Source organism: Oharaeibacter diazotrophicus (assembly GCF_004362745.1).
Classification (GTDB): domain Bacteria; phylum Pseudomonadota; class Alphaproteobacteria; order Rhizobiales; family Pleomorphomonadaceae; genus Oharaeibacter; species Oharaeibacter diazotrophicus.
The window spans coordinates 54151-111026 of sequence record NZ_SNXY01000012.1 but is presented as its reverse complement, the minus strand read 5'-3'; the positions used below and the strand labels follow the sequence as shown (position 1 = coordinate 111026).

Below are 56876 nucleotides of genomic sequence, written 5' to 3'. Positions count from 1 at the left end.
GAGGGATCGCGGGCATTTCCGTCCCGCACCGCAACTTCCGGCCATGTCCTTCGCCCTGTTCAGACCGCCTCGGCCACCATGTCGATCGCCCCGCACGGACACTCCGCGGCGCACAGGCCGCAGCCCTTGCAGAAGTCGTAGTCGATCCGGAAGCGGTTGCCGGGTCCGAGCTTGACCACCGCGTTGTCGGGACAGATGCCGTAGCAGTTGTCGCACTCGAAGCAGTTGCCGCAGGACAGGCAGCGCCGCGCCTCGAACAGCGCGGTGGTCTCGTCGAGGCCGAGCACGACCTCGTCGAAGGAGGTGGTGCGACGGGCGGCGTCGAGCATCTCGCGTTCGCGCCGCGGGGCGGCGGTGTAGTACCAGGTGTTGAGCCGCTCGAAGCCGGCCTCGGCGTGCCGCTCGGCCACGGCCGGAGTCTCGCCGCGCAGCCACGCGTCGACGTTGCGCGCCGCCTTCTTGCCGTGACCGACCGCCACCGTCACCGTGCGCTCGGACGGCACCATGTCGCCGCCGGCGAAGAGGCCCGGACGCCCCGTCATCATCCGGGCGTCGACGGCGACGACGCCGTCGCTCACCGCGAGGCCCGGCACGCGGTCGAGCGGCGAGAGGTCGACGTCCTGGCCGAGCGCCAGTACGACGCTGTCGGCGGCGAGTTCCTCGAACTCGCCGGTCGGCACCGGCCGGCCGGCGCCGTCGAGCGCCATCTTCTCGATCGTGATCGCGCCGCCGTCGGCATGGGCAATGGTCGAGAGCCACTTCATCGTGACGCCCTCGTCGATCGCCTCGGCGACCTCGAAGTCGTGCGCCGGCATGCGGTCGCGGGTGCGGCGGTAGACCACCACCGCCTCGTCGGCGCCGAGCCGCTTGACCGTGCGCGCCACGTCCATGGCGGTGTTGCCGCCGCCGTAGACGACGACGCGGCGGCCGAGCATCGGCTTCTCCCCGCCCTCCATGGCGGCGAGCACCGAGACCGCGTCGAGGATGCGCGCGCTCTCGCCCGCCGGCACGTAGGCGCGCCGGCCGATGTGGGCGCCGACGGCGAGGAAGGCGGCGTCGAAGCCGGTCATCGCCGCCTCGACGTCGTCGACCCGGGCGCCGGTGACGACGCGCACGCCGAGCGCCTCGATCCGGGCGACCTCGGCGTCGAGCACCTCGCGCGGCAGGCGGTATTTCGGGATGCCGTAGCGCATCATGCCGCCGGCCGCGGGGGCGGCGTCGCGGATCTCGACCGCGTGGCCGAGCCGCGCGAGGTGGTAGGCGGCCGACAGGCCGGAGGGACCGGCCCCCACGACCAAAACGCGCCGGCCGGTCGGCGCCGCCGGCGGATCGAAGTGCCAGCCCTTCTCGATCGCGAGGTCGCCGAGGAAGCGCTCGACCGAGTTGACGCCGACGGCGGCGTCGAGCTTGGCGCGGTTGCAGGCGCTCTCGCACGGATGGTAGCAGACCCGCCCCATCACCGCCGGCAGCGGGTTGTCCTCGACGAGGCGGCGCCAGGCCTCCTCGTAGCGGCCCTCCTCGGCGAGGTAGAGCCAGCCCTGGATGTTCTCCCCGGCCGGGCAGGCGGCGTTGCAGGGCGGCAGGTGGTCGGCGTAGACCGGCCGCATCGTGCGCCACGAACCTGTGTGGTTGGCGCGGCTCGAGCCGACCTCGAGGGTGATGGCGAAGGGCTTGTCCATGGTTCAGACCTCGGCGGCCGGATCGAGGAGCCCGTAGCGGGCGACGTTGCGGTCGGCGATCGCCTGCAGGCGGGCGATCGTCGCGGTCGCCGGCTCCGGCGAGAACAGGTGGGCGAAGCGCTTCTGCGGACGGAGATAGTCCTCGACCGGGCGCTTCTCGCGGATCTTCAGCGTGCCGGTGATCTCGCCGTGCTCGGCCTCGAACACCGGGAACAGGCCGGTCTCGACCGCGAGGCGGGCGATCCGGATCGTCTGGTCGGACGGCGTGCCCCAGCCGAGCGGGCACGGCACCAGCACGTGGACGTAGCGGGCGCCGCGAAAGCCCATCGCCTTCTCCACCTTGGCCTCGAGATCGCGCAGGTTGGCGACGGTGGCGGTGGCGACGTAGGGGATCTCGTGGGCGAGCGCGATCCGCGGCACGTCCTTGCCCTGGCCGAAGCGGTTGCCGGGTTCGGGCCCGGCGGCGACCGTCGTGGCGGTGCGCGCGGCCGGCGGCGTCGCCGAGGAGCGCTGCACGCCGGTGTTCATGTAGGCCTCGTTGTCGTAGCAGACGTAGAGCACGTCGTCGTCGCGCTCGAACATGCCGGAGAGGCAGCCGAAGCCGATGTCCGTGGTGCCGCCGTCGCCGCCCTGGGCGATCACCCGGGTCGACCGGCCCTTGACCTTCATCGCCGCGGCGATGCCGGTGGCGACCGCCGCGGCGTTGCCGAACAACGAATGGATCCACGGCAGCTGCCAGGACGTCTCCGGATAGGGCGTCGAGAACACCTCGAGGCAGCCGGTGGCGTTGGCGGCGACGAGGTCGCGCCCGGCCGCGGCCATCGCGGCGTCGACGGCGTAGCGCGCGCCGAGCGCCTCGCCGCAGCCCTGGCAGGCGCGGTGGCCGCAGGAGAGCGCGTTGGCCCGGTCCAGGGAGGACTGCACCGTGCGGTCCTCGGGCGCCAGCAGCCGGTTGCCCAGCGTGTGGGTGCCGGTCTGGTGGAACTTGATCGGCGTGTAGCTCATGGCGTCCCCCGGCGGTCAGACGATGCGGGCGGCGACGGCGCCGACGTCCCTCAGGATGTTCTCGGCGATCGGGCCGGAGCGGCGCTTCTCGCGCATCCGGGCGAGCTCGCGCTCGACGATGCCGCGGTCGAGGTCGAGGAAGGTCAGCGGCTCGGCCGTGCCGACGATCACCGCCTCGAACAGCCGCCGCAGCGAGGCCTTGGTGATCGCCCGGCCGCCGAGGCCGGCGACGGCGGTGATCCCGGGGATCGCCGCGCCGTCGAGCGCCATCCGGACGTCGGTCGCCACCACGCCGCCGCCACCGACGGCGAGCGACTTCTCCACCACCACGTAGCGCTTCGCCCCGGCGAGCGCGGCGCGGATCGCCGCGTGCGGGAACGGCCGGAACGAGCCGATGCCGAGCGCGCCGATCCGCCGGCCCTCGGCGCGCATCTCGTCGACCACGTCCTTGATGGTGCCGAGCACCGAGCCGAGCGCGATCACCACCGTTTCGGCGTCGTCGAGCCGGTAGGGCCTGACGAGCCCGCCGGATTCCCGGCCGAAGGCGGCGGCGAACTCCGCCGCGATCTCCGGGATGCGGGCGAGCGCCTCGGTCTGGCGGTGGTGGGCGAGGTAGCGCACCTCCATGAAGGCCTCGGGTCCCACCATGGCGCCGATGGTAACGGGGTCGGCGGGGTCGAGCACCTGCCGGGGCTCGAACGGTGGCAGGAAGGCGTCCACCGTAGCCTGGTCGGGAATGTCGACCCGCTCGAAGGCGTGGGTCAGGATGAAGCCGTCCATGCAGACCATCACCGGCAGCGACAGCTCCTCGGCGAGGCGGAAGGCCTGGACGTGTAGGTCGGCGGCCTCCTGGTTGGTCTCGGCGAACAGCTGGATCCAGCCGCAGTCGCGCTGCGACATCGAATCCGTGTGGTCGTTCCAGATGTTGATCGGTGCGCCGATGGCGCGGTTGGCCACCGTCATCACGATCGGCAGGCCGAGGCCGGAGGCGTTGTAGACCGCCTCGACCATGAACAGGAGCCCCTGCGAAGCCGTCGCGGTATAGGCGCGCGCGCCGGCCGCCGAGGCGCCGATCGCCACCGACATCGCCGCGAACTCGCTCTCGACGTTGACGAACTCGCACGGGGCGAGCGCGCCGGTCTTCACCAGCTCGCCGAGGCCCTCGACGATGTGTGTCTGCGGCGAGATCGGATAGGCGCAGATCACCTCCGGCCGGCACAGCGCCACGGTCTCGGCGACCGCCCGCGATCCCTCGATCTGCCTCAGCATCGCGCGGGCTCCCTCATTTCCTCGGTGACGTAGGCGTGGGCGGCGCGGGCCGCGGCGACGTTGGCCTCGGCGAGCCGGCCGGAGAAGCGGTCGCGGATCGCCGCCTCGACGCTGTCGAGGTGGACGAGGCCGGCGAAGGCGGCGAAGCCGCCGAGCAGCACGGCGTTCGGCAGCGGCCGCCCGATGTGGCGCATGGCGAGGTCGCTCGCCGGCACCGTCAGCATCCGCTCGGGGCGAAAGCGGCCGGCGACGTCGGCAAGGCCGAGCTCGGCGAAGCTCCGGCCGGAGTTGACCAGCACGTAGCCGTCCGGCGACAGGCCCTGGAACACGTCGACCTGATGGAACAGAGTCGGGTCCTGGACGATCAGCGCGTCGGGCGCCACCACCGGCTCGCGGACGCGGATCTCGCGGTCGTCGATCCGGCAGAACGCCACCACCGGCGCGCCGGTGCGCTCCGAGCCGAAGCTCGGGAAGGCCTGGGCGTGGCGCCCCTCCAGGAAGGCGGCGACCGAGAGCATCTCCGCGGCCGTGACGACGCCCTGGCCGCCGCGGCCGTGGATACGGACCTGGAACATCGGGAACCGTCCTTCACTCGACGTTGTGACGCCCCGGACCATCGGCCCGGACGGCCCCGGCCGCATTGATCGGCGTCAACCCGGCCGGGCGTTCCGCGGTTTGATTTCGATCACTGCGGGCCGGCCGCGAAGCTGGGAAGCTCCCTTCGACGACGGCCTTTCGAGGGGGAGTGCGCCGTGCCCGACGACGACCTGGAGACCCGCGCGGTCGACGCCGCGCTCGACCGCCACCGCCGCGACCGCACCCGTCTCGTCGAGATCCTGCGCGAGATCCAGGACGACCTCCGCTGGCTGTCGCCCGACACGCTGACCGCCGTCGCCGCCGGCCTCGGCGTCTCGCGTGCCGACGTCGAGGCAACCGCCACTTTCTACGCCTTCTTCGCGACCCGGCCGCGCGGGCGCACCCGGATCCTGTTCTCCGACAACGTCACCGACCGCATGGCCGGCAACCGCGCCCTCTACCGGCGCATGCTGGCGCAGTTCGGCCTTTCCGGCGACGAGACCAGCGCCGACGGCCGCGTCTCGGTCGGGCTGACCGCATGCACGGGCATGGGCGACCAGGGCCCCGCGATCCTCGTCGACGGGCGCGTCGTCACACGCATGACCGCCGACCGGGTCGACGCCGTCGCCGACCTCGTCCGTCGCGACGTGGCCCTCGCCGACTGGCCGGAGGAGTTCTTCCGGGTCGACGACCAGGTCCGCCGGGCCGACGTGCTGCTCGGCGGGCCGTGGGTGCCCGGCGAGAGCCTCTCCGCGGCGATCGCCCGCGGTCGCGACGGCATGCTCGCCGAGATGCGCGCCTCCAACCTGCGCGGCCGCGGCGGCGCCGGCTTCACCACCGCGGTCAAGTGGATGGCCGCCCGCGACGCCGCCGGCGGCCCCAAGGTGATCGTCTGCAACGCCGACGAGGGCGAGCCCGGCACCTTCAAGGACCGGGTGCTGCTGGCGAGCCACGCCGGCAAGGTGTTCGAGGGCATGGCGGTGGCGGCGTGGTGCGTCGGCGCCAGCGAGGGCTTCCTGTACCTGCGCGGAGAATATCTCCACCTCAAGGCCCCGCTCGAGGCCGTGCTCGCCGACATGCGCGCCCGCGGCCTCCTCGGGCGGAGCGTGCTCGGCACCGAGGGCTTCGACTTCGACGTCGAGATCCGCATGGGCGCCGGCGCCTACGTCTGCGGCGAGGAGACCGCGCTGATCGAGAGTCTCGAGGGCAAGCCGGGCCGGCCGCGGATCCGCCCGCCCTTCCCGGTGGTGCGCGGCTATCTCGGCCGTCCGACCGTGGTCAACAACGTCGAGACGCTGTGCAAGGCGCACGAGATCGCCAAGCGCGGCGGCGCGTGGTTCGCCGGCACCGGCACGCGGCAGTCGACCGGCACCAAGCTGCTCTCGATCTCCGGCGACTGCGACCGGCCCGGCGTCTACGAATATCCCTTCGGCGTCGCCATCGCCGAGGTGCTGGCCGACTGCGGCGCCGAGCGGGCGATCGCGGTCCAGGTCGGCGGCGCCTCGGGCGTGCTGGTCGCCGCCGACGACTTCCGCCGCCGCATCGCCTTCGAGGACGTGCCGACCGCCGGCGCCATGATGGTGTTCGGCCCCGGCCGCGACCTCGTCGACGTCGCCGCCGCCTTCGCCGACTTCTTCGCCGAGGAGAGCTGCGGCTTCTGCACGCCCTGCCGGGTCGGCACCCGGCTCGTGAAGCGGCTGGTCGACAAGGTCGCCGCCGGCCACGGCACCCACGGCGACCTCCTGGAGATCCGCCGGCTGCAGAGCCTGATGGCGCGCACCAGCCACTGCGGCCTCGGCCAGACCGCGGCCAACGCCGTGGTCGACGCCCTCGAGCGCTTCCGCCCCGCCTTCGAGCGCCGCCTCGCCGCGGTCGACTTCGAGCCCGCCTTCGACCTCGACGCTTCGCTCGCCACCGCCCGCCGCCTCGCCGGCCGCGACGACGCCGACGCCCATCTCGTGCAGGAGTTCGAGCCGTGACGGAGATCGAGAACGTCGTCGTCATCGACGGCCTGCGCGTGCCGTTCGAGCCGGGCCAGACCATCCTCGAGGCGGCGCTCGCCGCCGGGGTCTGGATCCCGCACCTCTGCCACCACCCGGACTTCGCCCCGCACGGCAGCTGCAAGGTCTGCACCGTCGTGGTCAACGGCCGCAACGGCTCGGCCTGCACGATGCGGGCGCTGCCCGGCCAGGAGGTCGCGAGCGCGACGCCGGAGATCCAGGAGCGCCGGCGCACCCTGTTGCAGATGCTGTTCGTCGAGGGCAACCACTTCTGCCCGGGCTGCGAGAAGAGCGGCAACTGCACGCTCCAGGCGCTCGCCTACGACGCCGAGATGCTGACGCCGCGCTTCGACCATTTCTACCCGAACCGCCGGCTCGACGGCTCGCACCCCGACGTGCTGCTCGACCTCGACCGCTGCATCCTCTGCGAACTCTGCGTCCGGGCGAGCCGCGACGTCGATGGCAAGTCGGTGTTCGCCGTCGCCGGCCGCGGCGGCGACTGCCGCATCGTCGTGAACTCTCCCACCGGGCGGCTCGGCGACACCGATCTCGCGATCGAGGACGCCGCCGCCCACGTCTGCCCGGTCGGGGCGATCCTGCCGAAGCGGGTCGGCTTCTCGGTGCCGATCGGCGCCCGCGTCTTCGACGCCGGGCCGATCTCCGAGGTCTCGCCCCATCTCGCCCGCACGGAGGACGGCCGATGAGCGCGCCCGCCCCCCTCCCCGCCCCCGCGCCGCGCCGGCGGCTCCGCGTCGCCACCGCTTCGCTCGCCGGCTGCTTCGGCTGCCACATGTCCTTCCTCGACATGGACGAGCGGCTGGTCGGCCTCATCGACCTGATCGTGCTCGACCGCTCGCCGCTGACCGACATCAAGCACCCCGGCCCCTGCGACATCGCCCTCGTCGAGGGCGGCGTCTGCAACGCCGAGAACGTCCACGTGCTGCGCGAGCTGCGCCGTGCCGCCAAGGTGGTGATCGCGCTCGGCGCCTGCGCCGTCAACGGCGGCCTGCCGGCGATGCGCAACCACCGCGGCCTCGAGGACATCCTGCGCAAGGTCTACGAGGAGCGCCCCGACGGCGGCGCCGGCATCCCCGACGACCCCGAACTGCCGCTGCTCACCGACAAGGTCCACCCGCTGCACGAGGTGGTCCGCGTCGACTACTTCCTGCCGGGCTGCCCGCCCTCGGCGGACGCGATCCACAAGTTCCTGACCGACCTCGCCGAGGGCCGCACGCCGCGGCTCGCCGACGCCCTCCTCCACTTCGACTGACGGTGCCGGGATGACGAGCCTCGAGACCGCGCCCTCCAAGACGGGCCTGCGCCGCATCGCCATCGACCCCGTGACCCGCGTCGAGGGCCACGGCAAGGTCACCATCCTGCTCGACGCCGAGAACCGCGTGCACCAAGTGCGCCTCCACATCGTGGAGTTCCGCGGCTTCGAGGCCTTCGTCGAGGGCCGGCCCTACTGGGAGGTGCCGGTGATGGTGCAGCGGCTCTGCGGCATCTGCCCGGTGAGCCACCACCTCGCCGCCGTCAAGGCGATGGACCGGATCGCCGGCTACGGCGCCCTGACGCCGACGGCGGAGAAACTTCGCCGGCTCATGCACTACGGCCAGATCGCCCAGAGCCACGCCGTCCACTTCTTCCACCTCGCCTCGCCCGACCTCCTGCTCGGCTTCGACTGCGAGGCGACCCGGCGCAACATCGTCGGCGTCGTCGCCGCCGCGCCCGACATCGCCCTGAAGGGCGTCAAGCTGCGCAAGTTCGGCCAGGAGGTGATCCGCCACACCGCCGGCAAGCGCATCCACGGCACCGGCGCGATTCCGGGCGGCGTCAACAAGGCGCTGACCCCGGAGGAACGCGACGAACTGCGCCGCGACCTCGACGAGCACGTCGGCTGGGCGGTCGAGGCGGTGGCGTTGATCCGCCGGCTCGCCGGGGCGGCGCCCGATTTCTACGCCGGCTTCGGATCGGCGCCGTCGCACACCATGTCGCTGGTGGCGCCCGACGGCGCCATGGACCTCTACGACGGCGGCCTGCGCGCCCGCGACCTGAACGGCGCTATCCTGTTCGACCACGTCGACCCCGCCGCCTACCACGAGCGGATCGTCGAGATCGTCAAGCCGTGGTCCTACATGAAGTTCCCGCACATCGCCGCCCTCGGCGCCGAGGACGGCTGGTACAAGGTCGGCCCGCTCGCCCGGCTGCAGACCGTCGATCGGATGCCGAGCCCGCTCGCCGAGGCGGAGCGGCAGGTCTTCCTCGCCGCCGGCGGCGGTCGGCCGATCGCCGGCGCGCTGATGACGCACTGGGCCCGCCTGATCGAGCTCCTGCACGCCCTCGAGGTGATCCGCGACCTGCTCGACGACCCGGAGATCACGGGCACCGACCTGATGGCCGAGCGCGGCGCGCGCGCCGGCGAGGCGGTCGGCATCATCGAGGCGCCGCGCGGCACGCTGATCCACCACTACCGCGTCGGCGACGACGACCTCGTGTCCTGGTGCAACCTGATCGTCTCCACGACCCACAACAACCAAGCCATGAACGAGGCGATCCGCGCGGTGGCGCGCGACCATCTCGACGGCCGCGTCGTCACCGAACCGCTGCTGAACCACGTCGAGGTCGCGATCCGTGCCTACGACCCCTGCCTGTCCTGCGCCACCCACGCCCTCGGCCGGATGCCGCTGATCGTCGACCTCGTCGACGCCGACGGCGTCACGATCTCGCGCGCGGTGCGGAACGCCGACCCGTGACCGCAGTGCTCGTGCTCGCCTGGGGCAACCGCTCGCGCGGCGACGACGCGCTCGGGCCGGTGGTGCTCGACCGCCTCGCCGCCACGGCAAGGCCGGGCGTGACGCTCGTCGAGGACTACCAGCTACAGCTCGAGCACGCCCTCGACGTCGCCGCCGCCGACCTCGTGCTGTTCGTCGACGCCGGCCACGGCACGCCGGCGCCCTTTTCCTTCGCCGAGGTCCCCGCCGACGACGATCCGGCCTCGCCCTTCAGCCACGCCCTCGCCCCCGCCGCCCTGCTCGGCGTCTGCCGCCGGGTCGGCGCGAAGGTACCCGCCGCCTTCGTGCTGGCGATCCGCGGCGAGGAGTTCGGGCTCGGTACGCCGCTGTCGGCGGCCGCCGCGGCCCGCGCGGACGCCGCCGCCGGCTTCGCCGCGACACTGCTCGACCGCCCCGACGCCGCGGCGTGGCGTGCGCGGGTCGATGCGTCGGACGTCGTGGCCGTTTCCTGACACCCTCACTTCGGGATCGTCGTGCCCTCGGCGTTCGGATCCGCCGGCTGCGGCGCGATCGCGCCCGGGGGGATCACCGGCGTGGTGCCGGGCATCGGATCGGGCGCGTCCCGGTGGATGCCCGGGTCGACGCCCGGCGGCGGGCGGACGATGCCGCCGGTCTCGTCGAGCTTGTCGGAGAGGGTCGGACACGGCCGGCCTCCGGCCGTGAGCCGGCCGTCGACGCAAGGGTCGGCCTCGGGAACGGTCTGCGGCGCCTGGGCGGCGGCCGGAACGGTGAGGGCCGCCGCGACCAGCGTCGCGGCAAGGGTGGTGCGCGTCATGGCGGAACCTTTCGGAACGGACGCCCCCGCCGGGTCAATGCCCGCCCGGCGCGCCGGTTCCGCCGGGCACGGTCACTCCGCGGCGAGGCCGCGCCGCGAGGCGCTCCGGTCGTTGGCGGCTTGCCGGGCCGCCTCCGCGGCGCGCAGGCGCGCCTCGCGCTCGCCGACATGGTCGCGCGTCAAGGGCACCACGTCGTTGCGCTTGGCGAGTTGGATCTGGAACACCACCACGTCCTCGAAGCGGAACGCCGCCTCGGACATCGCGAGATAGCACTCCCACATCCGGCAGAAGCGCTCGTCCATCAGCGCCTTCGCCTCCTCGCGGCGGGCCATGAAGCGGTTGCGCCATTCCCGGAGCGTCTCGGCGTAGTGCAGGCGCAGCACCTCGACGTCGGTGACCGCAAGGCCGGACCGCTCGATCACCGGCAGCATCTCCGAGAGGGTCGGCAGGTGGCCGCCGGGGAAGATGTAGCGGGTCATCCAGGGATTGGTGAAATCCGGCTCGCCGGTGCGGCCGATGGTATGCAGCAGCATCACGCCGTCGTCGGCGAGCAGCCGCGCCGCCGCGGCGAAATACTCCTCGTAGTGGGCCGGACCGACGTGCTCGAACATGCCGACCGAGACGATGCGGTCGTAGCGGCCCTCGGTGCGGCGGTAGTCCTCGAGCGCGAAGGTGACCCGGTCGAGGCCGGCGTCGGCGGCGCGGCCGCGCGCGACCGCCAGCTGCTCCTCCGACAGCGTGACGCCGCGCACCGCCCCCGCGCCGGCGATCTCGGCAAGGTAGAGCGCGAGGCCGCCCCAGCCGCAGCCGATGTCGAGCACCGAATGGCCCGGCTCGACCAGCAGCTTGGCGGTGACGTGGCGCTTCTTGGCGAGCTGGGCCTCCTCGAGGGTCGCGTCGGGCCGCTCGTAATAGGCGCAGGAATATTGCCGGTCGGCGTCGAGGAAGAGGTCGTAGACACGCCCGTCGATATCGTAGTGGTGCGCGACGTTGCGGCGCGACCGCTCCAACGGATTGCGCGCGGTCAGGCGGCGCAGCAGCCGGCGGATCCGCGTCAGCGCCCGGCCGGGCAGCTTGCCGCGGTCGCCGCGGTGGGCCTGGAGCAGGAGGGCGAGCAGGTCGTAGACCGTGCCCTCCTCGACGACCAGCCGGCCGTCCATGAAGAGCTCGCCGAACTTGAGCTCGGGGTCCAGCACCAGCTCGCGGCCGGCGGCGCGGTCGGTGAGCCGCGCCCGCACCCGCGGCGCGCCGCCGTCGCCGGCGACGAAGCGCCGGCCTCCGGGCAGTTCGAACTCGAGATGGCCCTCGACCACGAGGGCCTCGACCAGACGACCGAGGATCCGTTCGACGATCATCGAATGACCTCCACCGGCGGCGCCCCATGCCGCCCTTCCTGCGCGCACCCCCGATCCTAAGGAGCGAAAATCCCCGTGGGGAAGCCGGTTTGTCGTGCAAATCGGCGTGAACGCGCCGGAAGCGGCATGCGGACCCAACCGCACCGCCGCCTGTCCTGTTCCGGCGCGGACGGCGGAGGGCCGTGGCCCGGAACGCGCGAGGGCCCCCGCCCGGCGAGGCGGAGGCCCTTTCCGGCGCCGGATGGAGCGCCGCCCGACCGTCGCCGCGTCAGGCGACGAGGTCGAGGATCTTGCCGGTGTTGGCGGACGAGGCGACGACGCTGCCGTTCGCGCCGTAGTCCGAACCGCTCGACAGCGCCGACGACAGCGCCTTCAGGAGATCGTCGAGCGGGTTCGACGACGACGTATCCGAGCTGGAGGAGGACGAGAGGGAGGCGAGCAGCGAGGAGATCGTGTCGTCGCTCTCCGCGTCGGAGGACGACGACTCCTCGCCCGGGGGCGGGCCGGGCGGCGGGCCCGGGGGCGGGCCGCCGGCGGCGCCGGCCGCGCCGGTCTCGGATCCCGCGCCGGAGAAGGTGTCCTCGAACAGCGACTGCAGTTCGCTCGCCTGATCCTCGGTGAGCTTGCCGGCCGCGACCTGCTCGTCGATCAGGCTGGAGATCTTCGCCTGCATCTCGTCCTTGGACGGCGGCGCCGAGCCCGGCTCCGGGCGCGACGACGACATCGACTGGTCGATGCTGTCGATCGCTGACGAGAGCGCGGTTTCGTCGGTGCTGGAGATCGTGCCGGCGGAGATCTGCGACGACAACTGCGACTGCAGCAGGTCCCGCGGGGAAAGTCGTTGCTGATAGGAAGTCGTTGAGGAGATCGATGTCATGATGTCGGCTCCGAAAGGAAGGCTCGATACGCCGCCTCGTCTCCAGCACGCGCTCCAATCGTTAACGTGCGGTAACCATGTCCAGGGCCGTGGTATCGTCTCTTGTCCCACTCGGAAATGGAAAAGATCGGATACAAAATTTCTCTGCCTGCACCGCCGAAGACGATCCATTGTCACGGTCAAGTACAGCAGCGCACCGAATCGGGACATGACCGACAATCCCCACATCCTCGTCGTCGAAGACGACCGCGACATCGGACAGCTGGTCGCGCGTTACCTGACCACGAACGGCTGCCGGGTGTCGCTGGCGCGCGACGCCCGCGAGATGGACAAGGTGCTGGCGGCGAGCCGGCTCGACCTCGTCGTCCTCGACGTGATGCTGCCCGGCGAGGACGGGCTGTCGATCTGCCGGCGTCTCAGGGCCCGCGGCAACCTGCCGATCATCATCGCCTCCGCCCGCGGCGAGGAGGTCGACCGCGTGGTCGGCCTCGAGGTCGGCGCCGACGACTACGTTCCGAAGCCCTACGGCGCCCGCGAACTGCTGGCCCGGATCCGCGCGGTGCTGCGCCGGGCCGGCGAGGCGCCGTTGCGGACCGTCGGCGGCAACACCGTCCACCGCTTCCGCGGCTGGCGCCTCGACGCCGGCGAGCGCAGCCTGACCTCGCCGACCGGCGCCCGGGTGACGCTGACCCCCGCCGAGTTCGACCTCCTGGTGGTGTTCTGCGAACGGCCCGGCCTCGTGCTCAGTCGCGACCAGTTGCTCGACCTCACCCGCGGCCGCCATGCCGGCCCGTTCGACCGCAGCGTCGACATCCTGGTCAGCCGCCTCCGCCGCAAGCTCGGCGAGCAGGACGACGCCAACTTCATCCGCACCATCCGCAGCGGCGGCTACGCCTTCACCGCCGAGATCGAGCCTTGATCACGCCGCGGGCCCTGTTGCCGCGGACGGTGACCGGACAGGTGGTGCTGCTGGCGATCGTCTGCGTGGTGCTCGCCCAGGCGATCGGCTTCGCCGGCTTCTACCTGATCGGCTTCGACCGCAACTCCCCGCCGGAATACGCCGGCCGCGTCGCCACGGTGGTGCGCGTGCTCGCCGCCCTGCCGCACGACGCCCGGCCGGCCTACGTGCGGGCGGCGAACGCGAGCGACCCGGCGCTGGCGCTGCGCGCCGAGACCGCGCCGCCCACCGAAGCCGTCCATCCCGCGCCGGCACCGTCCGGCGCCGCGCCGGCACCGTCCGGCGCCGCGCCGCCGCCAGACCGGTTCGGGCCGCCGACCGAAATGTTCTGGCCACCGGACGGCGAACGGCTGCCCGGCGACGGCGTGGGTCCGGGCGCCGTTCGGGAGTTGCGCGCCCGCCTCGGCACCGGCTTCGTCGTCGGCGTGTCGTCGCGCGGGCCCGATGGCTCCGGCCGGATCCTGATCGGCCTGCCCGACGGCCGGGCGTGGTCGGTGGCCGCGCCGGCGTTCCGCCCCCGACCGCTGCCCGGCGGGCCGATCCTACTGACGCTCGCCTTCCTCGCCGTCGCCCTCGTCCTGTTCGGCGGCTGGGCCGCCCGGGCGGTCACCACGCCGCTCCGCCGCCTCGCCGCCGCCGTCGAGGCCGCGGCGCCCGACGGTCTGCCGGGCGCGATCCCGGTCGACGGCCCGGCCGAGGTGCGCGCCGTGGCATCCGCGATCGCCGCCAATACCGACCGCATCCGTGCCCTGATGGCCGACAACGCCCGCACCCTCGCCGCGGTCGGCCACGACCTCAGGACACCGCTGACCCGGCTGCGCCTGCGCGTCGACTTCGTCGAGGACGACGACGTCCGCGCCGCCCTCGTCGGCGACCTCGACTACATGACCGCGCTGACCGAGGAGGCGCTCGCGCACCTGCGCGGCTCGGGGCGGCCCGAGCCGCTGGAGCGGGTCGACGTCGGCAGCCTGCTGTCCACCGTGGTCGACCGCTTCGCCGACCTCGACGCCGACGTCCGCGCCGACCTGCCGGCCGGCCTCGAGGCGCCGCTCCGGCCGAACGCCGTGCAGCGCGCCGTGCGCAACCTGATCGAGAACGCGCTCCGTCACGCCGGCCACGCCCGGGTCTCGGCCCGGCGCGCCGGCCGCCACGTGGTGATCGCGGTCGCCGACGAGGGCCCCGGCATCGCGCCCGAGGACCGCGACCGCCTGGTCCGCCCGTTCGAGCGCGGCGACGCCGCCCGTACCTCCGGCCCGGACCACGGCCTCGGCCTCGGCCTGTCGATCGCCCGCGACGTCGCCGTCTCCCACGGCGGGCGCCTCGTGCTCGGCGACAACGTGCCGACCGGCCTGATCGCGACGTTGGAACTGCCGGCCGACGCCGCCGCGGGCTGAACGGCCCGCCCCGCGCGCCCACTCTCCCGCCCATCCCCCGCGCGATTGCGGATCGCCGCGCTCGCGCCGGCGCGCCATACTGGCACCGACGGGAGGACGGCGTGGAACTCGACACGGACATGCTCGTGCGGCTCGCGGTCGCGCTCGCCGGCGGTCTGCTGGTCGGCCTCGAACGCGGTTGGCAGGCGCGCGCCGCCGGAGAAGGACGGCGCGCGGCGGGCCTGCGCACCTTCGCGCTCGCCGGCCTGCTCGGCGGCCTCTCCGGCGCGATCGGCGCGGCGACGACGCCGGTGGTGACCGGCATCCTGTTCGTCGGCTTCGCCGGCGTGTTCGCCGCCTTCGCGCTGCTCGAGGCGCGCGCCGACGGCGAGGTCAGCGCGACCTCGGCGGTCGCCGGTCTGGTCACCTTCGCGGTCGGCGCCTATGCCGCGGTCGGCGACCTCGGCGTCGCCGTCGCCGCCGCGGTGGCGACCACCGTTCTCCTCGCCCTCCGCGAACCGCTGCACCGCTGGGTCGCCTCGCTGACCACGGCGGAGCTGCGCGCCGTGCTGACGCTGGCGGCGATGTCCTTCCTGATGTTGCCGGTTATCCCCAACCGGGCGATCGACCCCTGGGGGGCGGTCAACCCGGCGGAGATCTGGATGCTGGCCATCCTGATCGCCGGGCTGTCCTTCGTCGGCTACGTCGGCGTCAAGCTGCTCGGCGACCGCCTCGGCATCCTGGTCGCCGCCGCCACCGGCGGCCTCGCCTCCTCGACCGCGACGACGCTGGCGCTGTCGCGCCTCGCCGCCGGCAGCCCGGGCGCCGAGCGCGTGCTCGCCGCAGGCATCCTCCTGTCGGGCGCGGTGATGGTGACGCGGGTCGGCGTCATGGTGGCGGTGATCGCCCCGGCGACGGCGCTGTTGCTGGCGCCGTCGCTCGCGGTCCTCGCCGGCACCGCCCTCGTCGGCGCCGCGGTGCTGATGGGCCGGCGCGGCGGGGCGACGCCGCTCGGGCTCGGGCTCTCCAACCCGCTCGAACTCGGCACCGCCCTGAAGCTCGCGGTTCTGATCGCGGTGGTCGGCGTCGCGGTGTCGCTGCTGAAGCAATACGGCCTCGGCGGCGGCGTCTTCGTCGTCGCCGCCCTGTCCGGCCTCGTCGACGTCGACGCGGCGACGCTGTCGATGGCCCGGCTGTCGCGCGGGGCGCTCGGCGCCCGCGACGCCGCGGGGGCGATCCTCCTCACCGTCTCGGTCAACACCGCGGCCAAGACGGCGATCGCCGGCGCTGTCGGCACCCCGCGGCTCGCGCTCCTCACCGGTGCCGTCGGCGCCGTCGGCGTGGTCGGCGCGGCGGCGGCCCTGCTGGCGTGAACCGCAGGGTGGAAACCGCCCGGGCGAACGACCCCGGCGCACCGGGATCGTCCCGCGTGGGCATCAATCCACCAGCGGCGGCGGGGCGGCGCGGTATATCTCGCGCTTGCCGGCGTGGTTGGCGGGGCCGACGATGCCGTCGCGCTCCATCCGCTCCATGATCGAGGCGGCGCGGTTGTAGCCGATCTGCAGCCGGCGCTGGACGTAGGAGGTCGAAGCCTTGCGGTCGCGCAGCACCACCTGCACCGCCTGGTCGTAGACGTCGCCGAGGCCGTCCTCGGCCTCCTCGCCGATCGCAGCGTCCATCACCGGCACGTCCGCCGGGACCGCCTTGGCCGGGGCCGGGGCCGCCTCGTCGGCGGCGGTGACCGCCTCGAGATATTCCGGCCGGCCCTGCGCCTTCCAGTGCAGCACCACCTTCTCCACCTCCTGGTCGGAGACGAAGGGGCCGTGGATGCGCTGGATCCGGCCGCCGCCGGCCATCATCAGCATGTCGCCCTGGCCGAGCAGCTGCTCGGCGCCCTGCTCGCCGAGGATCGTCCGGCTGTCGATCTTCGACGTCACCTGGAAGGAGATCCGGGTCGGGAAGTTCGCCTTGATGGTGCCGGTGATGACGTCGACCGACGGACGCTGCGTCGCCATCACGATGTGGATGCCGGCCGCGCGCGCCATCTGGGCGAGCCGCTGGATCGCGCCCTCGATGTCCTTGCCGGCGACCATCATCAGGTCGGCCATCTCGTCGACCACCACCACGATGAACGGCAGGTGGTCGAGGCTCATCGGCTCCTCGGTGGTGATCACCTGGCCGGAGGCGCTGTCGTAGCCGGTCTCGACCTCGCGCATGATCACCTCGCCGTTGGCGCGGGCCTCGGCGAGACGGGTGTTGTAGCCGTCGATGTTGCGCACCCCGAGCCGCGACATCTTGCGATAGCGCGACTCCATCTCGCGCACCGCCCACTTCAGCGCGACCACCGCCTTGCGCGGGTCGGTGACGACGGGGGTCAGCAGGTGCGGGATGCCCTCGTAGACCGAGAGCTCGAGCATCTTCGGGTCGATCATGATCAGGCGGCACTCGGCCGGCGAATACCGGTAGAGCAGCGACAGGATCATGGTGTTGATGGCGACCGACTTGCCCGAGCCGGTGGTGCCGGCGACGAGCAGGTGCGGCATCCGCGCGAGGTCGGCGATCACCGGCTCGCCGCCGATGGTCTTGCCGAGGCTGACCGGCAGGTGGGCACGGCTGTCGTGATACTGGCTGGAGGCCAGCATCTCGCGCAGCCACACGGTCTCGCGCCGCGGGTTGGGCAGCTCGATGCCGATGACATTGCGGCCCTCGACCACCGCGACGCGGCAGGACACCGCGCTCATCGAGCGGGCGATGTCGTTGGAGAGCGAGATCACCCGGCTCGACTTGGTGCCGGGCGCCGGCTCGAGCTCGTAGAGCGTGACCACCGGACCGGGGTTGGCGTCGATGATCTCGCCGCGCACGCCGAAGTCGTGCAGCGTCTGCTGCAGGCGCAGCGACGACTTGTCGAGCGCCTCGGCCGAGAGCTCCTCGAGCAGCTCGCTGCCCGGCGGATGGGCGAGCAGGTCGAGCGAGGGCAGTTCGTAGTCCGAGCCCGGCGCGCGCTGCGGCCGCGCCGGTTCGGGGGCGTGGACCTCGGCGGGCACGGCCTCGACGGCGGCCTCGGCGGCCGGCGGCGGAGCGGCCTCGGCCGGCGCCTCGTCCGTCTCCATCGGCAGCGGCCAGTGGAAGGTCGCGCGCACCGCGTAGCCCTGCAGGACCCGGAGGCCGACGAGGTCGCCGTCGTCGTCGACCAGCACCGGCGCGACCACGGCCGCCGCCGGCTCGGCGGCGGGGGCGGGGGCGGCCGCGGCGGGAGCGGGCTCGGCGGCGGTCGCGGCGACCGGTGCCTGCTCGGCCGGACGGGTCTCGGCCACCGGCAGCGGCTTCAGCCAGATGCTGCGGCCGCGCACCGGCGCGACGGGCTCGGGCACCGGCGTGGCGGCCACCGGCTCGGGCGTCGATGCCGGCTGCGGGATCGGCATGGTCTCGCCCTGGGGCGCGCGGCGGAACACCAGCGGCTTGCGCACGAAGCGCGGATCGACCGGCTTCGGCGCCGCCTCGACCACCGGTGCGGCGACGGGCGCGACCGCGACGACCGGCGCGGCGACGACCGGCGGCGGCGCGGCGACCGGCGCGACCGTCTCGACGACCGCGGGCGCGGGCTCGGCGACCGGCGCCGGCTCGGCCGCCCGGCTGCGGCTGCGAATCAGGCTTTCGGGGGTGCGGGTGAAGCGGACGTTGGGCGCGGTCGCGAACGGGCGCAGCCAGGTCGGATCGTCGGCCGCGATCACCGGTGGCGGCACCGATTCGCGGCTCGGCGCGGCCGCGCCGGAGGAACGGGACGGAGGCAGGACCGGCGGCCGCTCGGTGGAACGCATCACACACCCTATCACTCGAAACCGGGGCGCGCCGCCGATCGGAGACGCCTCCGATGAGTAGCCCGTCAGGGTTAACACCCGGTTTGGATTCACCATGACGGCCGCCGGCCGGTCTGGCGGAGCGGCGCGGCATCGGGCATGGTCTGCCGGGATCCGCGGGGAGAACGCGATGTACAGGCTGGACGCGACGGAGCTTCTGGTGGCCGAGGTCGTGGCGCTGAGGGCGGCGCTGAAGCGCCTGATCGTCGAGGAGGCCGTGCGGCGCCCCGATCCCGGCACCTGGCTCGCCGAGGGGTTCGAGCGCGCCGCCGACGACGTCGCCGCCGCCCTCGCGGAGGACGGCGACGGCGAGCGCGACGCCGCCATCGTCGAGCACGCCCAGGAAATCCTGCGCGAGATCTATACAGTCACGCTCGCGATCGAATAATCCAACGCCCCCGCTCCCGAGGGGGCGGGCGGCCGGCGTGACGCCGTCGACAGGAAGCGGTGCGGACGAGCATGAGCGACATCAAGGACGTGCAGACGCCGGAACGGCTCATCGAGCGCGCGCTGCGCCACGCCTCGACCGGGCCGGCCCATCCGGCCAAGGACCTGATGCGCGAACTCGCGACCGTCCTCCAGGCCGCCCTCGCCCGCGAGGAGGAGGTCCGCAAGGCCGCCTATCTCGACGGCGTGCGCAGTGCGGTGAAGGTGGTGCGCGAGAAGAAGGAGGCGATCCGCTCGCAGACCGGCGACGGTTCCGCCGAGGAGGTCGGCGCCGTCCACGACGAGGTCACCACCCACATCGCCGACATCGCCAACGAGGGCCGGGTCAGCGTCGACGGTCTGGTCCGGCTGGTCGCCCGGCTCGAGGACGCGCGGGCCGACGCCGCCACCCTCGATCGCGACGTCGTCCGTGCCTACTACGCCCTGGTCAACCGCGGCCAGCCCACCTCCGCCGACGTGCTGCCGAACGGCCGGCCGACCGAATCGCTCGACATCGCCCTCGCGATCGCGACGCGCCTCCTGCCGGCGGGATGGTGGTCGCTCGGCGCCACCTTCGACGTCGCCGAGGAGGTTCCGACCGCCATGGTCGGCGCGGATCAGACCGACGAGCAGCCGCCGCGCAAGGCCGCGAGACCGGCCCGCGCCCTCTTGGCCGCCACCTTCGCCGCCGTCGCCGCCCGCGGTCTCTGAGCATTGCCCCGGCCGGTTCGGACGCGCGGTCGGAGCGGCACGGTGCGCGAAGGGGAAAGCCGCCCGGTCGGCACCGGGCGGCGAGGGATCACTGCAGCTTCTCGGCCGCGCTCGCGGTCTGCAGGCCGGACTGCAACGGCTGCGTCAGCGTACCGATCAGCTGGAAGAACTTCTGCAGCTCGAGCGAGGGCGCCGACGCGACGTAGACGGTGTCCTTGTCGTAGAGCCGCAGCGTCTTGGCGACGAACAGGCCCGACGCCTCGCGCATGTTGACCCGGTAGACGATCGGGATCGCCTGCTTGCCGGCGCGGTAGTCGGCGTTGGTCGGGTCGAGCGCGCCGACGATGTCCGGCCGCTCGAAGCGGAACAGGAACACCGCCGCCGGATCGGCCTGCTGGGTCTGGAGGCCGCCGACCTTGGCGAGCGCCTGATCGAGTGTCGTGCCGCTGGCGTCGAACTCGACGCGGCTGCTCGAACCGCTGGCGCCGAAGATGGTGAAGGACTGCGGGTCGCGCAGGGCGACGACGGTGTCCTTCGGGCGCAGTTGCACGTTCTCGCCGGGGTCCTGCAGCACGGTCTGCAGCGGCACCCGCACGGTGCGGCCGCCGCGGGCGACCTGGAGGAACACCTGGTTGACCGGCGCCGAGATGCCGCCGGCGGCGGCGAGCGCGTCGAGGAGGCGGGCGCCCGGCATGGCGAGCGGCACCACGCCGCCCTTCACGACCTCGCCGATCACCGTGACGGTGTTGGTGGCGTTGCGCGTGACGTTGACGAGCACCTGCGGCTCGATCGCCTTGCCGGCGAGCGCCTGCTCGACGATCGTCTTGACCTGGGTCGGGGTGTGGCCGGCCACCTTGATGACGCCGGCGTAGGGCACCACGATGGTGCCGGCCGCGGACACCGGCTGCTCGGGCACCGTCGCCGACTTGGAGGCGCTGTCGCCGGCGGAGAACAGACCGCCGACCGAGGCCTCCCAGATCGTGACCGCCACGTAGTCGCCGACGCCGATGGCCTCGCTGGCACCGCCGCCACGCTCGGGGAAGCGGCCCTTGAAGGTGTCGTCGCGCCGACCGGCCAGCTTGGCCAGCACGGTCTGGTCGACGTCGATCACCTGATAGGCGAGACCGGCGACCCCGGGCTTCTCCGCCACGATGTCCCGCGTCGCCGGGCCGGCGGCGGGCAGCGTACCGCAGCCGCCGAGTGCCAGGGCGAGCGCGATCGCGACGGGACCGAATCGATGCTGCACTCTTCGAGACCCTCGTTTGATCGCGAACCGTCTTAGCCGAAGGCGGCGGGCTTGGAAATGCCCGCCCCCGTCCGCACCGGCCGGGCGCCGGCGCATTCCCGGCGCCGGCGGCAATCCTGCAACGCCGGTCCGCCCCGGGCGGGACGGCCGTTCGTTAGAATTGGGACGACGAGTCTGAACAATCGGTATCCATGACGACGGTGCCCGCGCCCTTGCGGACGGCGCACCGCCTCGCCTACACCTCCGCCCCGGAAACCGCGGTGGACGGAGCGACCCCGAATGGCGCGTCGGCGCATCATGTTGGACGGCTACAACCTCGGTTTCGAGCGCGGGACCGGCGTGGCCACCTACGGCCGCAACCTCAGCCAGCGCCTGAAGGCGCTCGGCCACCACGTCGACGTGGTCTACGGCGTCAAGGCCGACGAGGCCCGCGACCCGCTGATGAGCGAGGTCGCCTTCTTCGATCCCGGCCGGCGCGGCATGTCGACGGCGGCGACGATCCGCCGGCTGGCGCGCTCGCCCTTCGGCCTCCGGCCCTGGCAGGTGCCGGTGACCGGCGCGGTGATCACCAAGGGCTTCGGCCTCCGGATGCCGGCCTACGACCGCATCTTCAACTACCGCGACCTCTACGAATTCTCGCGCTGGCACTTCCGCGTCTGGCGCGGCCCGCTGCCGATCGCCTACGACGGCGGCGCCGACATCGCGCACTGGACCTATCCGGTGCCGGTGCGCCTGAAGGGTGCCGCCAACATCTACACCGTGCACGACCTCGTGCCGCTGCGCCTGCCCTTCACCACTCTCGACGACAAGGTGTTCCACCACCGCCTGCTCGCCGACGTCTGCCGGCGCGCCGACCACATCGTCACCGTCTCCGAGGCCTCGCGGCGCGACATCGTCTCGCTCTACGGCGTCCCGGAGGACCGCGTCACCAACACCTGGCAGTCGTCGGCGCCGCCGCCGGAGGCGCTCGGACGCGACCGCGGCGCCATCGCCGACGAGATCGCCGCGGTGTTCGGCCTCGACTTCAAGGACTACTTCCTGTTCTTCGGCGCGATCGAGCCGAAGAAGAACGTCGCCCGCATCGTCGAGGGCTTCCTGAAGGCGCAGGTCGACCGGCCGCTGGTGCTGGTCGGCTCGGTGTCCTGGAAGGACGCCGAGGACCTCGCGCTGCTTGGCGCCCATCTCGGGCAGACCGTGACGCGCCACCCGATCCCCGGGCTCGAGGGCCGCAATGCCGGCCCGGAGCCCGGCATCACCACCATCGTCGCCGGCCGCGCCCGGGTGCTCCGCATGGAGTATCTGCCGTTCCACCTGCTGACGAGCCTGATCCAGGGCGCGCGCAGCGTGGTGTTCCCCTCGATCTACGAGGGCTTCGGCCTGCCGATCGTCGAGGCGATGCAGCTCGGCACCGCGGTGATCACCAGCCGCGAGGGCTCCAACGGCGAGATCGCCGCCGATGCCGCCCGCCTCGTCGACGCCTACGACGCCGACGACATCGCCGCCGCGATCCGCGAACTCGCCGCCGACGACGACCTCGTCGCCCACCTCGAGACCGCCGGCCGCGACCGCGCCGCCTTTTTCGCGCCCGAGCGCTACGACGAACGCCTAACCGCCCTCTACGACCGCATCGGCTGAGGGCGGCGCCTACAGCGCGTCGCGGCGCAGCTCGTAGAGCATGACGCCGGTGGCGACGGCGAGGTTGAGGCTGTCGGCCTGCCCGGCCATCGGGATCTTGACGCGGACGGTGCAGGCCTCGGCGAGCGGCTCGGTGAGCCCCTGCTGCTCGTTGCCCATCACCAGCACCACCGGTCCCGGCGCCGCGGCGCGGCGGTAGTCGTGGGTGGCCTTCAGGTGCGTGCCGACGAGGCGCGTGCGCGCGGTCTTCGCCCAGGCGAGGAAGGCCTCGCGCGAGGCGCGCACCAGCGGCACGTGGAACATCGAGCCCATGGTGGCGCGCACCGCCTCGACCGAGAACGGGTCGCAGGTCTCGCCGACCAGGATCACGCCCTTGGCCCCGACTGAATCCACGGTGCGGACGATGGTGCCGAGGTTGCCGGGGTCGCGGACCTGCTCGAGCGCCACCCAGACCTCGCCGTCGGCCGGCCTCACCTCGGCGAGCGGGCGCAGGCGCTGGCGGAACACGCCGACCACCATCTGCGGATTGTCGCGCCGGGTGATCTTGCCGAGCACCGCCTCGGAGACGTCGAGCACGGTGCCGCCGCGGGCGTGCACCTTGGCGGCGGCCTGCGCCACCGCCGGCTGGTCGCGCACCGAGCCGGAGAAGCAGATGGTGTCGACCGGCCAGTTGACCGCGAGGGCGTCGGTGACGAGCTTCAGTCCCTCGCCGAGGAACAGCCCGGTCTCGTCGCGGTGCTTCTTCATCGCCAGCGCGCGCAGGTCCTTGACCAGCGGGTTGGCGAGCGAGGTGATCTGCTTGACCTGGCCGGGGGCGGCGGTCTCGGGGCGGTCGCTCCTCATGCGGGATCCCCTTGGAAACGGGCGAACATCGAGGTGGAGAGCAGCCGGCCGGCCGTGCCGGGCAGGCCGGTTTCGCGCAGCGCCAGCTCGCCGGACTCCAGCCGGCCCGGCCGGTCGCCGAGGAGGTCGGCGGCGAGCTCGTGGATCGACAGGAACGAGGCGCGGATGGCGTAGGCCGTCAGGATCGCGAAGGACGGCCCCGGCGCCAGGATCGCGCGGACGAGGTCGAGCATGTGCGGCAGGTCGTCGGTGAGGTTCCACACCTCGCCGTCGGGCCCGCGGCCGAAGCGTGGGGGGTCGAGCAGGATGCCGTCGTAGAGCCGGCCGCGGCGCACCTCGCGCTCGCAGAACTTGACGGCGTCGTCGACGATCCAACGGATCGGCGCGGCGTCGAGGCCGGCGAGCGCCTGGTTCTCGCGGCCCCAGGCCACCGCCTTCTTCGAGGCGTCGACGTGGGTGACCTCGGCGCCGGCCCGCGCCGCCACCAGCGAGGCGAGGCCGGTGTAGCCGAACAGGTTGAGGATCCGCGCCGGCCGGGGCCGGTCCGCGATCCGCTCGGCCATCCAGCGCCAGTGCTCGACCTGCTCGGGGAACACGCCGACGTGGCGGAACGAGGTCAAGCGGCAGACGAAGGGCACGCCGAGGACGGCCATCTCCCAGGTCTCGCCGATGCCCGGCGCGGTCTTCCAGCGCCCGGGGCCCTCCTCGTCGACGTCGCCGGTGAAGGCGGCGCCGGCCGCCTCCCAGACCGCGGGCGCGAGCCGGCGCGGCCCCATCGCCTGCGGCTCGGGCCGGACCACGGTCAGCGCACCGTAGCGCTCGAGCTTCTCGCCGGCGCCCATGTCGAGGAGGGCGTAGTCGTCCCAGCCGTCGCTGGCGAGGATGGTGCCGACGGTTTCGCGGACCCGGCGGGCCCCGAGCGGCAGCGGCACCGGCCGCGCCGGCTTCGGCGCCGCCGAGGGACGGGCCGGCCCGCGCGGCTCCTCGCGCCGGGAATCGTCCCGGCGGGGCTCGTCGCGGCGCGGCGCGGCGCGCTCGCCGGTCGGCGCCGGGCACGGCTCGGGCCGGCGCGGCCGGCCGTCCTTCGGACCGTTCGGGCGTTGCGTCTTCACCATCGGACCTCGCGGGGAGGCCGCCGGGGCGCTCGTCGTCCGGCGGCGGTCCGTTCCCGATAGCCGGCTCGGGGGCGGCCGGCAAGCGCGGCGTCCCGCCCGCGCGCGTCCCGGATGGGTCGTTCGGTCGTCTCGACAGCCGGCGTCGGAGCCCTTATGCGGAAAACCATGATCGTGCTCGCCTTCGACACCGCCCACGACCGCACCGCCGTCGCCCTCGTCGGGCCGCGTCTCGACGCGGTGCGCGTCGAGACCATGGAGCGCGGCCACGCCGAGCGGCTGCTGCCGCTGGTCGACGCGGTGCTCGCCGAGGCCGGCGTCGCGCTCGCCGACGTCGACCGCTTCGCCGTCACGGTCGGCCCCGGCAGCTTCACCGGCATCCGGGTCGGCGTCGCCGCCGCGCGCGGGCTGGCGCTCGCCACCGGCCGGCCCGCCGTCGGCATCGGCAGCCTGCCGGCTCTCGCCGCCTCGCTGCCGGAACCGGCCGAGGGCCCGGTGCTCGCCACCGTCGACGCCCGCCGCGGCGAGGTCTACGCCGCGCTCTACGCCGCCGACGGCCGCGAGATCGAGCCGCCCTTCGCCGCCGAGGCGGCCGACGTGCTCGCCCGGATCGCCGGCCGCGCCACGGCGATCGTCGGCTCCGGCGCGCCGATCCTCGCCCACGCCGCCGCCACCGCCGGCCTGGTGGTGCCGCCGTCCTTCCCGCTCGGCGGGCCGGATCCCCGCGCCGTGGCGCGCCTCGCCGGCCGGCTCGCCGCGCCCTTCGCCCCCGTCGTCCCCCTCTACGTCCGCCCGCCCGACGCCAAGCCGCAGGCGGCCCTGGTCGAGGTCGCCAGATGATCGCCTGGTTCGCCAGCTACCCCCCGATCGTGGACGCCGGCCGGCTCGACGACGTCGACGACCTCGCCGAGATCCACGCCGCCTCGTTCCACCGCGGCTGGGCCGCGGCCGAGATCGAGGCCCTGCTCGCCCAGGACCGCGTCGTCACCGTGGTGGCGCGCCGCGGCTCGCCCTTCGGCACCCGCCGTCCGATCGGCTTCGTGATGGTGCGCGCCGCCGAGGACGAGGCCGAGGTGCTCACCGTCGCCGTCGCCCCGCGCCAGCGCGGCCGCGGTCTCGCCACGAGGCTGATGGAGACGGCGCTGCGCCGGCTCTACCACGACCGCGTCAAGTCGGTGTTCCTCGAGGTCGACGACGGCAACGCCCCGGCGCTGGCGCTCTACGCCCGCCTCGGCTTCCGCGAGGTCGGCCGGCGGAAGAACTACTATCCCAAGCCCGGCGGCCCGGCGTCGACCGCCCTTGTCATGCGCGCCGACATCTCCTAGCACGGGGGGTGACGGCGCCGTCCCGGCGCCGCTTCCGGGACCGACGGCGGTGACCGACGAGACCAGCTATTCCGCCCTGGAGGACCTCTGCGTCGCCAAGGGCATGCGGATGACCGAGCAGCGCCGGGTGATCGCCCGCGTGCTCGAGGCCGCGTCCGACCATCCCGACGTCGAGGAGGTGTTCCGCCGCGCCGTCGCGGTCGACGACAACATCTCGATCTCCACGGTCTACCGCACCGTCAAGCTGTTCGAGGACGCCGGCATCATCGCCCGCCTCGACTTCCGCGACGGCCGCGCCCGCTACGAGACCGTGCCGGAGGAGCACCACGACCACCTGATCGACCTCAGGTCCGGCCGGGTGATCGAGTTCCGCAGCGAGGAGATCGAGGCGCTGCAGGACCTGATCGCCAAGCGCCTCGGCTACCGCCTCGTCGACCACCGGCTCGAACTTTACGCCGTGCCGCTCGCCGACCCCGAGGCCGCCGCCGAATGATCGCCCGGCTACGGCCCTTCGTCGTCCTGCCGCCCTTCGCGCTCTACGCCGCGCTGCTGGTCGTGCTGCAGATGGCCGCGGTGCGCTTCGACTGGCCGGTGAAGCGGCGCCTGCCGGTGCACTTCCACCGCCTCGCGCTGAAGGTGATCGGCGTGCGCGTCACCGTCGAGGGCACGCCGGCCACCGGCCGGCCGCTGCTGATCACCGCCAACCACGCCTCCTGGCTCGACATCCTGGTGCTCGGCTCGCTGATGCCGCTGTCCTTCGTCGCCAAGAGCGAGGTGGCGTCCTGGCCGATCTTCGGCCTGTTCGCCAAGCTGCAGCGCTCGATCTTCATCGAGCGCGAGCGCCGGGCCAAGGCCGGCGCCCAGGCCGCCGAGCTCGCCGCGCGGCTGTCCGAGGGCGACGCCATGGTGCTGTTTCCCGAGGGCACCACCAGCGACGGGCTGAAGCTGCTGCCGTTCCGCTCGGCCCTGGTCGGCGCCGCCCGCGCCGCCATCGACGCCGGCGGCCACGCCCACGTCCTGGTCCAGCCGGTCGCGGTCGCCTACACCCGGCTGCACGGCCTGCCGCTCGGCCGGCAGTGGCGCCCGCTGGTGGCCTGGCTCGGCGACGCCGAACTGATCCCGCACCTGATGGGGCTCGCCCGCGAGGGCGCGGTCGACGTCACCGTCGCCTTCGGCGCCCCGATCACCTTCGACCGCGAGGGCGACCGCAAGGCGGTCACCATCCGCGCCGAGGCCGAGGTCCGGCGCCTGCTCTCCGACGCCGTCGGTGGACGCGCGCCCGCGTCGGCTTTCCCCGCGGCCGAAAACACGCTAGAGCGGAACGAGGCTGCGGCCGCGAGCGCCGCGTCAACCGGTCCCGAGGTCCCGTGACGGCGAACAAGACGGTCTTCATCAAGACCTACGGCTGCCAGATGAACGTGTACGACAGCGCGCGCATGTCGGACACGCTCGCCACGCTCGGCTACGACGAGACCGACCGGATCGAGGCCGCCGACCTCGTCGTCCTCAACACCTGCCACATCCGCGAGAAGGCGGCCGATAAGGTCTATTCGGAGCTCGGCAAGATCCGCAAGCTCGAGGAGACCACCGGGCGCGACGTCACCGTCGCCGTCGCCGGCTGCGTCGCCCAGGCCGAGGGCGAGGAGATCATCCGCCGTGCGCCCGTGGTCGACATGGTGTTCGGCCCGCAGTCCTACCACCGGCTGCCCGAGCTGCTCGAGCGCGTGAAGGCCGGCGAGCGCCCGGCCGCCGGCACCGGCCGGGTGCCCTCGAAGGCGCGTCCGCGCGCGGTCGACACCGAGTTCCCCGCCGAGGACAAGTTCGACCACCTGCCCGAACCGGTCGCCGAGCGCGTCCGCGGCCGGGGGGTGACCGCCTTCCTGACCGTGCAAGAGGGCTGCGACAAGTTCTGCACCTTCTGCGTCGTGCCCTACACCCGCGGCGCAGAACTGTCGCGGCCGGTCGAGCGTGTCGTCGCCGAGGCCGAGGCGCTGGTCGCCGCCGGCGTGCGCGAGGTCACCCTGCTCGGCCAGAACGTCAACGCCTACCACGGCGTCGGCCCGGACGGCGACGCCTGGAGCCTCGCCCGGCTGGTCCGCCGTCTCGCCGCCGTGCCGGGGCTCGCCCGGCTGCGCTACACCACCAGCCACCCGCGCGACATGGACGACGCCCTGATCGCCGCCCACCGCGACCTGCCCGAGCTGATGCCCTACCTGCACCTGCCGGTGCAGTCGGGTTCCGACCGCGTGCTCGCCGCCATGAACCGCCGCCACGGCGCCGCCGACTATCTGACGCTGGTCGAGCGGATCCGCGCGGCGCGTCCGGACATCGCCCTCTCCGGCGACTTCATCGTCGGCTTCCCCGGCGAGACCGACGCCGACTTCGAGGCGACGCTCGCCCTGGTGCGCGCCGTCGGTTACGCCTCGTGCTTCACCTTCAAGTATTCGCCGCGCCCGGGCACCCCGGCCGCGTCCGAATCGGATCAGGTGCCGGAGCCGGTCAAGACCGAGCGTCTCGCCCGCCTCCAGGCGCTGATCGACGAGCAGGAGGCCGCCTTCCTGAAGAGCCGCGTCGGCCTCGTCGTGCCGGTGCTGTTCGAGAAGGCCGGGCGCGACCCGGGCCAACTGGTCGGGCGCTCGCCCTGGCTCCAGGCGGTCCACGTCGCGGCGCCGGCCGACCTGATCGGCGGGATCGCCGCGGTCGAGATCCTCGCCGCCGGCCACCACAGCCTCGACGGGCGCCTCGCGGAACCGGCCGCGGACGGCGCCGTTCGGCTGAGGGCGTGAGCGGGCGCGCGGGCCAGTTCCTCGCGGCGGCGGCGTCGGCCCACGACGCCGGATCACCGCCGGTGAGATCCACGGGACCCTCCACCCCGGCCGCACCGGAGAGCCAATGACGCACGCCTCGGACCTGACCCACGTGGTGCTCGTGTTCGACGACAACCGCCTGATCGGGCACCTCTACGGGCAGTTCGACCAGAACCTCGCGCTGATCGAGCAGAAGCTCGGCGTCGACGCCACCGCCCGCGGCAACCAGGTCACCATCCGCGGCCCGCACGAGGCCTGCGCCCGCGCCCGCGACGTCCTGGAGGCGCTCTACGCCCGTCTCCAGGCCGGCCAGCAGATCGCCCCGGGCGACGTCGAGGGCGCGATCCGGATGGCGATCAGCCTCGAGGGCCAGCTCGCGCTGCCGACGCTGGAGCCGAAGACGCGGCTGAAGCTCGCCCAGATCGCGACCCGCCGGAAGACCGTGGTCGCCCGCAACCCGGCGCAGGACGCCTACATCCGGGCGATGGACCGCTCCTCGCTGGTGTTCGGCCTCGGCCCGGCCGGCACCGGCAAGACCTATCTCGCCGTCGCCTACGCCGCCGCGCTGCTCGAGCGCGGCGAGGTCGCCCGCCTGATCCTGTCGCGTCCGGCGGTCGAGGCCGGCGAGCGCCTCGGCTTCCTGCCCGGCGACATGCGCGAGAAGATCGACCCCTACCTGCGCCCGCTCTACGACGCGCTATACGACATGATGCAGCCCGACAAGGTCGAGCGCGCTCTGACCTCCGGCGCCATCGAGGTCGCCCCGCTCGCCTTCATGCGCGGACGCACCCTCGCCAACGCCGCCGTCATCCTCGACGAGGCGCAGAACACCACGTCGATGCAGATGAAGATGTTCCTGACCCGCCTCGGCGACGGATCCAAGATGATCGTCACCGGCGACCCCTCGCAGATCGACCTGCCGCCCGGCCAGGTCTCGGGCCTCGTCGAGGCGACGCGGATCCTGAAGGAGACCCAAGGCGTGGTGCAGGTGCGCTTCGGCCACGAGGACGTGGTGCGCCACGAACTGGTCGGCCGCATCGTCAAGGCCTACGACGACGACGGCCGCGAGCGCCTGCAGGCCGCCGAGAAGGCGCGCCAGCCGAAGGAGAGCGCCTCGTGACCGCCGCTCCCGCGATCGCCGTCGACGTGCTGGTCGAGGCCGGCGACTGGCCGGAAGGCGAGGCGGCGCTGGTCGCGCTGGTCGAGACCGCGGTCGCCGCCGCGGCCGCCCGCGCCGACGCCGAGATCCTCGACGGCTCGGAGGTGTCGGTGGTGCTCACCGACGACGCCGGCATCCGCGTGCTCAACGCCCGTCACCGCGGCATCGACAAGCCGACCAACGTGCTGTCCTTCCCGCAGGACGACCCCGACGCCGACGCCTACGGGCCTCTGCTCGGCGACATCGTGATCGCCCGCGAGACCGTCGACAGGGAGGCCGTCGACGGCGGGCTTCCTTTCCGGCATCATTTGACGCACATGGTCGTCCACGGATTCCTGCACCTCGTGGGTTACGACCACATGGAAGACGACGAGGCCGAGGAGATGGAGCGTCTGGAGACGGCCATCCTGGCGGCGCTCGACATCCCGGACCCCTATGCCGACGCCCCGCTGGTGGGGTGACGGCCGCTGGGGCGGACCGGGAGGGACGACCGGGAGACGATGAGCGACACCGAGACGCAGAGTAGCCCCGCGGCCGTCCCCGGCACGGTGCTTCCGACCGATGCCGGCGGCGTGCCGCCGTCCTGGCTGGGCAGGCTCAGGGAAGCCTTCGGCTTCAAGCCCTCCGCCTCGCTGCGCCAGAACCTCGAGCAGGCGCTGAGCCAGGAGGACGCGCTCGACGCGGCCTTCTCGCCCGAGGAACGCCAGCTGATCCGCAACATCCTGCGCCTGCGCGAGACCCGCGTCGACGACGTCATGGTGCCGCGCGCCGACATCGACGCCGTCGAGATCGACACCACGCTGTCCGACCTCGTCCAGCTGTTCGAGAACTCCGGCCACAGCCGCATGCCGGTCTACCGAGAGACGCTCGACGACGCCGTCGGCATGGTCCACATCAAGGACCTGATGGCGCTGATCACGGCCGGCGCCGCCCGCCCCGCCCCGCCGGACGCCGAGGACGACGCCACCGCGGTGCTCGACCTTTCCGCCGTCGACCTGACCCGCACCCTCGGCGAGACCGGACTGGTGCGCAACGTCCTGTTCGTGCCGCCGTCGATGCCGGCGGCGACGCTGTTGGCCAAGATGCAGGCCTCGCGCGTCCAGATGGCCCTCGTGATCGACGAATACGGCGGCACCGACGGCCTCGTCTCGATGGAGGACATCGTCGAGACCATCGTCGGCGAGATCGACGACGAGCACGACGTCGAGGACGGCCCGCCGGTGCGCGCGGTCGCGCCCGGGGTGTTCCTCGCCGACGCCCGCGCCGACCTCGACGAGGTCGCCGCCGTGCTCGGGCCGGGCTTCGACGTGACGGTCCACGAGGAGGAGGTCGACACCCTCGGCGGCCTGTTGTTCTCCGCGCTCGGCCGCATCCCCGCCCGGGGCGAGGTGCTGACGCTCGACGAACTGCCCGGCTTCGAGGTCGAGGTGCTCGACGCCGACGCCCGCCGCATCAAGACCGTGCGCATCGTCGCCACCGGCGAGGGCGCCGCCTCGGCGGCCTGACGTCGCATCCCTCGCGACGGCCGCCGGTTCGCCGGCGGCCTTGACCCTCCGGCGCGGGGACACCACGCTCGGCCCACCGATTCGGCGGCCGACCCGGCAGGTGGCGCGGGCGAACCGCCGCCTGCCCGAGGTGCCGATGCGTTCGCTCGCCCATGCCGTGATCCTGCTCTGGGGCTGGCGCCGCTTCGCCGCCGCCTTCCTCGCCGGAGCGGTGTCGTCGCTGGCGATGGCGCCCTGGCACCTCGCCCCCGTGCTCTTCGTGACGCTGCCGGTGCTGGTCTGGCTGGTCGACGGCGCGGTGTCCGCCGGCCGCGGCGGTGTCCGTCGGATCCGGCCCGCCGCGGCGGTCGGCTGGTGGTTCGGCTTCGGCTACTTCCTCGCCGGCCTGTGGTGGATCGGCGCGGCCTTCCTGGTGGAGGCCGACCGTTTCGCCGTCCTGATGCCCTTCGCCGTCGTGGCGCTGCCGGCCGGCCTCGCCCTCTTCACCGCCGCCGGCGTCGCCTTCGCCCGCCTCGTCTGGGTCGAGGGACCCGCGCGCATCCTCGCGCTCGCCGTCGGCCTCTCCGCCGCCGAATGGCTGCGCGGCCACGTCCTCACGGGCTTTCCCTGGAACCTCCTCGGTCAGGCCGCCGGCGCCACCGACGTGACGCTGCAGCTCGCCTCCGTCGTCGGCGTCGACGCCCTGACCTTCCTGATCGTCGTCGTCGCGGCGGCCCCGGCCGTCCTCGGCGACGACCCGGACGTACGGCCACGCTGGCGGATCGCCGTGCTCGCGCTCGCCGGCGCGATCCTCCTCGGCGACGTCGGCTTCGGGCTCTGGCGGCTCTCCGGCGCCGCGCCGGTCGGCGAGGCGGTGGTGCCGGGCGTGCGCCTGCGCATCGTCCAGCCGGCGATCGACCAGGCGCAGAAGTGGAGCCCGGAATACCGGCAGGCCACCCTCGACACCCTCGTCGCGCTCAGCGACACGAAGACCGGCCCGGACACGCTCGGGGTGATCAGCTTCACCCACGTGATCTGGCCGGAGACGGCGCTGCCCTTCTTCCTAACCGAGGAGCCCGACGCCCTCGCCCGCATCGCCGACCTGTTGCCCACCGGCACCACGCTGATCACCGGCGCCCCGCGCATCGAGGTCGCCGGCGGCGGGCGGCGTTTCTACAACAGCATCTACGTCGTCGACGACGGCGGCCGCATCGTCGACGCCTACGACAAGGTCCACCTCGTCCCCTTCGGCGAATACCTGCCGCTCGAATCCTGGCTGAGCGCGATCGGCCTGCGCCAGATCGTCCCGGCGGTCGGCGGCTTCTCCGCCGGCCCCGGCCGACGCTCGCTGACAGTGCCCGGCGCCCCCTCCGCCGGGGCGCTGGTCTGCTACGAGGCGATCTTCTCCGGCGCCGTCGTCGACCCCGCCCATCCCCCCGGCTTCCTGCTCAACCTCACCAACGACGGCTGGTTCGGCCACACCGCCGGGCCGTGGCAGCACCTCGACCAGGCGCGCACCCGCGCCGTCGAGGAGGGCCTGCCGATGGTGCGCGCCGCCAACACCGGCGTCTCCGCGGTGGTCGACGGCTACGGCCGAATCACCGCCGAACTCGGGCTGGGCGAGCGCGGCGTGCTCGACGCTCGGTTACCGTCGGAAACGCCGCCGGTGGTATTTCGGCGGATGGGTTCATATTGGCTGTTAACGTTCTACGTATTTTCGTTCATTGTCCTCGTCGCGGGGGGCCGCAAGCTGGCGTGGAAGCGTTGACACGACCACGACCCGGGCCGACAATTCCTACGCGTGGACCCGTGTCACTTGAAGCCGGGCGAGAACCACCGCTGGTCGATGAACCACAACAACGGGTGATCGACCAAGAAAGAAGAATACCGCAGACATAACCTCGCGAACGAGTATGATCGAATGGCAAGCAAGAAATCCCCGAATCCGATCGACATCCACGTCGGTAGCCGGGTTCGCCTCCGCCGCATGATGCTGGGTATGAGTCAGGAGAAGCTGGGCGAGGCGCTCGGCATCACGTTCCAGCAGATCCAGAAATACGAGAAGGGCACCAACCGTATCGGTGCGAGCCGCCTGCAGCACACGGCGACCGTTCTCAAGGTCCCCGTCTCCTTCTTCTTCGAGGATGCGCCGGGCACCCCGGAGGAGGCGATGGGTTTCGCCGAGAACCAGCCGCACTCCTACGTGGTGGACTTCCTGTCGAGCTCCGAGGGCCTCTCCCTCAACAAGGCCTTCATCCGCATCAAGGATGCCCGCGTCCGCCGCCGGATCGTCGACCTCGTCCAGTCGCTCTCGGACGACGACACCCCGGCCTGAACGCCGCGTCGATAGCCTCGGCCGCGCCGCGCGGCCGATCGCCCCTTTCGGCCGGACGCCCGCGCGAGCGTCCGGCCGAACGGTGCCGAACGCGCCGCGTGTGCACCGCACTTGCGCCCTCTCGACCGCTTTGCGAAAAGGATGCGGCCGGCCACCCGTCCGGGTGGAGCCGTCCGTCTACTTTGAGGGGTCATCCCATGTCCCGGCGGAATTATCTCTTCACCAGTGAATCCGTGTCCGAAGGTCATCCGGACAAGGTCTGCGACCGGATCTCCGACACCGTCGTCGACGCCTTCCTGGCGCAGGCGCCCGAGGCCCGCGTCGCCTGCGAGACGCTCGCCACCACCAACAAGGTCGTGATCGCCGGCGAGGTCCGCGGACCCTCGACCATCACGCCCGACCTGATCTCCCACCTCGCCCGGCTCGCCATCCGCGACATCGGCTACGAGCAGGACGGCTTCCACTGGGAGACCGCGGAGATCGACGTGCTGCTGCACGCCCAGTCCGCCGACATCGCCCAGGGCGTCGACGCCGCCGGCGACAAGGACGAGGGCGCGGGCGACCAGGGCATCATGTTCGGCTATGCCTGCCGCGAGACGCCGGAGCTGATGCCGGCGCCGATCTACTACGCCCACGCGATCCTGCGCCGCCTCGCCGAGGTCCGCAAGAACGGCACCGAGCCGAAGCTCGGCCCGGACGCCAAGAGCCAGGTGACGCTGCGCTACGTGGACGGCAAGCCGGTCGCGGCGACCTCGATCGTGCTCTCCACCCAGCACGTCGACCCCGACCTCACCTCGGCCGACGTCCGGGCGATCGTCGAACCCTACATCCGCGCGACCCTGCCGGCCGGCTGGATCGGGTCCGAGACGTCCTGGCACGTCAACCCGACCGGAAAGTTCGTGATCGGCGGTCCCGACGGCGACGCCGGCCTCACCGGCCGCAAGATCATCGTCGACACCTACGGCGGCGCGGCCCCGCACGGCGGCGGCGCCTTCTCCGGCAAGGACCCGACCAAGGTCGACCGCTCGGCCGCCTACGCGGCGCGTTGGCTCGCCAAGAACGTGGTCGCCGCCGGTCTCGCCGACCGCTGCACCATCCAGCTGTCCTACGCCATCGGCGTCTCGGACCCGCTGTCGATCTACGTCGACCTCCACGACACCGGCCACGTCGACCCGGCCAAGGTCGAGGCGCTGCTGTCGGATCGCGACGTCGTCCGCCTCTCGCCGCGCGGCATCCGCGAGCGACTCGGCCTCAACCGGCCGATCTACGCCCGCACCTCCGCCTACGGCCACTTCGGCCGGCCGGCCGAGGACGACGGCGGCTTCTCCTGGGAGAAGCTCGACCTCGCCGAGACGCTGAAGTCGGCGCTGCTCTGACCGCCCGACCGAATGCGACGGCGGCCCGCTCGGGCCGCCGTCGCCATCCCCCGAGAGACCCATCGACACCATGACCGACGACGTCCGCGACGCCGCCTTCTACGGCCGGCGCAAGGGCAAGGCGCTCCGCGCCGGACAGGCGGACCTGATCGCCGGCCTGCTGCCGACCCTCGCCCTCCCGCTCGACCGCCCGGCGCCGGAAGCGCTCGCCGACCTCTTCCCGCACGTCCCCGCCGAGATCCGTCTCGAGATCGGCTTCGGCGGCGGCGAGCACCTCGTCCACCGCGCCGGCGAGAGCCCCGACGTCGGCTTCGTCGGCGTCGAGCCCTTCGTCAACGGCATGGCCAAGGCGCTCGCCGCCGTCCGCGCCCGCGACCTCGCCAACGTCCGCGTCTCCGATGCCGACGCGGTGAAGGTGCTCGACTGGCTGCCCGCCGCCTCGCTCGACCGCGTCGTATTGCTCTATCCCGATCCCTGGCCGAAGAAGCGCCACTTCAAGCGCCGTTTCGTCGGCCCCGACAACCTCGACCGCTTCGCCCGCGTGCTGAAGCCCGGCGGTGCCTTCCACTTCGCCTCCGACATCGACAGCTACGTCGACTGGACGCTGTTCCACGTCCGCCGCCACCCGGCCTTCCGCTGGACCGCGACCCGGCCGGACGACTGGCGCGCGCCCTGGGCCGGCTGGCCCGGCACGCGCTACGAGGCCAAGGCGCTCCGAGAGGGCCGGCGCGGCAACTACCTGAGCTTCGAGCGCGCCTGATCCGGTCGCTCGCGCGTCCGGCCGGCGGGGCCGCTTTGCAGCCGCCCGCGTTTTCCCGTAAAGGCAGGCGCCTCGCCCCGCGACCTCCGGCGCGCGGCATCCGGAGAGACGACCCGATGACTTCCGACCTGCGCGCCCTCGTCCGCGACACCGGGTGCGTGCCCCTCGGCTGGGCCGGTTCGTCCGAGGAGATGGACTATCTCAACTGGGGCGACGCCATGTCGCCGGTGATGGTCGCGCTCCTGACCGGCCTTCCGATCGAGCGCGTGCCGTTCCGCTCGGTCCGCAATCGCCTCGCCGCGGTCGGCACCGTCGCCCACGGTTTCGAAGGCGGCACGGTGACGGTCTGGGGCAGCGGCTGCTCGCCCCACGCCAACCCGCGCGCCCGTCCGGCCGAGCGCATTCCCTACGCGCCGCCCCCCGGGACGCGGATCGAGGTCGCTGCCACCCGCGGCCCGCTGAGCGCCGCCCGTCTCGGCGGCGCCGAGGCGGCCGAACGCGCCGCCTTCGGCGATCCGGTCTGGCTGCTGCCGCGCTTCTACCGTCCGGCCGTGGCGAAGACCCACGAGCTCGGCGTGATCCTCCACCTCTCCGAACTCGCCGACCGCGCCCACGAGGCGCGGCCGAAGTCGGGTCTCGCCGCCTACGACCTCGCCGGCGTCGAGGGCGTTCGTCTGATCAACACCTGCACGCCGGTGTCGGCCGAGGGCCTGCGCGCCTGGGTCGACGAGGTCGCGTCCTGCCGGCGCATCGTCTCGACCTCGCTCCACGGCATGGTGGTCGCCGAGAGCTACGGCATTCCCTGCCTGCCGCTGGTGAACGGGCGCGAGGGCCTCGCCGACGTCGACCTCGCCGCGCCCGGCCCGGTCGACGACCGCTTCGTCGACCTCTACCGCGGCCTCGGCCTCGCCCGCCTGTCCGCCTACGCTCGCCAGCCCGGCCGCCGGATCGCCTGGAAGCGGCTGATCGCGGCGATCGACGCCACCTGGACGGAGAAGACGCTCGACGAGGACCGCCTCGTCGCCGCCCTGCCGCTCGACCTCGCGCCGCTGTCGGCGCCGCCGGGCGGCACCGTGTTCGACCTGCCGGCGATCCGCGACATCCGCTTCCGCCACGACGTCCGCGCCCTCGCCCGCGCCGAGAAGGCCGCCCGCTCGGGCGGGCTGGTCGGCGCGCTGCGCCGGTTGCTGCCGGGGGGCCGTCGGGGTCAACCCTGATGCCGGCGGCCGGTTGATCGCGATCAAGGATCGGCCCCGTCGGCGCGATAGTCTCCGCCCATAGCCGCCGCGCGCGGTGGAATCGGAGACGACCCATGACTGCCACCATGAAAGCCGCCGTGGTGCGGGCCTTCGGCCAGCCCCTCGTGATCGAGGAGGTCCCGATCCCGGAACCGGGCCTCGGCGAGGTCCTGGTCAAGGTGATCGCCAGCGGCGTCTGCCACACCGACCTCCACGCCGCCGACGGCGACTGGCCGGTCAAGCCCAAGCTGCCCTTCATCCCCGGCCACGAGGGCGTCGGCTACGTCGCCAAGGTCGGCCCGGGCGTCAAGCACCTCAAGGAGGGCGACCCGGTCGGCGTGCCCTGGCTGCACGACGCCTGCGGCTGCTGCGAGCATTGCGAGACCGGCTGGGAGACGCTCTGCGAGGGCCAGCACAACACCGGCTACGGCGTCGACGGCGGCTATGCCGAATACGTGCTCGCCGCCGCCGACTACGTCGGCAAGCTGCCCGACAACCCGGACTTCGTGGCGATGGCGCCGATCCTGTGCGCCGGCGTCACCACCTACAAGGGCCTGAAGGAGACCGAGGCGCGCCCCGGCCAGTGGGTCGCGATCTCCGGCATCGGCGGTCTCGGCCACGTCGCCGTCCAATACGCCAAGGCGATGGGCCTGCACGTGGTCGCCGTCGACGTCGACGACGACAAGCTCGCGCTCGCCCGCGCGCTCGGCGCCGAGGCGACGATCAACGCCAGGACGCAGAACCTCGCCCACGAGATCGAGAACGCCACCCACGGCGGCGCCCACGGCGTGCTCGTCACCGCGGTCTCCCGCGCAGCCTTCGCCGACGCCCTGAAGCTGGTGCGCCGGCGCGGCACCATCAGCCTCTGCGGCCTGCCGCCGGGCGACTTCCCGACGCCGATCTTCGACGTCGTGCTGAAGCGCGTCACCATCCGCGGCTCGATCGTCGGCACCCGCCGCGACCTCGCCGAGGCGATCGAGTTCGCCGCAGAGGGCAAGGTCAAGCCGACCACCACCACCGACAGCCTCGACAACATCAACGGCATCTTCGAGCGCCTGAAGAAGGGCGAGGTCGAGGGCCGCATCGTGCTCGAGCTGTGAACGGGACGGCCGTCGGAGCTTGATTTCCGCCGCCGGCGGGGTTAAGTAGACGGCAACAGTTCTGATGCGCTCGATGAGCGGATTGGGAGTGGGTCCCCCCGGACCCGCTCCTTTTTCATATCCGGCCCCCTCCGGCCGGCATCGGGTCGCGCGACCGCCTGGGACCGATGACCGCAGACACCCCCGACACGCCGCTGCCGCCCCTCGGCGGCTCCCCCGTCGAGACCGATCTCGCCGAGCCGCGCATCGTCTCCGAGACCGGCGTCGACGCGCGGGTGGCGGCGATCGTCGCGCCGGTGCTGATCGACCTCGGCTACCGTCTCGTCCGCGTCCGCCTGTTCGGCCAGAACGGCCTGACGCTGCAGATCTTCGCCGAGCGCGCCGACGGCGGCATGACCGTCGAGGACTGCGAGACGGTGTCGAAGGCGGTGTCCCCGGCCCTCGACGTCGACGACCCGATCTCGGGCGCCTACCACCTCGAGGTCTCCTCGCCGGGCATCGACCGGCCGCTGGTCCGCCGCTCCGACTTCGACCGCTGGTCCGGTTTCGAGGCCAAGATCGAGCTGCAGGTGCCGGTCGCCGGCCGCAAGCGCTTCCGCGGCTGGCTGCTCGGCACCCGCGGCGAGGAGGGTGGCGTGCGCCTGCTACAGAGCCTCGAGGACGGCACCCAGGAGATCTGGTTCCGCCTCGACACCCTCGACGAGGCGAAGCTGGTGCTGAACGACGCCCTGATCCGCGAGGCGTTGCGCCAGAACAGGACCTGAAGGCGGGCGCCCCGCGGCGGGGCGCCCCGATCGCTGAAGCCCCCGGCAACGGGATCCGGAGAGAGAAGACCATGGCCGTCAGTGCGAACCGACTCGAACTCCTGCAGATCGCCGACGCGGTCGCGCGCGAGAAGTCGATCGACCGCCAGATCGTGATCACCGCGATGGAGGACGCCATCCAGAAGGCGGCCCGCTCGCGCTACGGCTCCGAGACCGACGTCCGCGCCGAGATCAACCCGCGCACCGGCGAGATCCGGCTGCAGCGCCTCCTGCAGGTGGTCGAGCGCGTCGAGAATTCCTCGACCGAGATCGACCTCGTCGACGCCCGCCACCGCAACCCGGCCGCCCGCCTCGGCGACTTCATCGCCGAGCCGCTGCCGCCGATCGACTTCGGCCGCATCGCCGCCCAGTCGGCCAAGCAGGTCATCGTGCAGAAGGTGCGCGAGGCCGAGCGCGACCGCCAGTTCGACGAGTTCAAGGACCGCATGGGCGAGGTCGTCAATGGCGTCGTCAAGCGCGTCGAATACGGCAACGTCATCGTCGACCTCGGCCGCGGCGAGGCGATCTGCCGGCGCGACGAACTGATCCCGCGCGAGAGCTTCCGCTACGGCGACCGCATCCGCGCGCTGATCTTCGACGTCCGCCGCGAGCAGCGCGGGCCGCAGGTGTTCCTGTCGCGCACCCACCCGACCTTCATGGCCAAGCTGTTCGCCCAGGAGGTCCCCGAGATCTACGACGGCATCATCGAGGTGAAGGCCGTCGCCCGCGACCCCGGTTCGCGCGCCAAGATCGCCGTGATCTCCAAGGACTCCTCGATCGACCCGGTCGGCGCCTGCGTCGGCATGCGCGGCAGCCGCGTCCAGGCGGTGGTGCAGGAGCTCCAGGGCGAGAAGATCGACATCATCCCCTGGTCGCCCGACGCGGCCACTTTCATCGTCAACGCGCTGCAGCCGGCCGAGGTGTCGAAGGTGGTGCTCGACGAGGACGCCGAGCGCATCGAGGTCGTCGTCCCCGACGAGCAGCTGTCGCTGGCGATCGGCCGCCGCGGCCAGAACGTCCGCCTCGCCAGCCAGCTGACCGGCTGGGCCATCGACATCATGACCGAGGCCGAGGAGAGCGAGCGGCGCCAGAAGGAGTTCAACGAGCGCACCCAGCTCTTCATGGAGGCGCTCAATGTCGACGAGGTGGTCGGCCAGCTGCTCGCCACCGAGGGCTTCGCCACCGTCGAGGAGCTCGCCTTCGTCGACCGCGACGAGATCGCCTCGATCGAGGGCTTCGACGACGACACCGCCGAGGAGATCCAGGCCCGCGCCCAGGAGTTCCTCGACGCCAAGGAGCGCGAGCTCGACGAGGAGCGCGTCCGCATGGGCGTCTCCGACGACCTGCGTCAGGTCGCCGGCGTCACCACCGCGATGATGGTCGCCCTCGGCAAGGACGGCCTGCTCTCCGTCGAGGACCTCGCCGGCTGCGCCGCCGACGACCTCGTCGGCTGGACCGAGCGCAAGGGCGGCGAGGTCACGCGCCACAAGGGCACCTTCTCCGAGCTCGACGTTTCCCGCGCCGACGCCGAGGCGATCATCATGGCCGCGCGCGTCGTCGCCGGCTGGATCGAGGCCCCCGCCGAGGAAGCGCCCGAGGACGAGGGCGAGGGCGGCGAGACCGAGGGCGAGGAGGTGGCCGAGGCCTGACCGGCCCCGGTCCTCGACGACACGGACGCGTGGGAGCAGAGATGGCCGACCGGCCCGACACCGCCGAGCGCACCTGCGTGGTGACGCGCACGGCGCAGCCGCCCGAGGGGCTGCTGCGCTTCGTGCGCGCGCCCGACGGCGCCGTGGTGCCGGACGTGCGCGGCAAGCTGCCGGGCCGCGGCGTGTGGGTGACCGCGCGCCGCGACATGGTCGCCGAAGCGGTGCGCCGCAAGCTGTTCGCCCGCGGCTTCAAGGCCGAGGCGACGGTCGACCCCGGCCTGCCGGACCTGGTCGACCGCCTGCTCGCGGAGGTGGCGCTGTCGTCGCTGTCGATGGCGCGCAAGGCGGGCCGCGTGGTGACCGGCTTCGGCAAGGTCACGGCGGCGCTCGGGCGCGACAAGGTGGTGGCGGTGATCCACGCCGAGGAGGCCCGCGACGACGGCCGCCGCAAGGTCGCCCAGGCGATCCGGCGCCGGTTGCGCGCCGACGCCGGCGACGACCTGGACGACGCCGCCGACGACGATTTCGACGACGAAGACGACGACACGGACGCGAAAGTCGGCCGCGCCACCCTGGACGAAGGGGCCGGCGACACCGACATGAGGGACGAGGGCGCCGCCGAGACGCGCGACCCGCTCCCCCCTGTGGCCGTGCCGCACGTCGTCGCCGGATTGTTCCGCGGTGCCGATTTGGATTTGGCATTGGGCGGGACAAATGTGATACATGCTGCACTGCTCGCCGGCGGGGTGAGCACCAGCTTCCTGAGAAACGCCGCCGCGCTCGCCCGTTACAGGGGCGGGTCGCCGGATGTGGACTGGATGGCGGACCTCGGACGAGGGGACCGCAAGGGATAGGTCATTCGGCGATCCGGCCCCCGAGGGCCGTCGGATCGCCGTTTCGGCCGGCGAGGATAGAGCACGGTATGAGCGATACGAAGAACACCGACGACAAGTCCCTGTCCGCTTCCCAGAAGAAGGGGACGCTGTCGCTCGGGCGCCGCACGGTCGAACAGGGCACGGTGCGCCAGAGCTTCAGCCACGGCCGCACCAAGGCCGTCGTCGTGGAGAAGAAGAAGTCGCGCATGCCCGGCGACGGGCCGGCCCCTGCGCCGGCGCCGGCCCCTGCCGCCCGCGTGGCCGAAGGCCTCCAGCCGCGCCGCGAGGCGCCGCCGTCCGGCGGATCCGCGCCGCAGCAGCAGGCCCGTCCGTCCGAGCGCCGTCCCGGCCCCGGCAACATGGTGCTGCGCTCCCTGAGCCAGGACGAGATCGGCGCGCGCCAGCAGGCGCTGCGCGAGGCCCTCGCCCGCGAGGCCGACGAGCGCCGCCGTGCCGAAGAGGCCGCGATCCGCCGGGTCGAGGAGGAGCGCCTCGCCGCCGAGGCCGCCGCCCGCGCCGAGATCGAGGCCGCCGCGGCCGCCGCCCGCGCCGCCGAGGAAGCCGCCCGTGCCGCCGAGGAGGCCGCGCGCCTCGCCGCCCTCGCCCCGGCCGCGCCCGCGGTCGAGCCGACCGCCGCGCCCGTCGCCGCCGCGGCGCCGACGCCGGCCGCCACGGCCGGGCCGACCGTGCGCACCAACGAGACCCGCGGCCGCCCCGGCGCCATCGAGCTCGTCATGCCGGCGCGCCCGAAGCCGGCCGCCCCCGCCCCGGGTGCCGCCACGGCCACCCCGGCCGCCGCGACCGACGACGACGAGGCCCCGCGCGGCAAGGTCGCCTCGCCCGCGACAAAGAAGGCCCGCGTGCCCGCGCCCGCCCCGGTCAAGCGCACCGAGGAGGACCGCCGCAAGGGCCGTCTGACCATCACCACCGCCCTCACCGACGACGAGGGCGAGCGCTCCCGTTCGCTGGCCGCGCTCCGTCGCCGCCGCGAGAAGGAGAAGCGTGCCGCCCAGTCCGGTCCGCGCGAGAAGGTGCTCCGCGAGGTGATCCTGCCCGAGGCGATCACCATCCAGGAGCTCGCCAACCGCATGGCCGAGCGCGCGGTCGACGTCATCCGCCTGCTGATGAAGCAGGGCCAGATGCTGAAGATCAACGACGTGATCGACGCCGACACGGCGGAGCTGATCGCGACGGAGATGGGCCACACCGTCAAGCGCGTCTCGGAGTCCGACGTCGAGGAAGGCCTGTTCGCGGCGCCCGACGTCGAAGCCGACACCGTGTCGCGCCCGCCGGTGGTCACCATCATGGGCCACGTCGACCACGGCAAGACCTCGCTGCTCGACGCGCTTCGCCACGCCAACGTGGCCGCGGGCGAGGCCGGCGGCATCACCCAGCACATCGGCGCCTATCAGGTCGAGATGAACGGTCAGAAGATCACGTTCATCGACACCCCCGGCCACGCCGCCTTCACCGCCATGCGCGCCCGCGGCGCCAAGGTGACGGACATCGTGGTGCTCGTGGTCGCCGCCGACGACGGCGTCATGCCGCAGACGATCGAGGCGATCGCCCACGCCAAGGCGGCCGGCGTGCCGCTGATCGTGGCGATCAACAAGATCGACAAGCCCGACGCCAAGCCGGACCGCGTCCGCCAGGAGCTGCTGCGCTACGAGGTGCAGGTCGAATCGATGGGCGGCGACGTCCTCGAGATCGAGGTCTCCGCCACCAAGAGGATGAACCTCGACAAGCTGCTCGAGGCGATCCTGCTGCAGTCCGAGGTGCTCGAGCTCAAGGCCAACCCGGACCGGGCGGCCGAGGGCATCGTGGTCGAGGCCAAGCTCGACAAGGGCCGCGGCCCGGTGGCGTCCGTGCTCGTCGAGCGCGGCACGCTGAAGGTCGGCGACATCGTCGTGGCCGGTTCCGAATGGGGCCGCGTCCGCGCGCTGCTCGACGACCACGGCGCCAACATCCAGTCGGCGGCGCCGTCGACCCCGGTCGAGGTGCTCGGCTTCCAGGGCACGCCCGACGCCGGCGACCGCGTCGCCGTGGTCGAGAACGAGGCCCGCGCCCGCGAGATCACCGAGTACCGCGTCCGTCAGAAGCGCGAGAATTCGCAGAAGCGCCTCGCCGGCGCCCGCGGGTCGCTCGAGCAGATGATGAACAAGCTGCAGACCGCGGCCGGCCGCAAGGAGTTCCCGCTCGTCGTCAAGACCGACGTGCAGGGCTCGCTCGAGGCGATCATCGGCGCGCTCGAGAAGGTCGGCAACGACGAGGTCTCGGCGCGGATCATCCACGGCGGCGTCGGTGGCGTCACGGAATCGGACGTCAGCCTCGCCGAGGCGTCGGAGGCCGCGATCATCGGCTTCAACGTCCGTGCCAACGCCCAGGCCCGCTCCGCGGCCGAACGCGCCGGCATCGAGATCCGCTACTACAACATCATCTACAACCTCGTGGACGACGTGAAGGCCGCGATGAGCGGTCTGCTCGCCCCCGAGCGGCGCGAGACCTTCCTCGGAAACGCCGAGATCCTAGAGATCTTCAACATCACCAAGGTCGGCAAGGTCGCCGGTTGCCGCGTGGTCGAGGGCGTGGTGGAGCGTGGCGCCTCGGTGCGCCTCATCCGCGACAACGTCGTCATCCACGAGGGCAAGCTCGGCACCCTCAAGCGCTTCAAGGACGACGTGAAGGAAGTCCACGCCGGCCAGGAATGCGGCATGAACTTCGAGAACTACCAGGACATGCGCGCCGGGGACGTGATCGAATGCTTCCGCGTCGAAGAGGTCGCGCGCACGCTCTGACCGGAGCGTCGCGCCGCCCGGAGGCGGGATGACCGACGAGGTCCACTACGACCTGACACCTGCGGACGCGGCCGCCATGTCCGCCGCGTTCGCGCGTCCGGCCTTTGGGGCCAGGCACTGGGGCTGCCACGAGCGGCTGCGCCGTCTCTTCGCCGGCATGGCGATCGGCGGCCTCGTGTTCTGCCTCGTCAAGCTCTACGTCCACCGTGCCACCGGCCTCGACCTGCCGCCGTGGGAGGACGGGTTGGCCTTCGTCGGCGCCCTCGGCTTCGTCGGCTGGAAGCTGACGCCGAAGCCCGGCGACATGGCGCCCGACGACCCGCGGCTCGGCCACCGCAGCTTCACGTGGTGGGCGGACGCTTTCCAGATCGCCGGCCCCGGCTTCCGGAGCCGGATCGACTGGGCCGCCGTTACCGAACTGCGCGAAGCCGAGGGCTTCCTCTTCATGGTGACGCGCTGGCACGACATCCACGCCGTGCCGCTGCGCGCGCTCGAAACCGCCGGCTTTCCGAACGACGTCGCGACCATCCGGGACGCCTGGCAGCGGGCGCGCGGCGCCGGTGCCTGACGCCGCGCCGCCGCCGGTCGACCGGCTCGACTACCGCCTCGGCACCGCCGACGCCGCGGCGCTGGCCGCCCTCCGGCCGCGCTGGTCGGCCCGGCGCTGGTGGCTGCTGCCGGTGGCCGCGGCCGTGGTCGGCACGGTCTGGCCGATCGCCGACGCTGCGCTCGGCATCCCCGACGACGATCCGAGGGCGTGGCTGGTCGCGATCGCGCTGACGCTGCTGGTCGTCGTCTCTGGCGCGGCCGCCGATCGGGCCGACCGCCACGCCCGCACCGCCCGCATCGACCTGCCGCGCGGCCCCGTGCGCCTGACGCTCCGCCCCGACGGCCTGCTGGTGAGCGCCGACGGCACCGAGACGCTGACGACCTGGGCCGAGATCGGCGCCGTCGACGTCACCGCCGGCCACGTCTTCGTCCGCACCACGCCGGACACCGGCATCGCCGTGCCCCGGCGCGCCTTCGCCGACCGGCGCCAGATGGAAGCCTTCGCCGCCCACGTCGACGCGATGAGCGCCGCCGCGGTGGATTGACGGCGCGCCCCTTTCGCGCCATCGCAAGGACCACAACGAAGAGGAACACACCATGTCCCGCCGCGCCCACGACCAGGGCCAGCCCAAGGGGCCGTCGCAGCGCCAGCTCCGCGTCGGCGAACTGATCCGCCACGCCCTCGCCGACCTGATCGCCCGCGGCGAGATCCAGGACGACGAGATCGACCGGCTGATCGTCACCATCCCCGAGGTCCGCGTCTCGCCGGACCTCAAGAACGCGACGGTCTACGTCACCGCCCTGGTCGGCGCCGACCCGCAGGCGGCGCCGAAGGCGCTCGCCCGTCACAAGGGCTTCATCCGCAGCCAGATCGCCCGCCGCATCGACCTGCGCTACGCGCCCGACCTCGTCTTCCGCTTCGACGACCGCTTCGACGAGGACGCCCGCATCGACGCCCTGCTGCGCTCGCCCGAGGTCAAGCGCGACATCGAGGCGCCGTCGAGCGAGGATGGCGATGGCGGGGACGGCGGCGGGGATTGAGGACCGGCCCTCCCGCACGCTCGTGACAGCCCCCGTCATCGTCCCCGGGCAGGATGGACTCGGCGCGCATCCGCGCCACGGGCACACAGCCACAGGGAGGTCGGAGATGACGGACAGTGATCGCGTCACGCTCTACTACAACCACCACAGCCGCGCCGTCGGCACCCGCGTCCTGCTCGAGGAGCTCGGCGCGCCCTACGACGTCCGCTTCCTCGACCTGGAGGCCGACGACCAGCTGAAGCCCGACTTCCTCGCCGTCAACCCGATGGGCAAGGTGCCGACGATCGTGCACCGCGGCGCCGTCGTCACCGAGCAGGTCGCCGTCACCATCTACCTCGCCGACGCCTTCCAGGGCGCCGGCCTCGCCCCGGCGATCGGCGACCCGTTGCGCGGCCCCTATCTCCGCTGGATCGCCTTCGAGGGCTCCTGCTTCGAGCCGGCGATCATGGACCGCTACTTGAAGCGCGAGCCGGCGCCGCGCTCGATGTCGCCCTTCGCCGATCCCGACACCACGATCCGCACCATCCTCGACCGGATCGCCGAGGGGCCCTACCTCCTCGGCGAGCGCTTCTCGGCCGCGGACGTGCTGTGGGGCGTCTCGCTCGACTGGATCACCCGCTTCGGCCTGCTCGAGCGGACGCCGGCGCTCGGCGCCTATCTCGACCGCGTCACCAACCGCCCGGCCTTCCTGCGCGTGGCCAAGACCACCGCCGAGATCGAGGCCGCCCGGGCCGGGCACGGGCGAGCCGGCTGATACCGCTCGAGGCTGCGGCCTCCGCGCCGACGCGGACGCCGCACGCCTTTTCGCGACCGCGGACGGGGAGAGCGGCGGCACGCTCGCGCGTTCGGCGACCGACGCGCGATCCATGCCGTCGAAAAGCGTTTACTTCAATTCACGTCGTGATACGTTCGTCTCGGTATTTTCACGCACGCCCACCGTCCCGAGGAGGTGGGCATCGGAGTTGCCATTCGACGATCGGCGCCGTCCCGGACGTTCGAGTCCGTGGCGGCGCGGGGGGAAGACATGACGAGGACGCCGGGTCGCCGCGTTTCGATCTCTGCCGCCCTACTCCTGGCGACCCTGTCGTCCGTGCCGGCGCGCGCCGATGCGGCGCCCCCGACGTTTCGGCCGGAACTCGTGTGGCGCTTCGACCGCCCGGGCGGGGTCGATCCCTCGGCCGGCCTGGCGGTCGGATCGGACGGGACGCTCTACGGATCGACCCGGAACATCCGGGACGCGACCGGCACGATCGTCGAGGATTCCGGCACCATCTTCCGGCTCCGCCCGGGCTCCGAGCTCGAGACGCTCTACAGCTTCGACGAGCCCGACGAGGAGCGCGACGACCGCGGCCGCATTCCCCGGCAGGTCACCGTCGGTCCGGACGGCCGGCTCTACTCGTCGGTCGACTGGGGCGCGATCAGCGGAGGCGCCTGCCACGGCCCCTGTGCCCGCGACCCGGGTCACTACTTCGTCCTGGCTCCCGTCGCGGAAGGCGCGACCGAGTGGAAGCCGACACCTGTTTCGGGCCCGATCGCCGGCGAGGTCGCCGGCCATCGGCCGATCACGATCACGTCCGACGGGTCCTTGCTCGTGACCGGCAATTCGGGCGACTTCTCGCCGAAGGCGCCGGCGGCCGTCAACGGCGCCGTCTATCGCCTCGCGGAGGGCGAGGGTGGTTGGACGACGTCGGCGGTGAGCTACTTCGTCGATCCCGACGGCCGGGACGACCGCCACGCCGTGATCGGCGCGCAGCCGCAGGGCGCCCTGGCGCTCGGCTGCCACTGTGGCGACACGATCTACGGCACCGCGACCTTCGGCGGCGCCGTCGGCCTCGGCACGATCTTCCGCCTGAAGCTGTCCGGAAAGGGCTATCGGCAGAAGCTGGTCAAGACCTTCAAGTGGACGGACGCGGATCCGGCGCCGGACAACGACGGCATGTACCCGGACACCGGTCTGGTGATCACGCCCGGCGGCCGCCTCTACGGCACGACCTCGAGCGGCGGCATCAACGACAGGACCGATCGCTGGGGTCCGGGCGTGCTCTACACCCTGAAGCCCTCGACCACCGGCGCTGCGAATTTCAGGATCCTGCACCGCTTCGGCGACCGGGCCGGAGACGGCGCCGCCCCCCGGGGCGGGCTGCTCGTGCGCCGCAACGGCCACGTCTGGGGAACCACGTCGGAAGGCGGCGCCTGCGGCAACGGCACCCTGTTCCGCCTGATCCCCGTCGCCGGCGGAGCGAGCTACCGCTACCAGATCGCGGCGTCCTTCGGCTGCGGCGACGACGACTTCGGGAGCCACCCCTTCGGCGCCATCGTCGAGAGCGCGGGCTGGATCTACGGCGTCACGTCCGCGGACGGCGGCACGATCTGGCGCGTCAAGGTCGGCCCGAACCCGTGACGGCACCCCGGGCGGTTGCCATGCCCGCCCGCCTCGGCTATGAGCGGCGCCTTCCGGGGCGCGCGGGTGCCGTGCGCCCGTCCACCGCCGTCCCGCGGGTCCGAATCCCGCCCGGCGTCTCCGGGGTTTCCGCCGACATGGCCCGCAGGCAGAAGAACAATTTCGTCCACGGCTGGGTGCTCCTCGACAAGCCGGTGGGCATCACGTCCACCCAGGCGGTCGGGGCGATCAAGCGGCTGTTCGGCACCTCCAAGGCCGGCCACGCCGGCACGCTCGACCCGCTCGCCTCCGGCATGCTGCCGATCGCGCTCGGCGAGGCGACGAAGACCGTCCCCTTCGTCCAGGACGGCCGCAAGATCTACCGCTTCACCGTGCGCTGGGGCGTCGAGACCACGACCGACGACACCGAGGGCGAGACGGTCGCGACGTCCGACGTCCGCCCGTCCGCCGACGCGGTCGACGCCGTGCTCGACGAGTTCGAGGGCGAGATCGAGCAGGTCCCGCCGGCCTTCTCGGCGATCAAGGTCGACGGCGAGCGCGCCTACGACCTCGCCCGCGCCGGCGAGGAGGTGGTGCTCGACGCCCGCCCGGTCACCATCCACACGATCGACCTCGTCGCGACCCCGGACGCCGACACCGCCGTGTTCGAGTGCGAATGCGGCAAGGGCACCTACGTGCGCGCCCTCGCCCGTGACATCGGCCGCCGCCTCGGCACCCGCGGCCACGTGGTGGACCTGCGCCGGCTCGTCGTCGGACCCTACGGCGAAGTGGACATGATTCCGCTTGAAAAGCTGCAGGAACTGGCGCATGAAGCCGGCCGCGACGGCCTTTTCGCCGCCGCGCTCCGCCCCGTCGAGACCGCGCTGGACGACATCCCGGCCCTGGCCGTGACGGAAGCGGAAGCGGGTCGCCTGCGCTCCGGCCAGCCGATCCTCCTGCGTGGGCAGGGCGCCCCCATCGACGGACCGGCCTACGCCACCCGCAAGGGCGAGCTCGTGGCGCTCGGCGAGATCGAGCAAGGGCAGCTGCATCCGCGCAGGGTCTTCAACCTCGCCACGGCCTGATCCGTGGCGGCACCCCTCCCCGCGGCTCCGGCCGCGGCAACGCGAAGGACATCGACGATGTCGATCACCGCCGAGCGCAAGGCCGCGCTCATCAAGGAATACGGCACCAAGGAAGCCGACACCGGCTCGCCCGAGGTGCAGGTCGCGCTGCTCTCCGAGCGCATCTCCAACCTGACCGAGCACTTCAAGACCCACGGCAAGGACAACCACTCCCGCCGCGGCCTCCTGAAGCTCGTCAGCCAGCGCCGTCAGCTGCTCGACTACCTGAAGCGCACCAGCGAGGAGCGCTACACCACCCTCATCGGCCGTCTCGGCCTGCGTCGCTGACGCGGACGGGTGGACCCCAGCGGGTTTCGAGGGGCGCCGGAGCGATCCGGCGCCCCTTTTCCGTATCCGGCCGACGCGCCGACGTCCGGCAAATGAATTTCCCGCGGCCCGCGAAACGTGGTATGAGCCCGCCCGTCGGCCGTTTCGCGTCATGAAGCGGCCCGGGCCGCCGTCGCGGCCCATCGCCGGCGACCGTCGGCCGCCCCGGGAGCGGGGCCGGCGCCGGTCGCCACACCCCGTGCCGCACGGCCATGGGGCAGGATCGCAGGGCGCTCGGCCCGTTTCCCCGGAACGACCCGAGCGTCCCGCCGTCTTGCCCGTGGCAGGTGCGCACCGCAACGCATACGGGACCGAAAAGACATCCCATGTTCGACACCCAGAAAGTCGAGATCGACTGGGCCGGCCGCAAGCTGACCCTCGAGACGGGCCGCGTCGCCCGCCAGGCCGACGGCGCCGTGCTCGCCACCTACGGCGAGAGCACCGTGCTCGCCACCGTCGTCTCCGCCAAGGAACCGAAGCCCGGCCAGGACTTCTTCCCGCTGACGGTGAACTACCAGGAGAAGGCCTTCGCGGCCGGCAAGATCCCCGGTGGCTACTTCAAGCGCGAGGGCCGTCCGTCCGAGCACGAGACCCTGACCTCGCGCCTGATCGACCGTCCGATCCGCCCGCTGTTCCCCGAGGGCTACAAGTGCGACACCCAGGTGATCGTGACGACGCTGTCGCACGACATGGAGAACGCGCCGGACATCCTCGCCATGGTCGCCGCCTCGGCGGCGCTGACGCTCTCCGGCGTGCCCTTCATGGGCCCGATCGGCGGCGCCCGCGTCGGCCTGATCGACGGTGAGTTCGTGCTCAACCCGGCCGTCGACTCGATGGCCGACTCCAAGCTCGACCTCGTGGTCGCCGGCACCCAGGACGCCGTCCTGATGGTCGAGTCGGAGGCCCAGGAGCTCGACGAGGACACCATGCTCGCGGCGGTCATGTTCGGCCACCGCGGCTTCCAGCCGGTGATCGACGCGATCATCCGCCTCGCCGAGCGCGCCGCCAAGGAGCCGCGCGACTTCACCCCGGTCGACCATTCGGCGATCGAGGCGAAGATGCTGGAGATCGCGGAGACGGACCTGCGCGCCGCCTACCGCATCACCGCCAAGCAGGAGCGCTACGCCGCCGTCGACGCCGCCAAGGCGAAGGTGATGGCCGCCTTCTTCCCCGAGGGTGGCGAGCCCGCCTTCTCGAAGGAGCAGGTCGGCGCGGTGTTCAAGGACCTGCAGGCGAAGATCGTCCGCTGGAACATCCTCGACACCGGCTCGCGCATCGACGGCCGCGACCTCTCGACGGTCCGCCCGATCGTCGCCGAGGTCGGCATCCTGCCGCGCGCCCACGGTTCGGCGCTGTTCACCCGCGGCGAGACGCAGGCCCTCGTGGTCGCCACCCTCGGCACCGGCGAGGACGAGCAGTTCGTCGACGCCCTCGAGGGCACCTTCAAGCAGCACTTCATGCTGCACTACAACTTCCCGCCCTATTCCGTGGGCGAGACCGGCCGCATGGGCTCGCCCGGCCGCCGCGAGATCGGCCACGGCAAGCTCGCCTGGCGCGCCGTCCACCCGATGCTGCCGGCCAAGCACGAGTTCCCCTACACCATTCGCGTGGTCTCGGAGATCACCGAGTCCAACGGCTCGTCGTCGATGGCCACCGTCTGCGGTTCGTCGCTGGCGCTGATGGACGCGGGCGTGCCGCTCAAGGCCGCCACCGCCGGCATCGCCATGGGCCTGATCAAGGAAGGCGACCGTTTCGCCGTGCTGTCCGACATCCTCGGCGACGAGGACCACCTCGGCGACATGGACTTCAAGGTCGCCGGCACCGAGAACGGCGTCACCTCGCTGCAGATGGACATCAAGATCACCGGTATCACCGAGGAGATCATGAAGGTCGCGCTGGAGCAGGCCCGCGGCGGCCGCCGGCACATCCTCGGCGAGATGGCCAAGGCGATCACCGGCGCCCGCTCCGAGCTCGGCGAGCACGCCCCGCGCATCGAAGTGATGAAGATCCCGACCGACAAGATCCGCGAAGTGATCGGCTCGGGCGGCAAGGTCATCCGCGAGATCGTGGAGAAGACCGGCGCCAAGATCGACATCCAGGACGACGGCACCGTCAAGTTCGCCTCGAGCGACCTCAAGGCGATCCAGGCCGCGATGAACTGGGTCAAGGGCATCGCCGCCGAGCCGGAGGTCGGCGCGGTCTACGAGGGCACCGTGGTCAAGGTCGTCGAGTTCGGCGCCTTCGTGAACTTCTTCGGTTCGCGCGACGGCCTCGTCCACGTCTCCCAGCTCGCCCCGCAGCGCGTCCAGAACGTCAAGGACGTCGTCAAGGAAGGCGACAAGGTCTGGGTCAAGCTGATGGGCTTCGACGAGCGCGGCAAGGTCCGCCTCTCGATGAAGGTCGTCGACCAGAAGACCGGTCAGGAGATCAAGGGCGAGGACAAGGCCGAGGGCTGATCCGCCCCGCCGTCCCCGCACGATCCAGAGAGAAGAAGGGCCCCGGCGCGATCCGCGCCGGGGCCCTTTGCCGTTTCGAGGGCGCGGCCGCGCCGGCTCAGGGCGTGATCGACCGCGTCACGAGGTCGGCGGTGCCGGCGGTCGCCCGGGTCACGCCGAACAGCGGCACCGCCTTCCCGGCGGCGGCCGTCAGGCCCATGTAGTCGCCGAGGAAATAGCCGCGCGCGACCGGCGCCTTGGCGAGGTCGAACGACTTGCCCGTCAGCCGCCGGCCGACGGTCCAGCCCTCGGGCCAGTAGCACGCGGCGGCGCAGATCGCGGTGAAGGCGTCGGCGAGTTCGCCCGAGGCGTCGTCGTTGCGGAAGTCGTAGTAGGTCACGACCACCTTGCCCGCCACGAATTCCACCGCCGGCACGAAGGCCTGCTCGCGCAGCCGGTTGAAGTTCGCCGGCGTCCGGTTCACCTCGATCGGGAAGGTCCAAGTCTTGCCGCCGTCGAACGAGGTCGAGAAGGCGATGCCCTCGACGCCGCGGAACCGGCCGTCCTGCCAGACCACGGCGAGCGTGCCGGTGGCCGGATCGACCGCCGTGTCGAACAGGATGCCGGCGTCGCGCACCGGCGCCTCGAGGTTGGGCGTGATCGTGTAGGTCGGCGAGCTCAGCACCTCCGACACCATGCTCGCCGCGCCGGGGAAGGTGGCACCGTGATCGGTCGAGGTCTTCACCTCGATGTAGACGCGGCCGACGCTGTCGATGCGGGTGAAGAACAGGTGGACCTTGCCGCCCGGACCGACCTCGACGAGGTTGTTGATGGTCTGGGCGTTCGGACCGGGATCGAACACCTTGCGCGCCCGCTCCCAGGTCTTGCCGCCGTCGGTGGTGCGGGCGAGGAAGGCCGGCCCCTCGAAGAACACCTCGTCGGCACGCGCGGGCGCGTCGGTGGCCTTGCCGGCCGAGATCGAGCGCAGGAAGGCCGCGCGCTGGCGCGCGCCGCGGCCGCCGCCGCCGGTCAGGCCGTCGGGCAGGCTGTAGTCGACCAGCCGGTCCCAGACCGCGTAGGCGTAGCGCGAGTCCGCGGGATCGGCCGTGATCGAGTTCTTGTCGTTGAGCGCCTTGCCGACGCCGTCCCGGCGCAGCACCACCGGGCTCGACCACGTCCGGCCGCCGTCGGTCGACCGGTTGACCAGCATGGCGTTGGCGCCGAACCGGCCGTCCGGCAGGTCGGCGTCGAAGGCGAGGCTCATGAAATAGGACGTGCCATTCGGCGAGATCGCGACCCAGGGGTCGCTGGCGCGCAGGTAGGCGCCGCCGGAACACTTGCTGACGCCGGGCGGCACCACCGTCTTCCAGGACGCGCCGCCGTCGAAGCTGTAGGCCGCGGCGAGCCCGCGGGCGCCGCCGTTCGACCAGCGGTCCTGCTGCCAGCCGGCGAGCAGCCGCGCCGGCGCCTTGGGCGCCGCCTCGACGAAGGGCTCGATCTCCGAGCCGGGATAGTTGGTACCGGACTGCGAGGCGACGTCGTCGGCCTTGCAGTCCGCGAACGGGCTGGTCTTCGGCGAAACCGCGACCGTCGGCCCGAGCTCGACCGCGGCGGCCGGAGCGGCGGCGGCGAAGAGCAGCGGCAGCCCGGCGCACAGCAACGCGGCGCCGCGGCGGTGGATCGACTTCGGCATGGTGCCCCCCATGGTCGTTGACGAGGTGCAGTTGAGCACCGCGCGACCCCGCGCGCAAAGGAATAGCGCGTGCCGCCCCCGCCTCCGCGCGAGAGGGTGAAGAGCCGCGCCCGCCGTCTTGCGCCGCGCGGATTTCCCGTCTATATCCGCGCGGCGCGCACGGGCGGGACGTCATCCTACCGGGCGCACGAGGTCTTTCGGCACCGTCGTCCGTCGACAGCGTCGGCATCCGGCTCCCCGGTCGTTTTCGAGGGGGATCCGGGCCACGGACGTCAGGGGCCGCCCAAACACACGAACCCGCCGACGCGACGCCGGCCTGCCGGCACCAGGAGTTTCAATGGCAACCAGCAATCCCTCCCGCGAGGATTTCGCCGCCCTTCTCGCCGAGAGCCTGACCGCCTCGGACGTCGTCGAAGGCGCGGTCGTCAAGGGTCGCGTCGTCGCGATCGAGAAGGACCTCGCGGTCATCGACGTCGGCCTGAAGGTCGAGGGTCGCGTTCCGCTCAAGGAGTTCGGCGCCCGGGCCCGCGACGGCGAGCTCAAGATCGGCGACGAGGTCGAGGTTTACCTGGAGCGCGTCGAGAACGCGCTCGGCGAAGCCGTTCTCTCGCGCGACAAGGCGCGCCGCGAGGAGAGCTGGGTCCGCCTCGAGGTGGCCTTCGAGAAGAACGAGAAGGTCATCGGCCAGATCTTCAACCAGGTGAAGGGCGGCTTCACCGTCGATCTCGACGGCGCCACCGCCTTCCTGCCGCGTAGCCAAGTCGACATCCGCCCGGTGCGCGACGTCGCCCCGCTGATGCACACGCCGCAGCCGTTCCAGATCCTCAAGATGGACAAGCGCCGCGGCAACATCGTCGTGTCGCGCCGCGTCGTCCTCGAGGAGACCCGTGCCGAGCAGCGTTCCGAGCTCGTCCAGAGCCTGGAAGAGGGTCAGGTGGTCGACGGCGTCGTCAAGAACATCACCGACTACGGTGCGTTCGTCGACCTCGGCGGCATCGACGGCCTCCTGCACGTCACGGACATCGCGTGGCGCCGCATCAACCATCCGACCGAGGTGCTCTCGATCGGCCAGCAGGTGCGCGTCCAGATCATCCGCGTCAACCAGGAGACCCACCGCATCTCGCTCGGCATGAAGCAGCTCGAGGCGGATCCGTGGGAGGGCATCGAGGCGAAGTACCCGGTGAACGCCAAGTTCAAGGGTCGCGTCACCAACATCACCGACTACGGCGCCTTCGTGGAGCTGGAGCCGGGCATCGAGGGCCTGATCCACGTCTCCGAGATGTCGTGGACCAAGAAGAACGTCCACCCGGGCAAGATCGTGTCCACCTCGCAGGAGGTCGACGTGATGGTGCTCGAGGTCGATCCGGTCAAGCGCCGCATCTCGCTCGGCCTGAAGCAGACCCTGCAGAACCCGTGGGAGGCCTTCCTCGAGAAGCACCCGATCGGTTCGGCTGTCGAGGGCGAGGTCAAGAACAAGACCGAGTTCGGTCTGTTCATCGGTCTCGACGGCGACGTCGACGGCATGGTGCACCTCTCCGACCTCGACTGGAACCGTCCGGGCGAGCAGGTCATCGAGGAGTTCGCCAAGGGTGACGTGGTGCGCGCCCAGGTTCTCGACGTCGACGTCGAGAAGGAGCGCATCTCGCTCGGCATCAAGCAGCTCGCCAACGATCCGATGGAGACCGCCGGCGAGCTTCGCCGCAACGCGGTGGTCACCTGCGAGGTGCTCGAGGTCAAGGACGCCGGCATCGAGGTCAAGCTGGTCGACACCGACCTGACCGCCTTCATCCGTCGCGCCGACCTCTCGCGCGAGCGGTCGGAGCAGCGCCCCGAGCGCTTCGCCGTCGGCGAGAAGCTGGATGCCCGCATCACCCAGTTCGACCGCAAGACCCGCAAGATCGGTCTCTCCATCAAGGCGCTCGAGATCGCCGAGGAGAAGGAGGCCGTCGCGCAGTTCGGTTCGTCGGACTCGGGCGCTTCGCTCGGCGACATCCTGGGTGCGGCCCTCAAGGCCCGTCAGGACACCGACGAGTGATCCCTTCCCGGGCGGCCCCGTGCCGCCCGGACCCACCCGATCGAGAGGCCCGCGGGAGCGATCCCGCGGGCCTCTCGCCGTTTCGGGCCCCCGTTCGGTGAAACTACAGAGCCCGAAATAAAGGCGGCCCGCTTGACGACGGATCGACCCGGGCGCATGGTTCACACCATCCCCCGTGCAACGCGGCTGGGATTTCAGACCGGCTTCCTAGGCTGAAGCTGGCCGGCTTCTACAACGACTTCGAGTCTTGGGAGCCAGTAAAAAGGGCGTCGCTTCGTGCGGCGCCCTTATACTTCGTGGTTACAGCCCTCGCCGCGCCGCGACCCCGCCGAATACGTCGCGCTCCGCCGGAATGGCCGTCGCGTCCGGGGGTACCACTGCCGACCGCGCCTCGTCGCGCGCCCGCTCGCGAAAGTCGAGGGGCGTCACCGTGGGCGGACGCTTGCCGGCTCCGCCCACGCCTGCTAGGCCTGCCGCATCGATGTGGAGCCAGGACCCCATGACCCTCACCGCCGACGCCGTCGTCGATCGCCGCCGCACCCGGCGCAAGCTGGTGTTCTGGCGCGCGGTCGCCTTCCTCGCCGTGCTGGCCGCGCTGGCGGCCGCGCTCGCCTGGTCGGGCGCCGGCGACGGTCTCGCCAAGCGCGAGCCGCACATCGCCCGCATCGAGATCGGCGGTGTCATCATGGCCGACCGCGAGCGCGACGAGATGCTGGCCGACCTCGCCGCCGACGACGCCGTCAAGGGCGTGATCGTGGCGATCGACAGCCCCGGCGGCTCCACCACCGGCGGCGAGAAGCTCTACGACGGTCTGCGCGCCATCGCGGCGAAGAAGCCGACGGTCGCCACCGTCGGCACGCTCGCCGCCTCGGCCGGCTACATGGCGGCGATCGCCACCGACCACATCGTCGCCCAGCGCACCTCGATCACCGGTTCGATCGGCGTCTACTTCCAGTACGGCAAGGTCACCGAACTCCTGAAGACCATCGGCGTCGAGGTCGACACCGTGAAGTCGGCCCCGCTCAAGGCCGAGCCGTCGCCCTTCACCGACCCCGAGGTGCCCGGCGCCCGCGAGATGATCGCCCGGCTGGTCGAC

51 protein-coding genes (1 of these 51 running past the window's edge) are annotated in these 56876 nt (G+C 72.4%); 39 read left to right on the top strand and 12 right to left on the bottom strand.

Annotated features, from left to right (window positions below; all coding sequences use genetic code 11):
- Positions 1-59 precede the first annotated feature (59 nt).
- From EDD54_RS21915 to EDD54_RS21900, 4 genes are read right to left on the bottom strand one after another with little or no spacing between them, the layout of a single operon-like run.
- A complete protein-coding gene (locus EDD54_RS21915) occupies positions 60-1679 on the bottom strand; it encodes an NAD(P)-binding protein (RefSeq protein ID WP_126540709.1) in 1620 nt (539 codons plus the stop codon).
- A 3-nt stretch (positions 1680-1682) separates the two neighbouring features.
- Complete coding sequence (locus EDD54_RS21910; RefSeq protein ID WP_126540708.1) at positions 1683-2684, bottom strand: thiamine pyrophosphate-dependent enzyme; 1002 nt, start codon at positions 2682-2684, stop codon at positions 1683-1685.
- Between the two features lie 15 nt (positions 2685-2699).
- Positions 2700-3953 (bottom strand): pyruvate ferredoxin oxidoreductase, encoded by a 1254-nt coding sequence (porA, locus tag EDD54_RS21905; protein ID WP_126540707.1) that lies wholly within the window; start codon positions 3951-3953, stop codon positions 2700-2702.
- Positions 3947-4528, bottom strand: coding sequence for a 2-oxoacid:acceptor oxidoreductase family protein (locus EDD54_RS21900; protein WP_126540706.1), 582 nt, complete (start codon positions 4526-4528; stop codon positions 3947-3949). The genes porA and EDD54_RS21900 overlap by 7 nt, the downstream gene beginning before the upstream one ends.
- 177 nt (positions 4529-4705) lie before the next feature.
- On the opposite strand from EDD54_RS21900, the gene EDD54_RS21895 reads away from it, so the two are divergent.
- The 5 genes from EDD54_RS21895 to EDD54_RS21875 are packed head-to-tail and all read left to right on the top strand — an operon-like array spanning position 4706 to position 9773.
- Positions 4706-6508: an NAD(P)H-dependent oxidoreductase subunit E gene (locus EDD54_RS21895; RefSeq protein WP_207620298.1), complete on the top strand. Its 1803-nt coding sequence runs from the start codon at positions 4706-4708 to the stop codon at positions 6506-6508.
- Entirely contained in the window at positions 6505-7233 is a 729-nt protein-coding gene (locus EDD54_RS21890) for a 2Fe-2S iron-sulfur cluster-binding protein (RefSeq protein ID WP_207620297.1), read from the top strand. The genes EDD54_RS21895 and EDD54_RS21890 overlap by 4 nt, the downstream gene beginning before the upstream one ends.
- The gene (locus tag EDD54_RS21885) at positions 7230-7799 is read left to right on the top strand and encodes an NADH-quinone oxidoreductase subunit B family protein (protein ID WP_126540705.1); all 570 of its coding nucleotides are present in this window, start codon (positions 7230-7232) and stop codon (positions 7797-7799) included. The genes EDD54_RS21890 and EDD54_RS21885 overlap by 4 nt, the downstream gene beginning before the upstream one ends.
- Before the next feature lie 10 nt (positions 7800-7809).
- On the top strand, positions 7810-9282 hold the full coding sequence (locus EDD54_RS21880) for a Ni/Fe hydrogenase subunit alpha (protein ID WP_126540704.1): 1473 nt from the start codon (positions 7810-7812) through the stop codon (positions 9280-9282).
- Positions 9279-9773 carry a hydrogenase maturation protease gene (locus EDD54_RS21875; RefSeq protein WP_126540703.1) on the top strand — a complete coding sequence of 165 codons (495 nt, stop codon included), beginning with the start codon at positions 9279-9281 and terminating at the stop codon, positions 9771-9773. Before EDD54_RS21880 ends, EDD54_RS21875 begins: the two co-directional genes overlap by 4 nt.
- Before the next feature lie 5 nt (positions 9774-9778).
- Here the strand turns inward: EDD54_RS21875 and EDD54_RS21870 are convergent, their stop codons facing one another.
- The 3 genes from EDD54_RS21870 to EDD54_RS21860 all read right to left on the bottom strand — a co-directional run bounded on the left by EDD54_RS21870 (position 9779) and on the right by EDD54_RS21860 (position 12329).
- Positions 9779-10096, bottom strand: coding sequence for a hypothetical protein (locus EDD54_RS21870; RefSeq protein WP_126540702.1), 318 nt, complete (start codon positions 10094-10096; stop codon positions 9779-9781).
- A 72-nt stretch (positions 10097-10168) separates the two neighbouring features.
- Positions 10169-11452 carry a cyclopropane fatty acid synthase gene (locus tag EDD54_RS21865; protein WP_126540701.1) on the bottom strand — a complete coding sequence of 428 codons (1284 nt, stop codon included), beginning with the start codon at positions 11450-11452 and terminating at the stop codon, positions 10169-10171.
- 268 nt (positions 11453-11720) lie between these two features.
- Positions 11721-12329: a hypothetical protein gene (locus EDD54_RS21860; RefSeq protein ID WP_126540700.1), complete on the bottom strand. Its 609-nt coding sequence runs from the start codon at positions 12327-12329 to the stop codon at positions 11721-11723.
- Positions 12330-12537: 208 nt separating this feature from the next.
- Here EDD54_RS21860 and EDD54_RS21855 point away from each other — a divergent pair, with 208 nt between their 5' ends.
- The 3 genes from EDD54_RS21855 to EDD54_RS21845 all read left to right on the top strand — a co-directional run bounded on the left by EDD54_RS21855 (position 12538) and on the right by EDD54_RS21845 (position 16033).
- Positions 12538-13248 (top strand): response regulator, encoded by a 711-nt coding sequence (locus EDD54_RS21855; protein WP_126540699.1) that lies wholly within the window; start codon positions 12538-12540, stop codon positions 13246-13248.
- Complete coding sequence (locus tag EDD54_RS21850; RefSeq protein ID WP_126540698.1) at positions 13245-14681, top strand: ATP-binding protein; 1437 nt, start codon at positions 13245-13247, stop codon at positions 14679-14681. Before EDD54_RS21855 ends, EDD54_RS21850 begins: the two co-directional genes overlap by 4 nt.
- Before the next feature lie 101 nt (positions 14682-14782).
- Positions 14783-16033 carry an MgtC/SapB family protein gene (locus EDD54_RS21845; protein ID WP_245515863.1) on the top strand — a complete coding sequence of 417 codons (1251 nt, stop codon included), beginning with the start codon at positions 14783-14785 and terminating at the stop codon, positions 16031-16033.
- A 63-nt stretch (positions 16034-16096) separates the two neighbouring features.
- Here the strand turns inward: EDD54_RS21845 and EDD54_RS21840 are convergent, their stop codons facing one another.
- Positions 16097-18391, bottom strand: coding sequence for a DNA translocase FtsK (locus tag EDD54_RS21840; protein ID WP_342636609.1), 2295 nt, complete (start codon positions 18389-18391; stop codon positions 16097-16099).
- Positions 18392-18647: 256 nt separating this feature from the next.
- Between EDD54_RS21840 and EDD54_RS23580 the strand changes: the two genes are divergently transcribed.
- Positions 18648-18905, top strand: a complete 258-nt coding sequence (locus EDD54_RS23580; RefSeq protein WP_126540696.1) for a hypothetical protein — start codon at positions 18648-18650, stop codon at positions 18903-18905.
- Between the two features lie 71 nt (positions 18906-18976).
- Positions 18977-19654 (top strand): hypothetical protein, encoded by a 678-nt coding sequence (locus EDD54_RS21830; RefSeq protein ID WP_126540695.1) that lies wholly within the window; start codon positions 18977-18979, stop codon positions 19652-19654.
- 88 nt (positions 19655-19742) lie between these two features.
- On the opposite strand, the gene EDD54_RS21825 is transcribed toward EDD54_RS21830, so the two are convergent.
- Positions 19743-20900 carry a polysaccharide biosynthesis/export family protein gene (locus tag EDD54_RS21825; protein ID WP_245515859.1) on the bottom strand — a complete coding sequence of 386 codons (1158 nt, stop codon included), beginning with the start codon at positions 20898-20900 and terminating at the stop codon, positions 19743-19745.
- A 279-nt stretch (positions 20901-21179) separates the two neighbouring features.
- On the opposite strand from EDD54_RS21825, the gene EDD54_RS21820 reads away from it, so the two are divergent.
- On the top strand, positions 21180-22535 hold the full coding sequence (locus tag EDD54_RS21820) for a glycosyltransferase family 4 protein (protein ID WP_245515857.1): 1356 nt from the start codon (positions 21180-21182) through the stop codon (positions 22533-22535).
- 9 nt (positions 22536-22544) lie between these two features.
- Here EDD54_RS21820 and EDD54_RS21815 read toward each other — a convergent pair whose 3' ends face one another.
- Both EDD54_RS21815 and EDD54_RS21810 read right to left on the bottom strand, forming a co-directional pair.
- The gene (locus EDD54_RS21815) at positions 22545-23378 is read right to left on the bottom strand and encodes a TrmH family RNA methyltransferase (RefSeq protein ID WP_126540693.1); all 834 of its coding nucleotides are present in this window, start codon (positions 23376-23378) and stop codon (positions 22545-22547) included.
- On the bottom strand, positions 23375-24493 hold the full coding sequence (locus tag EDD54_RS21810; protein WP_126540692.1) for a class I SAM-dependent methyltransferase: 1119 nt from the start codon (positions 24491-24493) through the stop codon (positions 23375-23377). The genes EDD54_RS21815 and EDD54_RS21810 overlap by 4 nt, the downstream gene beginning before the upstream one ends.
- Positions 24494-24646: 153 nt before the next feature.
- Here EDD54_RS21810 and tsaB point away from each other — a divergent pair, with 153 nt between their 5' ends.
- The 26 genes from tsaB (at position 24647) to pnp (ending at position 52073) form a co-directional block, all read left to right on the top strand.
- Positions 24647-25330: a tRNA (adenosine(37)-N6)-threonylcarbamoyltransferase complex dimerization subunit type 1 TsaB gene (gene tsaB, locus EDD54_RS21805; RefSeq protein WP_208112254.1), complete on the top strand. Its 684-nt coding sequence runs from the start codon at positions 24647-24649 to the stop codon at positions 25328-25330.
- Entirely contained in the window at positions 25327-25815 is a 489-nt protein-coding gene (gene rimI, locus EDD54_RS21800) for a ribosomal protein S18-alanine N-acetyltransferase (protein WP_126540691.1), read from the top strand. The genes tsaB and rimI overlap by 4 nt, the downstream gene beginning before the upstream one ends.
- 103 nt (positions 25816-25918) lie before the next feature.
- Entirely contained in the window at positions 25919-26308 is a 390-nt protein-coding gene (locus EDD54_RS21795; protein ID WP_126541901.1) for a Fur family transcriptional regulator, read from the top strand.
- Positions 26305-27186: a lyso-ornithine lipid O-acyltransferase gene (gene olsA / locus EDD54_RS21790; protein WP_126540690.1), complete on the top strand. Its 882-nt coding sequence runs from the start codon at positions 26305-26307 to the stop codon at positions 27184-27186. Before EDD54_RS21795 ends, olsA begins: the two co-directional genes overlap by 4 nt.
- A 41-nt stretch (positions 27187-27227) precedes the next feature.
- Positions 27228-28601 carry a tRNA (N6-isopentenyl adenosine(37)-C2)-methylthiotransferase MiaB gene (gene miaB / locus EDD54_RS21785; protein ID WP_207620322.1) on the top strand — a complete coding sequence of 458 codons (1374 nt, stop codon included), beginning with the start codon at positions 27228-27230 and terminating at the stop codon, positions 28599-28601.
- A gap of 106 nt (positions 28602-28707) precedes the next feature.
- Entirely contained in the window at positions 28708-29742 is a 1035-nt protein-coding gene (locus EDD54_RS21780; RefSeq protein ID WP_126540688.1) for a PhoH family protein, read from the top strand.
- Positions 29739-30242: an rRNA maturation RNase YbeY gene (ybeY, locus tag EDD54_RS21775; RefSeq protein WP_126540687.1), complete on the top strand. Its 504-nt coding sequence runs from the start codon at positions 29739-29741 to the stop codon at positions 30240-30242. Before EDD54_RS21780 ends, ybeY begins: the two co-directional genes overlap by 4 nt.
- A 39-nt stretch (positions 30243-30281) precedes the next feature.
- Positions 30282-31286 carry a hemolysin family protein gene (locus tag EDD54_RS21770; protein ID WP_126540686.1) on the top strand — a complete coding sequence of 335 codons (1005 nt, stop codon included), beginning with the start codon at positions 30282-30284 and terminating at the stop codon, positions 31284-31286.
- Positions 31287-31386: 100 nt separating this feature from the next.
- On the top strand, positions 31387-33033 hold the full coding sequence (lnt, locus tag EDD54_RS21765; RefSeq protein WP_245515855.1) for an apolipoprotein N-acyltransferase: 1647 nt from the start codon (positions 31387-31389) through the stop codon (positions 33031-33033).
- Between the two features lie 153 nt (positions 33034-33186).
- Positions 33187-33600, top strand: coding sequence for a helix-turn-helix domain-containing protein (locus EDD54_RS21760; RefSeq protein WP_126540684.1), 414 nt, complete (start codon positions 33187-33189; stop codon positions 33598-33600).
- Between the two features lie 197 nt (positions 33601-33797).
- Entirely contained in the window at positions 33798-34976 is a 1179-nt protein-coding gene (metK, locus tag EDD54_RS21755; RefSeq protein ID WP_126540683.1) for a methionine adenosyltransferase, read from the top strand.
- Positions 34977-35046: 70 nt separating this feature from the next.
- Positions 35047-35736, top strand: a complete 690-nt coding sequence (gene trmB, locus EDD54_RS21750) for a tRNA (guanosine(46)-N7)-methyltransferase TrmB (protein WP_126540682.1) — start codon at positions 35047-35049, stop codon at positions 35734-35736.
- 116 nt (positions 35737-35852) lie between these two features.
- Positions 35853-36953, top strand: coding sequence for a polysaccharide pyruvyl transferase family protein (locus tag EDD54_RS21745; protein ID WP_126540681.1), 1101 nt, complete (start codon positions 35853-35855; stop codon positions 36951-36953).
- Between the two features lie 95 nt (positions 36954-37048).
- Entirely contained in the window at positions 37049-38074 is a 1026-nt protein-coding gene (adhP, locus tag EDD54_RS21740) for an alcohol dehydrogenase AdhP (RefSeq protein WP_126540680.1), read from the top strand.
- Between the two features lie 167 nt (positions 38075-38241).
- Positions 38242-38838 (top strand): ribosome maturation factor RimP, encoded by a 597-nt coding sequence (gene rimP, locus EDD54_RS21735; RefSeq protein WP_126540679.1) that lies wholly within the window; start codon positions 38242-38244, stop codon positions 38836-38838.
- 71 nt (positions 38839-38909) lie between these two features.
- A complete protein-coding gene (gene nusA / locus EDD54_RS21730; RefSeq protein WP_126540678.1) occupies positions 38910-40526 on the top strand; it encodes a transcription termination factor NusA in 1617 nt (538 codons plus the stop codon).
- Positions 40527-40567: 41 nt separating this feature from the next.
- On the top strand, positions 40568-41380 hold the full coding sequence (locus tag EDD54_RS21725) for an RNA-binding protein (protein ID WP_126540677.1): 813 nt from the start codon (positions 40568-40570) through the stop codon (positions 41378-41380).
- 68 nt (positions 41381-41448) lie between these two features.
- Positions 41449-44196 (top strand): translation initiation factor IF-2, encoded by a 2748-nt coding sequence (gene infB, locus EDD54_RS21720; protein WP_126540676.1) that lies wholly within the window; start codon positions 41449-41451, stop codon positions 44194-44196.
- A 28-nt stretch (positions 44197-44224) separates the two neighbouring features.
- On the top strand, positions 44225-44764 hold the full coding sequence (locus EDD54_RS21715; RefSeq protein WP_126540675.1) for a YcxB family protein: 540 nt from the start codon (positions 44225-44227) through the stop codon (positions 44762-44764).
- Positions 44757-45290 carry a YcxB family protein gene (locus tag EDD54_RS21710; RefSeq protein ID WP_126540674.1) on the top strand — a complete coding sequence of 178 codons (534 nt, stop codon included), beginning with the start codon at positions 44757-44759 and terminating at the stop codon, positions 45288-45290. Before EDD54_RS21715 ends, EDD54_RS21710 begins: the two co-directional genes overlap by 8 nt.
- Positions 45291-45342: 52 nt before the next feature.
- Entirely contained in the window at positions 45343-45786 is a 444-nt protein-coding gene (gene rbfA / locus EDD54_RS21705) for a 30S ribosome-binding factor RbfA (RefSeq protein WP_126540673.1), read from the top strand.
- A gap of 106 nt (positions 45787-45892) precedes the next feature.
- Complete coding sequence (locus EDD54_RS21700) at positions 45893-46540, top strand: glutathione S-transferase family protein (RefSeq protein ID WP_126540672.1); 648 nt, start codon at positions 45893-45895, stop codon at positions 46538-46540.
- Between the two features lie 270 nt (positions 46541-46810).
- Positions 46811-48187, top strand: a complete 1377-nt coding sequence (locus EDD54_RS21695; RefSeq protein WP_126540671.1) for a choice-of-anchor tandem repeat GloVer-containing protein — start codon at positions 46811-46813, stop codon at positions 48185-48187.
- Positions 48188-48207: 20 nt separating this feature from the next.
- Complete coding sequence (gene truB, locus EDD54_RS21690; RefSeq protein WP_425375009.1) at positions 48208-49251, top strand: tRNA pseudouridine(55) synthase TruB; 1044 nt, start codon at positions 48208-48210, stop codon at positions 49249-49251.
- A 57-nt stretch (positions 49252-49308) separates the two neighbouring features.
- Positions 49309-49578 carry a 30S ribosomal protein S15 gene (gene rpsO, locus EDD54_RS21685; protein ID WP_126540669.1) on the top strand — a complete coding sequence of 90 codons (270 nt, stop codon included), beginning with the start codon at positions 49309-49311 and terminating at the stop codon, positions 49576-49578.
- Between the two features lie 365 nt (positions 49579-49943).
- A complete protein-coding gene (pnp, locus tag EDD54_RS21680) occupies positions 49944-52073 on the top strand; it encodes a polyribonucleotide nucleotidyltransferase (RefSeq protein ID WP_126540668.1) in 2130 nt (709 codons plus the stop codon).
- Positions 52074-52170: 97 nt separating this feature from the next.
- Here pnp and EDD54_RS21675 read toward each other — a convergent pair whose 3' ends face one another.
- Positions 52171-53745, bottom strand: a complete 1575-nt coding sequence (locus EDD54_RS21675) for a sialidase family protein (RefSeq protein WP_126540667.1) — start codon at positions 53743-53745, stop codon at positions 52171-52173.
- 337 nt (positions 53746-54082) lie between these two features.
- Between EDD54_RS21675 and rpsA the strand changes: the two genes are divergently transcribed.
- Together rpsA and sppA are read left to right on the top strand one after the other, a co-directional pair.
- Positions 54083-55780, top strand: a complete 1698-nt coding sequence (gene rpsA, locus EDD54_RS21670) for a 30S ribosomal protein S1 (RefSeq protein WP_126540666.1) — start codon at positions 54083-54085, stop codon at positions 55778-55780.
- A gap of 499 nt (positions 55781-56279) precedes the next feature.
- A protein-coding gene (sppA, locus tag EDD54_RS21665; protein ID WP_126540665.1) for a signal peptide peptidase SppA crosses the window boundary here: on the top strand, positions 56280-56876 show its 5' portion. It continues 360 nt past the right edge of the window; 597 of the gene's 957 nt are visible here — the first part of the coding sequence; it begins with the start codon at positions 56280-56282; the stop codon falls past the right edge of the window.

Bases quoted from the DNA above. Each gene is read 5' to 3' on its own strand.
- EDD54_RS21915 (WP_126540709.1), bottom strand. From the start codon at position 1,679: ATGGACAAGCCCTTCGCCATCACCCTCGAGGTCGGCTCGAGCCGCGCC.
- EDD54_RS21910 (WP_126540708.1), bottom strand. From the start codon at position 2,684: ATGAGCTACACGCCGATCAAGTTCCACCAGACCGGCACCCACACGCTG.
- porA (WP_126540707.1), bottom strand. From the start codon at position 3,953: ATGCTGAGGCAGATCGAGGGATCGCGGGCGGTCGCCGAGACCGTGGCG.
- EDD54_RS21900 (WP_126540706.1), bottom strand. From the start codon at position 4,528: ATGTTCCAGGTCCGTATCCACGGCCGCGGCGGCCAGGGCGTCGTCACG.
- EDD54_RS21885 (WP_126540705.1), top strand. From the start codon at position 7,230: ATGAGCGCGCCCGCCCCCCTCCCCGCCCCCGCGCCGCGCCGGCGGCTC.
- EDD54_RS21880 (WP_126540704.1), top strand. From the start codon at position 7,810: ATGACGAGCCTCGAGACCGCGCCCTCCAAGACGGGCCTGCGCCGCATC.
- EDD54_RS21870 (WP_126540702.1), bottom strand. From the start codon at position 10,096: ATGACGCGCACCACCCTTGCCGCGACGCTGGTCGCGGCGGCCCTCACC.
- EDD54_RS21865 (WP_126540701.1), bottom strand. From the start codon at position 11,452: ATGATCGTCGAACGGATCCTCGGTCGTCTGGTCGAGGCCCTCGTGGTC.
- EDD54_RS21860 (WP_126540700.1), bottom strand. From the start codon at position 12,329: ATGACATCGATCTCCTCAACGACTTCCTATCAGCAACGACTTTCCCCG.
- EDD54_RS21855 (WP_126540699.1), top strand. From the start codon at position 12,538: ATGACCGACAATCCCCACATCCTCGTCGTCGAAGACGACCGCGACATC.
- EDD54_RS23580 (WP_126540696.1), top strand. From the start codon at position 18,648: ATGTACAGGCTGGACGCGACGGAGCTTCTGGTGGCCGAGGTCGTGGCG.
- EDD54_RS21830 (WP_126540695.1), top strand. From the start codon at position 18,977: ATGAGCGACATCAAGGACGTGCAGACGCCGGAACGGCTCATCGAGCGC.
- EDD54_RS21820 (WP_245515857.1), top strand. From the start codon at position 21,180: ATGGCGCGTCGGCGCATCATGTTGGACGGCTACAACCTCGGTTTCGAG.
- EDD54_RS21815 (WP_126540693.1), bottom strand. From the start codon at position 23,378: ATGAGGAGCGACCGCCCCGAGACCGCCGCCCCCGGCCAGGTCAAGCAG.
- EDD54_RS21810 (WP_126540692.1), bottom strand. From the start codon at position 24,493: ATGGTGAAGACGCAACGCCCGAACGGTCCGAAGGACGGCCGGCCGCGC.
- tsaB (WP_208112254.1), top strand. From the start codon at position 24,647: ATGCGGAAAACCATGATCGTGCTCGCCTTCGACACCGCCCACGACCGC.
- rimI (WP_126540691.1), top strand. From the start codon at position 25,327: ATGATCGCCTGGTTCGCCAGCTACCCCCCGATCGTGGACGCCGGCCGG.
- EDD54_RS21795 (WP_126541901.1), top strand. From the start codon at position 25,919: ATGCGGATGACCGAGCAGCGCCGGGTGATCGCCCGCGTGCTCGAGGCC.
- olsA (WP_126540690.1), top strand. From the start codon at position 26,305: ATGATCGCCCGGCTACGGCCCTTCGTCGTCCTGCCGCCCTTCGCGCTC.
- miaB (WP_207620322.1), top strand. From the start codon at position 27,228: ATGAACGTGTACGACAGCGCGCGCATGTCGGACACGCTCGCCACGCTC.
- EDD54_RS21780 (WP_126540688.1), top strand. From the start codon at position 28,708: ATGACGCACGCCTCGGACCTGACCCACGTGGTGCTCGTGTTCGACGAC.
- EDD54_RS21770 (WP_126540686.1), top strand. From the start codon at position 30,282: ATGAGCGACACCGAGACGCAGAGTAGCCCCGCGGCCGTCCCCGGCACG.
- EDD54_RS21760 (WP_126540684.1), top strand. From the start codon at position 33,187: ATGGCAAGCAAGAAATCCCCGAATCCGATCGACATCCACGTCGGTAGC.
- metK (WP_126540683.1), top strand. From the start codon at position 33,798: ATGTCCCGGCGGAATTATCTCTTCACCAGTGAATCCGTGTCCGAAGGT.
- trmB (WP_126540682.1), top strand. From the start codon at position 35,047: ATGACCGACGACGTCCGCGACGCCGCCTTCTACGGCCGGCGCAAGGGC.
- EDD54_RS21745 (WP_126540681.1), top strand. From the start codon at position 35,853: ATGACTTCCGACCTGCGCGCCCTCGTCCGCGACACCGGGTGCGTGCCC.
- adhP (WP_126540680.1), top strand. From the start codon at position 37,049: ATGACTGCCACCATGAAAGCCGCCGTGGTGCGGGCCTTCGGCCAGCCC.
- rimP (WP_126540679.1), top strand. From the start codon at position 38,242: ATGACCGCAGACACCCCCGACACGCCGCTGCCGCCCCTCGGCGGCTCC.
- nusA (WP_126540678.1), top strand. From the start codon at position 38,910: ATGGCCGTCAGTGCGAACCGACTCGAACTCCTGCAGATCGCCGACGCG.
- EDD54_RS21725 (WP_126540677.1), top strand. From the start codon at position 40,568: ATGGCCGACCGGCCCGACACCGCCGAGCGCACCTGCGTGGTGACGCGC.
- infB (WP_126540676.1), top strand. From the start codon at position 41,449: ATGAGCGATACGAAGAACACCGACGACAAGTCCCTGTCCGCTTCCCAG.
- EDD54_RS21715 (WP_126540675.1), top strand. From the start codon at position 44,225: ATGACCGACGAGGTCCACTACGACCTGACACCTGCGGACGCGGCCGCC.
- rbfA (WP_126540673.1), top strand. From the start codon at position 45,343: ATGTCCCGCCGCGCCCACGACCAGGGCCAGCCCAAGGGGCCGTCGCAG.
- EDD54_RS21700 (WP_126540672.1), top strand. From the start codon at position 45,893: ATGACGGACAGTGATCGCGTCACGCTCTACTACAACCACCACAGCCGC.
- EDD54_RS21695 (WP_126540671.1), top strand. From the start codon at position 46,811: ATGACGAGGACGCCGGGTCGCCGCGTTTCGATCTCTGCCGCCCTACTC.
- truB (WP_425375009.1), top strand. From the start codon at position 48,208: ATGCCCGCCCGCCTCGGCTATGAGCGGCGCCTTCCGGGGCGCGCGGGT.
- rpsO (WP_126540669.1), top strand. From the start codon at position 49,309: ATGTCGATCACCGCCGAGCGCAAGGCCGCGCTCATCAAGGAATACGGC.
- pnp (WP_126540668.1), top strand. From the start codon at position 49,944: ATGTTCGACACCCAGAAAGTCGAGATCGACTGGGCCGGCCGCAAGCTG.
- EDD54_RS21675 (WP_126540667.1), bottom strand. From the start codon at position 53,745: ATGCCGAAGTCGATCCACCGCCGCGGCGCCGCGTTGCTGTGCGCCGGG.
- rpsA (WP_126540666.1), top strand. From the start codon at position 54,083: ATGGCAACCAGCAATCCCTCCCGCGAGGATTTCGCCGCCCTTCTCGCC.